The organism is Nocardia sp. NPDC006630 (genome assembly GCF_040611495.1).
In the GTDB taxonomy this organism is placed as follows: domain Bacteria; phylum Actinomycetota; class Actinomycetes; order Mycobacteriales; family Mycobacteriaceae; genus Nocardia.
Window position 1 is genome coordinate 683930 of record NZ_JBEXOK010000004.1, and the last position, 56357, is coordinate 740286.

Annotated in this window: 53 protein-coding genes, 2 tRNA genes and 1 riboswitch (2 of these 56 running past the window's edge); of the genes, 33 read left to right on the plus strand and 22 right to left on the minus strand. The window is 66.4% G+C overall.

The genetic code is table 11. The features are described from left to right. Nucleotides 1-68 carry the beginning of a heparan-alpha-glucosaminide N-acetyltransferase domain-containing protein gene (locus ABZX86_RS14945; protein WP_355123706.1) on the minus strand. The gene continues 193 nt to the left of window position 1, outside the view, so 68 of the gene's 261 nt are visible here — the first part of the coding sequence; the start codon lies at nucleotides 66-68; its stop codon lies off the left edge, out of view. Between the two features lie 261 nt (nucleotides 69-329). Between ABZX86_RS14945 and ABZX86_RS14950 the strand changes: the two genes are divergently transcribed. Next, entirely contained in the window at nucleotides 330-2366 is a 2037-nt protein-coding gene (locus tag ABZX86_RS14950) for an ATP-binding protein (RefSeq protein WP_355123708.1), read from the plus strand. A gap of 113 nt (nucleotides 2367-2479) precedes the next feature. Further along, nucleotides 2480-2698: a cold-shock protein gene (locus ABZX86_RS14955; RefSeq protein ID WP_327144710.1), complete on the plus strand. Its 219-nt coding sequence runs from the start codon at nucleotides 2480-2482 to the stop codon at nucleotides 2696-2698. On the opposite strand, the gene ABZX86_RS14960 is transcribed toward ABZX86_RS14955, so the two are convergent. Beyond that, nucleotides 2676-3479 (minus strand): nucleotidyltransferase domain-containing protein, encoded by an 804-nt coding sequence (locus ABZX86_RS14960; RefSeq protein WP_355123710.1) that lies wholly within the window; start codon nucleotides 3477-3479, stop codon nucleotides 2676-2678. The genes ABZX86_RS14955 and ABZX86_RS14960 overlap by 23 nt on opposite strands. Nucleotides 3480-4148: 669 nt before the next feature. Between ABZX86_RS14960 and ABZX86_RS14965 the strand changes: the two genes are divergently transcribed. The 6 genes from ABZX86_RS14965 to ABZX86_RS14990 all read left to right on the plus strand — a co-directional run bounded on the left by ABZX86_RS14965 (nucleotide 4149) and on the right by ABZX86_RS14990 (nucleotide 9874). After that, on the plus strand, nucleotides 4149-5375 hold the full coding sequence (locus ABZX86_RS14965; protein ID WP_355123712.1) for a globin domain-containing protein: 1227 nt from the start codon (nucleotides 4149-4151) through the stop codon (nucleotides 5373-5375). Continuing rightward, entirely contained in the window at nucleotides 5366-6115 is a 750-nt protein-coding gene (locus ABZX86_RS14970; RefSeq protein WP_355123714.1) for a DivIVA domain-containing protein, read from the plus strand. The genes ABZX86_RS14965 and ABZX86_RS14970 overlap by 10 nt, the downstream gene beginning before the upstream one ends. Continuing rightward, nucleotides 6072-6476, plus strand: coding sequence for a globin domain-containing protein (locus tag ABZX86_RS14975; protein WP_355123716.1), 405 nt, complete (start codon nucleotides 6072-6074; stop codon nucleotides 6474-6476). Before ABZX86_RS14970 ends, ABZX86_RS14975 begins: the two co-directional genes overlap by 44 nt. Nucleotides 6477-6593: 117 nt before the next feature. Then, nucleotides 6594-8192, plus strand: a complete 1599-nt coding sequence (serA, locus tag ABZX86_RS14980) for a phosphoglycerate dehydrogenase (protein ID WP_355123718.1) — start codon at nucleotides 6594-6596, stop codon at nucleotides 8190-8192. A gap of 239 nt (nucleotides 8193-8431) precedes the next feature. Continuing rightward, nucleotides 8432-8749, plus strand: coding sequence for a hypothetical protein (locus ABZX86_RS14985; protein ID WP_355123720.1), 318 nt, complete (start codon nucleotides 8432-8434; stop codon nucleotides 8747-8749). Nucleotides 8750-8866: 117 nt separating this feature from the next. Beyond that, on the plus strand, nucleotides 8867-9874 hold the full coding sequence (locus tag ABZX86_RS14990) for a 3-isopropylmalate dehydrogenase (protein ID WP_355123722.1): 1008 nt from the start codon (nucleotides 8867-8869) through the stop codon (nucleotides 9872-9874). A 265-nt stretch (nucleotides 9875-10139) separates the two neighbouring features. On the opposite strand, the gene ABZX86_RS14995 is transcribed toward ABZX86_RS14990, so the two are convergent. Further along, the gene (locus ABZX86_RS14995; RefSeq protein ID WP_355123724.1) at nucleotides 10140-11318 is read right to left on the minus strand and encodes an MFS transporter; all 1179 of its coding nucleotides are present in this window, start codon (nucleotides 11316-11318) and stop codon (nucleotides 10140-10142) included. Between the two features lie 326 nt (nucleotides 11319-11644). Between ABZX86_RS14995 and ABZX86_RS15000 the strand changes: the two genes are divergently transcribed. The 4 genes from ABZX86_RS15000 to ABZX86_RS15015 all read left to right on the plus strand — a co-directional run bounded on the left by ABZX86_RS15000 (nucleotide 11645) and on the right by ABZX86_RS15015 (nucleotide 14259). Further along, the gene (locus tag ABZX86_RS15000) at nucleotides 11645-12418 is read left to right on the plus strand and encodes a fumarylacetoacetate hydrolase family protein (protein WP_297611278.1); all 774 of its coding nucleotides are present in this window, start codon (nucleotides 11645-11647) and stop codon (nucleotides 12416-12418) included. Between the two features lie 13 nt (nucleotides 12419-12431). After that, a complete protein-coding gene (gltX, locus tag ABZX86_RS15005) occupies nucleotides 12432-13904 on the plus strand; it encodes a glutamate--tRNA ligase (protein ID WP_355123726.1) in 1473 nt (490 codons plus the stop codon). Between the two features lie 136 nt (nucleotides 13905-14040). After that, a tRNA-Gln gene (locus tag ABZX86_RS15010) sits at nucleotides 14041-14112 on the plus strand. 74 nt (nucleotides 14113-14186) lie between these two features. Next, a tRNA-Glu gene (locus ABZX86_RS15015) sits at nucleotides 14187-14259 on the plus strand. A gap of 52 nt (nucleotides 14260-14311) precedes the next feature. Here the strand turns inward: ABZX86_RS15015 and ABZX86_RS15020 are convergent. Beyond that, on the minus strand, nucleotides 14312-14812 hold the full coding sequence (locus tag ABZX86_RS15020) for a PPOX class F420-dependent oxidoreductase (protein WP_355123727.1): 501 nt from the start codon (nucleotides 14810-14812) through the stop codon (nucleotides 14312-14314). A gap of 177 nt (nucleotides 14813-14989) precedes the next feature. Continuing rightward, nucleotides 14990-15691, minus strand: coding sequence for an IclR family transcriptional regulator (locus tag ABZX86_RS15025; RefSeq protein ID WP_355123728.1), 702 nt, complete (start codon nucleotides 15689-15691; stop codon nucleotides 14990-14992). Between the two features lie 135 nt (nucleotides 15692-15826). On the opposite strand from ABZX86_RS15025, the gene leuC reads away from it, so the two are divergent. The 3 genes from leuC (at nucleotide 15827) to ABZX86_RS15040 (ending at nucleotide 18704) form a co-directional block, all read left to right on the plus strand. After that, entirely contained in the window at nucleotides 15827-17251 is a 1425-nt protein-coding gene (leuC, locus tag ABZX86_RS15030; RefSeq protein WP_355123730.1) for a 3-isopropylmalate dehydratase large subunit, read from the plus strand. 40 nt (nucleotides 17252-17291) lie between these two features. Next, nucleotides 17292-17900: a 3-isopropylmalate dehydratase small subunit gene (gene leuD / locus ABZX86_RS15035; RefSeq protein ID WP_327144724.1), complete on the plus strand. Its 609-nt coding sequence runs from the start codon at nucleotides 17292-17294 to the stop codon at nucleotides 17898-17900. A gap of 156 nt (nucleotides 17901-18056) precedes the next feature. Continuing rightward, complete coding sequence (locus ABZX86_RS15040; RefSeq protein ID WP_327144725.1) at nucleotides 18057-18704, plus strand: HU family DNA-binding protein; 648 nt, start codon at nucleotides 18057-18059, stop codon at nucleotides 18702-18704. Between the two features lie 232 nt (nucleotides 18705-18936). Here the strand turns inward: ABZX86_RS15040 and ABZX86_RS15045 are convergent, their stop codons facing one another. The 3 genes from ABZX86_RS15045 to cofC form a co-directional block, all read right to left on the minus strand. Further along, entirely contained in the window at nucleotides 18937-19899 is a 963-nt protein-coding gene (locus ABZX86_RS15045) for an NUDIX hydrolase (protein WP_355123733.1), read from the minus strand. Continuing rightward, nucleotides 19896-22091: an RNA degradosome polyphosphate kinase gene (locus tag ABZX86_RS15050; RefSeq protein WP_355123735.1), complete on the minus strand. Its 2196-nt coding sequence runs from the start codon at nucleotides 22089-22091 to the stop codon at nucleotides 19896-19898. Before ABZX86_RS15050 ends, ABZX86_RS15045 begins: the two co-directional genes overlap by 4 nt. A gap of 62 nt (nucleotides 22092-22153) precedes the next feature. Further along, nucleotides 22154-22822 (minus strand): 2-phospho-L-lactate guanylyltransferase, encoded by a 669-nt coding sequence (gene cofC / locus ABZX86_RS15055; RefSeq protein ID WP_355123737.1) that lies wholly within the window; start codon nucleotides 22820-22822, stop codon nucleotides 22154-22156. A 317-nt stretch (nucleotides 22823-23139) separates the two neighbouring features. Between cofC and ABZX86_RS15060 the strand changes: the two genes are divergently transcribed. From ABZX86_RS15060 to ABZX86_RS15070, 3 genes are all read left to right on the plus strand, one after another. After that, nucleotides 23140-24135 carry an NAD(P)H-dependent glycerol-3-phosphate dehydrogenase gene (locus ABZX86_RS15060; RefSeq protein ID WP_355123739.1) on the plus strand — a complete coding sequence of 332 codons (996 nt, stop codon included), beginning with the start codon at nucleotides 23140-23142 and terminating at the stop codon, nucleotides 24133-24135. A gap of 43 nt (nucleotides 24136-24178) precedes the next feature. After that, complete coding sequence (locus tag ABZX86_RS15065; protein WP_355123741.1) at nucleotides 24179-25279, plus strand: D-alanine--D-alanine ligase family protein; 1101 nt, start codon at nucleotides 24179-24181, stop codon at nucleotides 25277-25279. 138 nt (nucleotides 25280-25417) lie between these two features. Further along, the gene (locus ABZX86_RS15070; protein ID WP_327144731.1) at nucleotides 25418-25714 is read left to right on the plus strand and encodes a DUF6191 domain-containing protein; all 297 of its coding nucleotides are present in this window, start codon (nucleotides 25418-25420) and stop codon (nucleotides 25712-25714) included. 81 nt (nucleotides 25715-25795) lie between these two features. Here ABZX86_RS15070 and ABZX86_RS15075 read toward each other — a convergent pair whose 3' ends face one another. Further along, a complete protein-coding gene (locus ABZX86_RS15075) occupies nucleotides 25796-26491 on the minus strand; it encodes a DUF3515 domain-containing protein (protein ID WP_355123743.1) in 696 nt (231 codons plus the stop codon). Nucleotides 26492-26557: 66 nt separating this feature from the next. Here ABZX86_RS15075 and ABZX86_RS15080 point away from each other — a divergent pair, with 66 nt between their 5' ends. The 3 genes from ABZX86_RS15080 to ABZX86_RS15090 are packed head-to-tail and all read left to right on the plus strand — an operon-like array spanning nucleotide 26558 to nucleotide 28628. Continuing rightward, nucleotides 26558-27604, plus strand: a complete 1047-nt coding sequence (locus tag ABZX86_RS15080; protein ID WP_355123745.1) for a thiamine-phosphate kinase — start codon at nucleotides 26558-26560, stop codon at nucleotides 27602-27604. Nucleotides 27605-27651: 47 nt separating this feature from the next. Further along, nucleotides 27652-28329, plus strand: coding sequence for a uracil-DNA glycosylase (locus ABZX86_RS15085; RefSeq protein WP_355123747.1), 678 nt, complete (start codon nucleotides 27652-27654; stop codon nucleotides 28327-28329). A gap of 35 nt (nucleotides 28330-28364) precedes the next feature. Continuing rightward, entirely contained in the window at nucleotides 28365-28628 is a 264-nt protein-coding gene (locus ABZX86_RS15090) for a hypothetical protein (RefSeq protein WP_355123749.1), read from the plus strand. 1 nt (nucleotide 28629) lies between these two features. Here the strand turns inward: ABZX86_RS15090 and ABZX86_RS15095 are convergent, their stop codons facing one another. Beyond that, nucleotides 28630-29127: a GNAT family N-acetyltransferase gene (locus ABZX86_RS15095; protein ID WP_355123751.1), complete on the minus strand. Its 498-nt coding sequence runs from the start codon at nucleotides 29125-29127 to the stop codon at nucleotides 28630-28632. A gap of 93 nt (nucleotides 29128-29220) precedes the next feature. Further along, nucleotides 29221-29409: a 50S ribosomal protein L28 gene (rpmB, locus tag ABZX86_RS15100; RefSeq protein WP_209889521.1), complete on the minus strand. Its 189-nt coding sequence runs from the start codon at nucleotides 29407-29409 to the stop codon at nucleotides 29221-29223. A gap of 307 nt (nucleotides 29410-29716) precedes the next feature. Between rpmB and ABZX86_RS15105 the strand changes: the two genes are divergently transcribed. Together ABZX86_RS15105 and recG are read left to right on the plus strand one after the other, a co-directional pair. Next, nucleotides 29717-31693: a DAK2 domain-containing protein gene (locus ABZX86_RS15105; RefSeq protein ID WP_355123754.1), complete on the plus strand. Its 1977-nt coding sequence runs from the start codon at nucleotides 29717-29719 to the stop codon at nucleotides 31691-31693. After that, complete coding sequence (gene recG / locus ABZX86_RS15110) at nucleotides 31694-33964, plus strand: ATP-dependent DNA helicase RecG (RefSeq protein ID WP_355123756.1); 2271 nt, start codon at nucleotides 31694-31696, stop codon at nucleotides 33962-33964. Nucleotides 33965-34149: 185 nt separating this feature from the next. On the opposite strand, the gene ABZX86_RS15115 is transcribed toward recG, so the two are convergent. Continuing rightward, the gene (locus tag ABZX86_RS15115) at nucleotides 34150-35571 is read right to left on the minus strand and encodes a short-chain fatty acyl-CoA regulator family protein (RefSeq protein WP_355123758.1); all 1422 of its coding nucleotides are present in this window, start codon (nucleotides 35569-35571) and stop codon (nucleotides 34150-34152) included. 216 nt (nucleotides 35572-35787) lie between these two features. Beyond that, a complete protein-coding gene (locus ABZX86_RS15120) occupies nucleotides 35788-37002 on the minus strand; it encodes a DUF445 family protein (RefSeq protein ID WP_355123760.1) in 1215 nt (404 codons plus the stop codon). Nucleotides 37003-37078: 76 nt separating this feature from the next. Here ABZX86_RS15120 and ABZX86_RS15125 point away from each other — a divergent pair, with 76 nt between their 5' ends. Further along, on the plus strand, nucleotides 37079-37978 hold the full coding sequence (locus tag ABZX86_RS15125) for a helix-turn-helix domain-containing protein (RefSeq protein WP_355123762.1): 900 nt from the start codon (nucleotides 37079-37081) through the stop codon (nucleotides 37976-37978). A gap of 3 nt (nucleotides 37979-37981) precedes the next feature. Here ABZX86_RS15125 and ABZX86_RS15130 read toward each other — a convergent pair whose 3' ends face one another. Together ABZX86_RS15130 and metE are read right to left on the minus strand one after the other, a co-directional pair. Further along, nucleotides 37982-39232 carry an MFS transporter gene (locus ABZX86_RS15130; RefSeq protein ID WP_355123764.1) on the minus strand — a complete coding sequence of 417 codons (1251 nt, stop codon included), beginning with the start codon at nucleotides 39230-39232 and terminating at the stop codon, nucleotides 37982-37984. 214 nt (nucleotides 39233-39446) lie between these two features. Next, nucleotides 39447-41708 (minus strand): 5-methyltetrahydropteroyltriglutamate--homocysteine S-methyltransferase, encoded by a 2262-nt coding sequence (gene metE / locus ABZX86_RS15135; RefSeq protein ID WP_355123765.1) that lies wholly within the window; start codon nucleotides 41706-41708, stop codon nucleotides 39447-39449. 141 nt (nucleotides 41709-41849) lie between these two features. Beyond that, nucleotides 41850-42045: riboswitch (cobalamin riboswitch) on the minus strand. Between the two features lie 326 nt (nucleotides 42046-42371). On the opposite strand from metE, the gene ABZX86_RS15140 reads away from it, so the two are divergent. The 3 genes from ABZX86_RS15140 to coaD all read left to right on the plus strand — a co-directional run bounded on the left by ABZX86_RS15140 (nucleotide 42372) and on the right by coaD (nucleotide 47058). Continuing rightward, the gene (locus tag ABZX86_RS15140; protein WP_355123767.1) at nucleotides 42372-45776 is read left to right on the plus strand and encodes a pyruvate carboxylase; all 3405 of its coding nucleotides are present in this window, start codon (nucleotides 42372-42374) and stop codon (nucleotides 45774-45776) included. Then, entirely contained in the window at nucleotides 45773-46357 is a 585-nt protein-coding gene (rsmD, locus tag ABZX86_RS15145) for a 16S rRNA (guanine(966)-N(2))-methyltransferase RsmD (RefSeq protein ID WP_355123769.1), read from the plus strand. Before ABZX86_RS15140 ends, rsmD begins: the two co-directional genes overlap by 4 nt. A gap of 215 nt (nucleotides 46358-46572) precedes the next feature. After that, a complete protein-coding gene (coaD, locus tag ABZX86_RS15150) occupies nucleotides 46573-47058 on the plus strand; it encodes a pantetheine-phosphate adenylyltransferase (protein ID WP_355123771.1) in 486 nt (161 codons plus the stop codon). A 213-nt stretch (nucleotides 47059-47271) separates the two neighbouring features. On the opposite strand, the gene ABZX86_RS15155 is transcribed toward coaD, so the two are convergent. Both ABZX86_RS15155 and ABZX86_RS15160 read right to left on the minus strand, forming a co-directional pair. Then, complete coding sequence (locus ABZX86_RS15155) at nucleotides 47272-48234, minus strand: hypothetical protein (RefSeq protein WP_355123773.1); 963 nt, start codon at nucleotides 48232-48234, stop codon at nucleotides 47272-47274. A 295-nt stretch (nucleotides 48235-48529) separates the two neighbouring features. After that, nucleotides 48530-49087 carry a GtrA family protein gene (locus tag ABZX86_RS15160; protein WP_355123775.1) on the minus strand — a complete coding sequence of 186 codons (558 nt, stop codon included), beginning with the start codon at nucleotides 49085-49087 and terminating at the stop codon, nucleotides 48530-48532. Between the two features lie 226 nt (nucleotides 49088-49313). Here ABZX86_RS15160 and ABZX86_RS15165 point away from each other — a divergent pair, with 226 nt between their 5' ends. The 6 genes from ABZX86_RS15165 (at nucleotide 49314) to ABZX86_RS15190 (ending at nucleotide 53390) form a co-directional block, all read left to right on the plus strand. Further along, the gene (locus ABZX86_RS15165; protein ID WP_355123777.1) at nucleotides 49314-50060 is read left to right on the plus strand and encodes a DivIVA domain-containing protein; all 747 of its coding nucleotides are present in this window, start codon (nucleotides 49314-49316) and stop codon (nucleotides 50058-50060) included. Between the two features lie 77 nt (nucleotides 50061-50137). Next, the gene (locus ABZX86_RS15170) at nucleotides 50138-50836 is read left to right on the plus strand and encodes a DUF177 domain-containing protein (protein WP_355123779.1); all 699 of its coding nucleotides are present in this window, start codon (nucleotides 50138-50140) and stop codon (nucleotides 50834-50836) included. Nucleotides 50837-50838: 2 nt separating this feature from the next. After that, nucleotides 50839-51021 (plus strand): 50S ribosomal protein L32, encoded by a 183-nt coding sequence (rpmF, locus tag ABZX86_RS15175; protein WP_297611186.1) that lies wholly within the window; start codon nucleotides 50839-50841, stop codon nucleotides 51019-51021. A gap of 19 nt (nucleotides 51022-51040) precedes the next feature. Continuing rightward, nucleotides 51041-51802 carry a ribonuclease III gene (gene rnc / locus ABZX86_RS15180; protein ID WP_355123781.1) on the plus strand — a complete coding sequence of 254 codons (762 nt, stop codon included), beginning with the start codon at nucleotides 51041-51043 and terminating at the stop codon, nucleotides 51800-51802. A gap of 6 nt (nucleotides 51803-51808) precedes the next feature. Continuing rightward, on the plus strand, nucleotides 51809-52666 hold the full coding sequence (mutM, locus tag ABZX86_RS15185) for a bifunctional DNA-formamidopyrimidine glycosylase/DNA-(apurinic or apyrimidinic site) lyase (RefSeq protein ID WP_355123783.1): 858 nt from the start codon (nucleotides 51809-51811) through the stop codon (nucleotides 52664-52666). A 139-nt stretch (nucleotides 52667-52805) separates the two neighbouring features. Continuing rightward, complete coding sequence (locus ABZX86_RS15190) at nucleotides 52806-53390, plus strand: dihydrofolate reductase family protein (protein ID WP_355123785.1); 585 nt, start codon at nucleotides 52806-52808, stop codon at nucleotides 53388-53390. Here ABZX86_RS15190 and ABZX86_RS15195 read toward each other — a convergent pair. From ABZX86_RS15195 to ABZX86_RS15215, 5 genes are all read right to left on the minus strand, one after another. Next, nucleotides 53387-53836 (minus strand): DUF350 domain-containing protein, encoded by a 450-nt coding sequence (locus ABZX86_RS15195; protein ID WP_355123865.1) that lies wholly within the window; start codon nucleotides 53834-53836, stop codon nucleotides 53387-53389. The genes ABZX86_RS15190 and ABZX86_RS15195 overlap by 4 nt on opposite strands. Nucleotides 53837-53906: 70 nt before the next feature. Then, entirely contained in the window at nucleotides 53907-55073 is a 1167-nt protein-coding gene (locus ABZX86_RS15200; RefSeq protein WP_355123787.1) for a glutathionylspermidine synthase family protein, read from the minus strand. Beyond that, nucleotides 55073-55942 carry a hypothetical protein gene (locus ABZX86_RS15205; RefSeq protein WP_355123789.1) on the minus strand — a complete coding sequence of 290 codons (870 nt, stop codon included), beginning with the start codon at nucleotides 55940-55942 and terminating at the stop codon, nucleotides 55073-55075. Before ABZX86_RS15205 ends, ABZX86_RS15200 begins: the two co-directional genes overlap by 1 nt. A 93-nt stretch (nucleotides 55943-56035) precedes the next feature. Beyond that, complete coding sequence (locus ABZX86_RS15210) at nucleotides 56036-56317, minus strand: acylphosphatase (RefSeq protein ID WP_355123791.1); 282 nt, start codon at nucleotides 56315-56317, stop codon at nucleotides 56036-56038. After that, on the minus strand, nucleotides 56314-56357 hold the end of the coding sequence (locus ABZX86_RS15215; protein WP_355123793.1) for an OsmC family protein. The gene runs 421 nt beyond the window's last position; only the last 44 of its 465 coding nucleotides appear in the window; its start codon lies off the right edge, out of view; its stop codon occupies nucleotides 56314-56316. Before ABZX86_RS15215 ends, ABZX86_RS15210 begins: the two co-directional genes overlap by 4 nt.

Genomic DNA, 56357 nt, shown 5'->3' on the forward strand with positions numbered 1-56357 from the left:
AGAGCCACCAGCCGTGATGCCGCAGGTGCGGCCGACTCCGTCGGTGACATGGCGAGCGTTGAGGTCATCCACGCATAGTGCTCACCCGAGTATGAGGAGATCGTGAGGTGCCTCGGAGGCAACGGTTCAGTGTGCGCCGGAGCACGATTCGGGCGCGTAATCGGTTGCCGAGACCTTGCCGTTGCAATGGGCAACCGGTCGGTGAATGTCGGAACGCGAACGTGACTAACTGGTAGGTGAATGTTCAGCCCTTTGTTAATCGCGTGGCGTTGCATCGATATCAGTGGTAGCTGAACGGAGGCTATCGAGAGGGCAATTGGGGGCCCACCATGTACACGGACGTGCATGCGGCCACGCAGGAATGCGGCGACCACAAATACACGATGCGGATCAGCAGGCTTGCCATCGACAAGCTCGGAATCCGGCTCTACGACCGGGTTTCGGCGGTGCTCGCCGAGCTCATCGCCAACTCCTACGATGCCGATGCCACCGAGGTGGAGGTGTCACTACCGTGGGGCGTCACGCTGGCCGGCACCGTCCGGGCCGCGGACGAACCCGCCTACGAGATCGTGGTGTCCGACAACGGGCACGGCATGACCACCGACGAGATCAATGCGCACTATCTGATGGTCGGCTCGGATCGGCGCATTCGCACCGGGTCCGATCTGTCGCGGGAGCGGCGGCGGCCGGTCATGGGGCGCAAGGGAATCGGGAAGCTCGCGGCCTTCGGCATCTGCAGCACCATCGAGGTGATCACCGCGGGCAGTCATCCGGACGATCACACGGCCCTGGGCTGGCCGGTATCGCATCTGGTGATGGATCTCGGCGAGATGCTCTCGGACACCGAGCGCGACTACTACCCGCAGCCGGGTCCGCTGGACGGCTCCTTCATGAGTAAGCGCGGGACCACCGTCATTCTGCGAAACTTCTTCCGCAAGAGGGTGAACAGTGGCACCGAGCTCAGTCGGCAGCTGGCCTCACGCTTCGGCATCGAGCGCTCGGACTGGCGGGTGGAGGTCCGCAATTGCCTCGGACAGGAGAGCTTCACGCTCAGTGATCTGCCGATCGACGTCATGGAGGACACCCGCATCGATCTGAGCCGGGTGCCGGTGCGCTTCGGGCACAAGTTCTTACCGGTCAGCGGCTGGATCGCGTACTCCAAACAGCCGTACCGCGATGAGGCGATGGCGGGCGTGCGCATTTACGCGCGCGGCAAGATCGTCGCCCAGACACGGGATTTCGGCATTCCCGCCGGATTCACCGGTGAGTTCAAACTGCGCTCCTATCTCGTCGGAGCCGTGCATGTGGACTGGCTCGACGATGAGGAGGACCTGGTTCGCTCCGACCGCCAGGACATTATGTGGAACTCTCCGCGCGGTGAGGCGCTCGCGCAGTGGGGTCAGGCCCTGATCAAGGAGATCGGCCGGGTCGGTGAGAAATCCATTCGCCGCCGGGTCTGGGAGGAGTTCGTCGAACGCTCCCGCATTCGCGAGACGCTGGAGGCGATCGCGCCGGGGGACAGGCAGTTTCGCGATTCGGTGATCGAGGCCGCGCGAATCCTGGTGACGCACAAGGATCGTGCCTCGCTCGACGATCCGGCGCATATCGAGAATATGGTGCGCCTGGCATTGTCTCTGGGTCCGCAGCGCAGTCTCCTGGAAACGCTCAGGGAGATCGCGGAGGACGTCGAACCGGAGATGGATGTTGTTGTGGCACTGTTCGAACGGGCTCGGGTCGCCGAGGTCTACTCGCTCGGTCAGATCGCCAGTGAACGTGTCGCCGTGGTCGAGCGGCTCAGCGCGCTCATCGACGACCGCCGCTCGCTGGAACGCCCCTTCCAAGAGCTGATCGAACGCGCGCCCTGGCTGCTCGCGCCGGAGTGGACGCCACTGGGCATGAACGAATCGCTCAAACGCGTCCGCGCCAGTTTCGAACGCTGGTACGCACAGAAATTCGGGACCACACTGCTCACCTCCGCCATCGGCAGTGAGCGGCGCGAACCGGATTTTGTGCTGCTGCACGATTCGGGCGAACTCTGGATCGTGGAGATCAAGCGCATGGACTATCACCTCACCGATGAGGAGTACAACCGCGCCGTCAACTATCTCTACGAACTGGACCGCTTCCTCGACGAGAATCCGCGCATCGGCGCCCAATTCCCGCGCCGCAGACTGACTTTCATTGTGGATCACATCGACAGGCTCGGCCCCGCCGCGCTCTCGTCGCTGATGAGCGACCAGCGAGTCGACCGCCGCACCTGGCGCGAACTCCTGGACGCCACCCTGCGCGCGCACCGTGACTTCCTCGACCGCGTCTACTCCATGCGCGGATCCGACGAAGAAAACGGCACCGCCCGCGCCGGATAGCCCGCTCCCGCGCGGGTGGGTGCACGCCGCGATGGTTGCCGTGACACCATGGACCGCGGCGCGCGTGGGGACGTCGCCCAGGTTGTCCCGGCGGTCGAGAAGGTTTGGGGATATTGGTGCACGGCACTGTGAAATGGTTCGACAGCGAGAAGGGCTTCGGCTTCATCAGCCCCGACGACGGTGGTCCCGATGTGTTCGTGGAGTACACCGCCGTCGAAGGTGCTGGTTTCCGCTCACTGCTGGAGGGTCAGCGGGTCGAGTTCGAGGTGCGCCGGACCAAGCCGGGGCCCGAGGCCGTGATCGTGCGGGTCATCGCAGCAGCTGGCTTCTGAAGAAGTCGGCGGCCAGCGCCTGAGCGCGCTCGCGGTATGCCGGCTCGTTCCCGGTGAACTCCGCCGCGGCCCGCTCGAACTCGGCGGCGATGAACTCGGCGATCGGCGCCGGGATACCTCCGCTCCCCATTTCGCGAGTGCGCGATTTCAACTCCGTCAGTTCGGCAACCGATTCGACGAATTCGGTTGGCAATTCGCATTCGTCGAGCAGGGTTGGCAAATGCATCGGCGCCACTGCTTTATCGGGGTGTTCGTGCAGCCAGCGCAATGCCATGGCCGGGCGCAGCGAATAGAACACCTTCTTCAGCGACCGGCTCTCGTCGAATAGTCGCCACTGCCGTCCGCCCAGGTGCAGATAGTGCCGCGCGACCCGATCGCGGTCGGCGACAGCGCCCGCGAGTTCGCGCAATTCCGTGAGGAATTGCGGATCTCCGCTGTACACGATGGGCGACATGACCCATTCGATCAGGACCGCGTTCCCGCGCACCAGCAGACGCAGCGCCTTCATCAGATCCCAGCCGTTGACGTCCAGCAGGCCGATCAGCGGGGTCTCGATGACATCGCGGCCCGGCCAGGGCGTCAGGTAGTCGTCCAGGTGACCGACGTAGACGAACCGGCAGTCGTAGTCGGAGTCGGGAGACGGGAAACCCCAGGCCCGACTGCCACTTTCGATGGCGAGCCGCACGGTGACGCGGTGTTCGCGCTCGATCCGGGCCAGTTCGCCGTCGATCGTCGCGACCACTGCCGGGTCCATGGAGGAGGGGATCGAGCGCAAGGTCATGGACGGTGACGGTAGCGGCGGAAGCCCCGCTGGTCCACGGGGTTTCGGGGCCGTCATGCCCCCGGAAATAGGGGCGTGATTTGCCCGTTATAGGCGAGAATTCGCCGCACATGTGATCTGGACCACCGACCAGTTGATCAGTGACCCCCATCACATACTGCTTATCCCCCGTAACGGGCGTGAAATGGCCGCCGATATGGTCAGCGTTCGAAGTTAATTTGAGATTCACGAGAGGTTATTCCATGATCCCCGTTATCATCGACACCGGTTCCGCTGCTCTCGACGGCCTGCTCAGCACCGGCTCCGCCGCGCTGCACGGCATCCTGAACACGCTGTTCACCGGCTCTTTCGGCGCGTAATTCCGCCGTCTCACAGCTAAAAGGCCGACCTCGGGTTTCGCAGCCCTGAGGTCGGCCTTTGTCTGTATTAAAAGGCAATTCCACACCGATGTATGCCTGCTCGCGGCGATCTGTGGCCCCCGTCGCAGCACCCCTGGATTGCGGATGAATTGCTGGTAGGAGCGGGTTTTCGCTCGTTTCGACAGCGCTCACACCATGCCCTAGGTTGACCGATGTTCGGACGGTCGTCCAGGGCAAGCGATAGCGCGGACAGCAGCTATCGGCCGTGCCCCGGGAAGTGTGGAGTGTTGATGATTCAGGATCTGTCGCCGTGCGACGGGCCTCGGCCGAAGCGGCATCGATGAATGTCGATGCGCTGAAGGCCAGTTGGCGCCTCGTCGAACGTGCCGGTGACGAAGCCATCCAATACTTCTATGCGCACCTGTTTCTCGCGCATCCCGAGGTCCGGGACATGTTCCCGATCCGGATGACCACCCAGCGCAGCAAGTTCTTCGCCGCGCTCGGGCGCATTGTCAGCAATGTCGAAACCCTTGCCGCCGATCCGGAATTCGTCGCCCAGCTGGGCCGCGATCATCGCCGCTTCGGTGCGGTTGCCGCGCACTATCCGGCGGCCGGGGGATCGCTGCTGGCCACCCTGGCCCACTTCCACGGTCCGCGGTGGACCGATGAACTCGCGCAGACCTGGACCGCCGCCTATCAGGCCGTCGCCGGAATCATGATCGCCGCGGCCGAGCAGGCCGAACAGGTCGACGGTCAGCCCGCGTGGTGGGAGGCGGATATCGTCGCCACCGAGAAGCGCAGCATCGACGTCACCGTGCACACCGTGCGGCCGTTGCAGCCCTACGCTTTCCAGGCGGGGCAGTCGCTCGCCATCGAGATTCCGCAGCGCCCGCGGCTGTGGCGTTATTTCTCACCCGCCAATGCGCCGCGCGCGGACGGCACCTTCGATATCCACGTACAGGTCGTCGACGGCGGTGAGGTGAGCGCGACCTTCGCGCGCTCCGTGCGGCCGGGTGATCGCATCCGGCTGGGTTCGCCGGTCGGCACCGCATTCGTCATCCCGCCGCAGGCGGTCGACAATCTGCTGCTCATCGCGGGCGGATCCGGGCTCGCCCCACTGCGGGCGGTGCTCGATCGGGTCGGTGCGGAAGTCGGGCGCGGTGGTTACGCGCCGCGCGTGCACCTGTTCCACGGTGTGCGCACCTCCTGGAATCTCTACGACCACGAGGCATTGACGGCCCGCACCGAGCAGCCGTGGTTCACCTACACCCCGGTGGTCTCCGAAGACCCCGGATTCCACGGCGTACAGGGCACGGTCGGCGCGGTGGCCGCGCGCGGTCGCGACCTGACCGGCGCCACCGCACTCGTCTGCGGTTCGCCGACCATGGTTGCCGCCACCGTTTCCGCGCTCACCGGCGCCGGAATGCCGCGGCACGCCATCAGATTCGAGACGTTCGGCCAAGCGCCGGCGTCCGACCACGCCGCCGGTTCGGCCGACGCGCAGCCCAGCTTCGACAAGGTTGGCCAATGGATGTGACACCCGAAGACATTCAATCCGTCCGGTTCCGCGGCGCCCGGCTGGGACGCCGGGGATACGACGCGGACGATGTGGACCTGTTCCTCACCCACGTGCGCGCGACCGTGATGCGATTGGCTCGTGAGAACGGTCTGCTGACACTCACCAGCAATTCCGAAGAACTGGTGCGGCTGCAGCGGGAGAATCGGCAGCTGTCCGCGAAATGCGATGTGCTGCAGGGACAAATGCAGACCATGTCCTCCGCGGGGGAGAAGGCCGAACTGCAGCGGCAGCTGTCCAATGCCAATTGGGAGATTTCGCGGCTGCAGGACGAGATGGCCAAGGACGCACAGGGAATCAGTGCTCAGGCCGTCGATATCCTGAATCGCGCGCAGCTCTCCGCGGACTCCATTATCGGCCAGGCCGAGGAGCATGCCCGCGATCTGATGCGGGTCGCGCGCGAGCAGCATCGCGAAATGCTGTACCAGGCAAGGGTATCCGGATCAGGCGTCGCCAATCGGTACGCCGATCAGGCCGCCGAGGATCAGCGGTACGAACAGCTGCGCGCCTATTCCGGACTGCTGCGCAGCCAATTGCAGGCCATGATCATGACGCTCTCCGTCGAGGTCGACAAGCTCGCACTACTGCCCATGCCCGGAGTCGCCGACGGCGCCGGGGAAATTGATCACGCAGGAAAGGGAAGTGGGGGATACCACGATGAATATCGAAGCGTTGCAGTCGAGTTGGAGCCAGGTCGGTGAGGTCGGTCCCGAGGCGGTGGCGTATTTCTATGCGCACCTGTTCGAGAGTCACCCCGAGGTGCGGGGCATGTTCGCCGAAGATATGAGCGAACAGCGCGATCGGTTCCTGGCCGGACTCGGCGCGATCGTGACCAATGTCGAAACCCTCGCCGCCGACCCGTCTTTCGTACAGCAGCTGGGCCAGCGGCACGCGCAGCTCGGCGTGGTGGCAGAGCACTACCCGGTGGCCGGGGCCTCACTGCTGGCCACCCTCGAGCATTTCCTCGGCGAGCAGTGGACTCCCGAGTTGGCGCAGACCTGGACCACCGCCTACGGCGCTGTGGTCGAGATCATGCTGTCGGCGGAGGAAGCGGCAGCCTGATCACACCTGGTGAGCCGGTCTCGGAGTCGTTCCGAGACCGGCTTTCCGTGTGTAAACCTCGCCCACTAAGCTTGCGCCCGTAAATCCCGGATCCCTTTCCCGCAGGAGTACCCCACAGTGAGCCAAGCAGGCCGTCCTGTAGTTCTGATCGCCGACAAGCTCGCCCAGTCGACCGTCGACGCACTCGGTGACGGCGTCGAGGTTCGTTGGGTCGATGGACCCAACCGCCCCGAGCTGCTCGCCGCTGTGCCCGAGGCCGATGCGCTGCTGGTGCGTTCCGCCACCACCGTCGATGCCGAGGTGCTCGAGGCCGGCAAGAACCTGAAGATCGTCGCCCGCGCGGGCGTCGGCCTCGACAATGTCGATGTGCCGGCCGCCACCGAGCGTGGCGTCATGGTCGTAAACGCCCCCACCTCGAATATCCACACCGCTGCCGAGCACGCCGTCACGCTGCTGCTGGCCGCCGCGCGCCAGATTCCGGCCGCCGACGCCACGCTGCGCGAGCACACCTGGCAGCGCAGCAAGTTCAACGGTGTCGAGATCTTCGGCAAGACCGTCGGCGTCATCGGCCTGGGCCGCATCGGCCAGCTGTTCGCGCAGCGCCTCGCCGCCTTCGAGACCAAGATCGTCGCGTACGACCCCTACACCTCGCCGGCCCGCGCCGCCCAGCTCGGCATCGAACTGCTGACCCTGGACGAGGTGCTCGAGCGCGCCGACTTCATCTCCATCCACCTGCCGAAGACGCCCGAGACCAAGGGCATGCTGAACGCGGAGACGCTGGCCAAGACCAAGAAGGGCGTCATCATCGTCAATGCCGCCCGTGGCGGTCTGATCGATGAGCAGGCGCTCGCCGACGCCATCACCTCCGGCCACGTGCGCGCTGCCGGTCTGGACGTGTTCGAGACCGAACCCTGCACCGACAGCCCGCTTTTCGAGCTGCCGCAGGTTGTGGTGACCCCGCACCTGGGCGCCTCCACCTCCGAGGCGCAGGATCGCGCCGGCACCGATGTCGCCAAGTCCGTGCAGCTGGCCCTCGCGGGTGAGTTCGTGCCCGGCGCCGTGAACGTCACCGGCGGTTCGGTGACCGAAGAGGTCGCCCCGTGGCTGGAGATCGTCCGCAAGCAGGGCGCGCTGCTGGGCGCGCTCGCCTCCGAGCTGCCGGTCAGCCTCGAGGTTCAGGTGCGCGGTGAGCTCACTGCCAATGATGTTGCGGTGCTGGAGCTTTCGGCCCTGCGCGGCGTCTTCTCGGCCCTCATCGAAGATTCGGTGACCTTCGTCAACGCCCCGTCGCTGGCCAAGGAGCGCGGCCTCGAGGCCACCGTCACCACCGTGTCGGAGAGCCCCACCCACCGCAGCCTGGTCGATCTGCGCGCCGTGTTCGGCGACGGCAGCACCCTGAATGTGGCCGGCACCCTGACCGAGCCGCACCAGGTCCAGAAGATCGTGAACATCAACGGCCGCAATTACGATATGCGCGCCGAGGGCCTGAACCTGGCCGTGCTGGCGTACGACGACAAGCCGGGCCAGCTCGGCCGTCTCGCCACCAAGCTCGGTGAGGCCGGCATCGACATCCTGGCCGCGCAGCTGACCCAGGACCTCGATCAGGACGGCGCCACCGTCGTCCTGCGCGTGAACAAGGAGGTCCCCGCGGACGTCCAGGCCGCGATCGCCGAGGCCGTCGGCGCCGCGAAGGTCGCCCAGGTCGACCTGAGCTAGCCCGCCTCCCCGGACCTTCAGCGCCCGGCTGAGAGCCGTTGCCGGTTGCGCAGGCGTGCCGGCGGTCGGGTGCCGAACCGATTTTGGGGGTGCCCGGGGAGTTAACCGGGCCTCGCGAAATCAGTTGTCGCCGTTGCCACTGCGTCCCCTCCCATTGCAATGGGAGGGGACGCAGTGCTGTGTGCCGCCGATTTCGCCGTGTCGGCGCGAAGAGCGGGGTTTCCTCGGATCATTGATGAATGCGAGGGAAGACACCGCCTACGGACCCGCTCTCACCGCGTGAGCGCCGCAGGATGCTGATCGGTACCGCGGTCGTGACCGTGGTTCTTGCGGTGGGGGTGCTGATGTGGGTGCTGCTGGATCGTTCGCCCGATTACAGCCGTTCCGAGAATGGTTGTGTCACAGTGCAGTCGGCCGGTCCGATGGGCGGTCAGCAGCAGCGGGCCTGCGGTGCTCAGGCGCTCGCCTGGTGCCGGGCCGAGTATGCGAAGCAGGATGCCGCCGCCGTGCGGGTGCAGCAGCAGTGCACGCTCGCCGGAATCCTGCCGTCCCAGTAGCTGAGAGCGGTTCGCCCTGGTGACAGGGGTTGTGGGAGTACCCGCTATCGTGGCGGGCGGGCTCCTAGCGAGCCGCGGAAAGTGTCACGGGCGCATATTCGAACGGAGCAATGTTTCATGAAACTCGCTGTCATCCCGGGCGACGGAATCGGTCCCGAGGTCATTGCCGAGGCACTCAAGGTGCTCGATGTGGTGGTCCCCGGTGTGGAGAAGACCGAATACGACCTGGGCGCCAAGCGGTTCCATGCGACCGGCGAGATCCTGCCGGACAATGTGCTGCCGGAGCTGAAGCAGCACGACGCGATCCTGCTCGGCGCGATCGGCGATCCCTCGGTGCAGAGCGGTCTGCTCGAGCGCGGTCTGCTGCTGCGCACCCGCTTCGAGCTCGATCACCATGTGAACCTGCGTCCGTCCAAGTTGTACCCGGGGGTCACCAGCCCGCTGAGCGGCAACCCCGCTATCGACTTCGTGGTCGTCCGCGAAGGCACCGAGGGTCCGTACACCGGTACCGGCGGCGCGATTCGCGTGAACACCCCGCACGAGGTCGCCACCGAGGTCAGCACCAATACCCGTTTCGGTGTCGAGCGCGTGGTGCGCTACGCCTTCGAGACCGCGCGTCAGCGTCGCAAGCACCTGACCCTGGTGCACAAGAACAATGTGCTGTCCTTCGCCGGTTCGCTGTGGACGCGCACCGTCAATGAGGTCGCCACCGAGTACCCGGACATCGAAACCGCTTACCAGCACATCGATGCCGCGACCATTCACATGGTCACCGATCCGGGCCGTTTCGACGTGATCGTCACCGACAACCTGTTCGGCGACATCATCACCGACCTCGCCGCCGCGGTTTCCGGCGGCATCGGCCTGGCCGCGTCCGGCAATATCGACGCCTCGGGAGCCAATCCGTCGATGTTCGAGCCGGTGCACGGCAGCGCCCCGGATATCGCGGGCCAGTCCAAGGCCGACCCGACCGCCGCCATCCTGTCGGTCTCGCTGCTGCTGAACCACCTGGGCAAGACCGAGGAGGCCGCCCGCATCGAGGCCGCCGTCGCCAAGGATCTGGCCTCGCGCACCGCCCCAGCCTCGACCGTGGAGGTCGGCGACCGCATCGCCGCCGCACTCTGATTCGACGTTTCGGCTGCAACGTTCAGCGGCCCCGCACCCCTTCCGGGATGCGGGGCCGCTGTCGTGTGAGGCCGCCGGGAAGGCCGCTCAATCACCGAGGTGCACACCGTAATTACCGCCGAGTACGGTACTAACAGGGCGATTCGGACTGTCGATCATCGAAACCAACTGGGGCAGTGAGACATATCGCATTCATGCATTCGGATGCGAAAACGTAACGGGTGCAGCTCTTCCGGATTTGCCGGATATCTGCGGTTCGTTCTGCTCAGCGGGATTCCCTGGGCACCAAGGGGACTGCGGCCGCCGCGACCACCGCCGCCAGCAGGTAGGTGATCGAGAAACCGGAGGCGGTGATGAGCGCGCCGAAGGCCGGGGCGACCGCGGCCATGGCCAGATTCTGACCCGTGTTCTGGATGCCCAGGCCACGGCCGGACCAGTACGGGCCCGCGATCTCGGCCACCGCCGTGAAGGCCAGGCCGTTATCGGTGACGGTGATGACCGAGGCGGCCACCAGAATCGGGATGGCGGCCCACCACCACTGCGCCCAGGACGCTAAGGCCAAGGCGGCCATGGAGATTGCGGCCGCGATGGCCACGGTGCGCAGCGGGCCCAGCCGGCTCGCGACCCGATCGGACCAGATGCCCGCGCCGATACGCCCTCCCGCGCCCAGGATTTGGGTCAGGGTGACCAGCACCCCGGCCGCCGCCAGCGACCAGCCGACATCGCGATGCAGCCACAGCAGCGCGAAGGTCCACAGGGCGGCCTGCGGAATGCACAGCAGCACCGAGACGGCGTGAATGCGCCACAGCGTGGAATCGCCGCGATAGGGATTCACGGGACGGCCTGTGTCCCCGGTGGATTCGGGCCGGGGCGGGTCGATGATGCCGAACAGGCAGGCGACGGCGGCGACCCCCGCCATCACCGCGGGCACCAGGATGGCGGTCGAGAAGCCGTGTGCCGCAGCGACGGCCGGAATGGTCAGTGCGCCGATGGCGACGCCCAGTGGCTGTGCGGTCTGCCGGATGCCCATGGCCAAGCCGCGCTGATCCTTCGCGAACCAGCCCACGATGACCCGGCCACTGGCGCCGTTCGTGCTGGCTGCGCCCATACCGCCGAGGAACAGCAGCGCGCCCAGCGCGACGTAGTTCGTGACGGTGGCGGCGGCAACGCCCGCGATCAGCATCAGCGCGGGACCGGCGACCAGCACCTTGTGCTCACCGATGCGGTCGACCACGTATCCCCACGCGATCAGCGTGCACACCAGGCCCAGCGTGGGCATGGCGACCAGCAGGCCCGCGGTGGCCAGTGACAAACCGCGATCGGTCAAGGCGGGCAGCAGGAATGGCGTGCCATTGATGAAAACCGCGCTCGAGCCCTGCGCGAAGACGCCGAGGCCCAGCATGCGCCACCGTTTGGCCGATCCGTTGTGTGTCACGGTGGTCATGGTATTCACCTCGTGTCTCAGTATATGGAACGCGATTCCTACTCTTTGAAATCGGATCATACGGTACATCTGAGGCGCAGGACTACTTCCGAGGGGAGCTGTCTGTTTGCTCACACCCGCTTCGGGTATCCGCGGTGGTCTGATTCGTGCCCGAGTTGTCTTGCGTACAAGGGCTTTCCACATATTCGGCGGGGTGATGCGGGGACGAATGCCGCACCCGCTCGGCGTGCTGTCCGATGGGACGCCCGGCACCGTGCCTGCCGCCCCTCGCGCCCCGCGGTCGGGCGCGTTCGGGCAGGTGGAAGCCGGTCGATAGGATGCCAGCCATGCGCCTAGGTCGAGTTGCCAGCCCAGATGGGGTCGCTTTCGTCAGTATCGAAGGAGACGGCGGTGACGCCGTGGTCCGCGAGATCGCCGAACATCCGTTCGGCAATCCGACGTTCACCGGCCGCAGCTGGCCGCTCGCGGACGTGCGGCTGCTCGCGCCGATTCTTGCCAGCAAGGTGATCTGCATCGGCAAGAACTACGCGGCGCACGCCGCCGAAATGGGCGGACCGGCCCCGGCCGATCCGGTCATCTTCATGAAGCCGAATACCTCCATCATCGGCCCGAACGTGCCGATCATGTTGCCGCCCAGCTCCTCTCAGGTGGACTACGAGGGCGAGCTGGCCATCGTCATCGGCCGTCCCTGCAAGGATGTGCCCGCCGCCCGCGCGCACGAGGTGATCCTCGGTTACACGGTCGCCAACGATGTCACCGCGCGTGATCAGCAGCGCCACGACGGCCAGTGGACCCGCGCCAAGGGCTACGACACCTTCTGCCCGCTCGGCCCGTGGATCGAGACCTCGCTGGACGCTTCGGATCTGGAGATCGTCACCGAGCTCGACGGCGAGGTCAAACAGCGCAGCCGCACTTCACTTCTGCTGCACGATATTCCGAAGCTGATCGAATGGGTGACCACCGTGATGACGCTGCTGCCCGGCGATGTCATCCTCACCGGCACCCCCGAGGGCGTCGGCCCGATCCAGGCCGGTCAGAACGTGTCGGTGACCGTCGAGGGCATCGGCACCCTCACCAATCCCGTTGCCGCCAAGCGCTGATCGAGAGAGAGACATGACTGAAGTTCGGGTCCGATTCTGCCCGTCTCCCACCGGCACACCGCATGTCGGCCTGGTCCGGACCGCGCTGTTCAATTGGGCGTACGCCCGCCACACCGGCGGCAAATTCGTCTTCCGTATCGAAGACACCGATGCCGCACGGGATTCCGAAGAGTCTTATCAGGCAATCCTGGATGCGCTGCGCTGGCTCGGCTTGACATGGGACGAGGGCCCGGAAGTCGGCGGCCCGTACGGCCCGTACCGGCAATCACAGCGGCGTGACATTCATCTCGATGTGGTGGCGCGGCTATTGGCGGCGGGGGAGGCCTACGAATCCTTCTCCACCCCTGAGGAAGTCGAGGCCCGGCACAAGGCGGTAGGGCGCGATCCCAAACTCGGCTATGACAATTTCGATCGCGATCTGACGCCCGAGCGGATTGCCGCCTACAAGGCGGAGGGGCGACCGGCGGTCATCCGGCTGCGCATGCCCGCTCACGACCTCACCTGGCACGACCTGGTCCGCGGTGAGACCACCTTCCGGGCCGGCACGGTTCCGGACTTCGCGCTCACCCGCGGTAATGGCGATCCGCTCTATACGCTGGTTAACCCCGTAGACGACGCACTGATGAAGATCACCCACGTGTTGCGGGGCGAGGATCTTTTGTCCTCCACGCCGCGGCAAATCGCGCTCTATGAAGCCATGCAGCGTATCGGTGTAGCCGAGCGCACGCCGGAGTTCGGGCATCTTCCGTTTGTCATGGGACAGGGCAACAAGAAGCTCTCGAAGCGTGATCCGGAGTCGAATCTCTTCCATCACCGCGACCGCGGGTTCATTCCCGAGGGTTTGCTGAATTATCTGGCGCTGCTCGGCTGGAGCATCGCCGATGATCATGACGTCTTCTCCATGGCGGAGATGGTGGCGGCGTTCGATATCTCGAAAGTTAATTCGAACCCGGCTCGTTTCGACCAGAAGAAGGCCGATGCGCTGAACGCCGAACATATTCGGTTGCTGGAGTCGGGTGATTTCGCTCACCGACTGCGTGAGTACCTCACCGAAAACGGCCATATCGGCGCGGAGATCGATGAGAAGCTCTTCGCAACAGCCGCAGATTTGGTGCAGACCCGCATCGTGGTTCTGGGTGATTCATGGGATCTCTTGAAGTTCCTGTTCGTTCCCGCGGAAGAGTTCGAGATCGACCCGGCGGCACGGGAAAAGAATCTCGGTCCCGATGCGGTTCCGGTATTACAGGCGGCTGTGACGGCGCTGGACGGCATTTCCGAATGGACGGCCGCCGCACTCGAGGAGTCGCTCAAGGCGGCGCTCATCGATGAGCTCGGCCTCAAGCCGCGCAAGGCATTCGCACCCGTGCGGGTGGCGGTCACCGGATCGCACATCAGCCCGCCGCTGTACGAGTCGCTGGAACTGCTGGGCCGCCAGGTGTCCATGGACCGGCTGCGCAGTGCCCTGGCGGCTGGGTCTGCCTCCTGAAGGTGGTCGCGAAGAGGCCGAAAAATGGCCTCTGAACAGCCGATTTGTATAAGACCCGCATCGGCCTGCTAATCTCTTCTCGGCTCGCAAAGCGGTCGGGAAGCTCCTCCGGGAGCAGGCCGAATGCCCGGGTCATTGGGGTATGGTGTAATTGGCAACACAGCTGTTTCTGGTACAGCCATTCTAGGTTCGAGTCCTGGTACCCCAGCCGAGAGAGCTTCACGGCTCTCTTTTAGTTGGAGATTCGGTGGCACTGCCACCACACAATTCACCAACAATCCTGGTCCCGTCGTCTAGCGGCCTAGGACGCCGCCCTCTCAAGGCGGTAGCGCGGGTTCAAATCCCGTCGGGACTACAACGCGAAGGGCCCCAGCCGATATGGCTGGGGCCCTTCGCTTTTGTCGGTACTAGTCCAGCGCGCCGGCGGTGCTGCCGCCCAGCGGGATCGCGGGCATACCGAGTTTCCGGTGGTCCCAGCTGCGCACGCGCTCGGGCACGATGCGAATCGCGATGCGCTTGTTCAGCATCTGATCCACGAACGGCTTCATCTCTTCGCTGTAGGGCCCGGTGTAGCGCTCCCACACACTGATTCCCACCTGGAACAGCGCATCGGCGTCCTCGATGATCTCCGCGTGGCCCTCGATCGAGAGCCCGCGCAGCTGGTCGTAGGTATCGCCGGCCTCGACCAGCACGGTTACCCGCGGATCGCGGCGCAGATTCACGGCCTTCTGCGATTTGGCCTTGGTCTCGAACCAGATTTCGCCGTTGATCAGGCCGTACCACATGGCGGTCAGGTGCGGGGTGCCCGCGGGACCGAGGGTGGCGAGCGTGGCGATTCGACTGCGCTGCAGGAATTCCGCGATCTCCTGGTCGGACATCGTGATCTGAGCGCGTTGATTGACTCCCATCAGCCGACTGTAATTTACGGCGTATGAGCCGGGTCACAGCCCCTGTGCGCGGGGGCGGGCGATCCCACTGAGTGGTCACGCTGTAAGCCCTCGCTGTAGCCCTTCGCTGTAACCCTCAAAATGCCGACGCCCCCACCGGATTCCCGGCGGGGGCGTCAAAGCGGCTGTGCGAGGCCGTCAGAGGCGTTTGTGGAGGGCGTCCGCAGCCGCCACGAGGTCGGCGGCCCAGCGGGCGCCGGGCCGGCGGCCCATGCGGTCGATGGGTCCGGAGACCGAGACGGCCGCGATGACCGTGCCCCCGGCATCGCGCACCGGCGCGGACACACTGGCCACGCCCGCGGCGCGTTCGGCCGCGCTCTGCGCCCAGCCGCGGCGGCGCACCTCGGCGAGTGCGCGCTCGCCGAATACCGCCTCCGGCAGCACTGTCCGCTGCAATTCGGGATCGGCCCAGGCCAGCAGGACTTTGGCGGCCGAGCCGGCGGTCATCGGCATGCGCGCGCCGACCGGCACGGTGTCGCGCAGCCCCGACGCCGGTTCCATGGAGGCCACGCAGACGCGGGCATTGCCGTCCCGGCGATAGAGCTGCACGCTCTCGCCGGTGATCTCGCGCAGGCGCGGCAGGATGGTCGCGGCCGCGTCCAGCAGCGGATCACTGGCGGTGGTAGCCAGTTCCGACAGGGCCGGGCCCGGCCGCCACAGGCCCTGGCTGTCGCGGGCCAGCATTCGATGCGTCTCCAGGCCCACGGCCAGGCGATGGGCGGTGGCGCGGGGCAGGCCGGTGCGGGCGCACAGGTCATTGAGGCCGCAGGGTTGCTCGGCGACGGCGTGCAGGACCGCCATGGCTTTGTCCAGAACACCGATACCGCTATGCTGTCTCATAGAACGATATTAGCGTCTCGCATGCTGGGAATTGCAAATAGGCTCCCCGGTATCGGACCCTCCGGTCCAGCGCGGCGCGCTCCCCGCGTCAACAGCCCGGGCGCGGGTTATGTCCTATCGAGAGGTGATGGAGCTATGGCCGATCGGCCACGCACTCTGGCGGAGAAGGTCTGGGAGCAGCACGTCGTCGTACAAGGCGACGGCGAAGGCGCGAACCGCGAACCGGACCTCATCTACATCGATCTGCATCTGGTGCACGAGGTGACCAGCCCGCAGGCCTTCGACGGCCTGCGCGCGGCCGGCCGCCCGGTGCGCCGCCCGGATCTCACCATCGCGACCGAGGACCACAATGTCCCGACCGTCGATATCGACAAGCCGATCGCCGACCCGATCTCGCGCCTGCAGGTGGAAACCCTGCGCCGCAACTGCGAGGAATTCGGTATCCGCCTGCACCCCATGGGCGATCTCGATCAGGGCATCGTGCACGTGGTCGGCCCGCAGCTGGGTCTGACCCAGCCGGGCACCACGGTGGTCTGCGGTGATTCGCACACCTCCACGCACGGCGCATTCGGCGCGCTCGCAATGGGTATCGGCACCAGCGAGGTGGAACACGTGCTGGCAACGCAGACTTTGTCGCTGCGCCCGTTCCGGACCATGGCCGTCAATATCGACGGCACGCTGCCGGACGGCGTCACCTCGAAGGACGTCATTCTCGCGGTCATCGCGCAGATCGGCACCGGCGGCGGCCAGGGCTATGTGCTGGAGTACCGCGGTGCGGCCGTGCGCGCCATGTCCATGGAGGCGCGGATGACCATGTGCAACATGTCGATCGAGGCGGGCGCCCGGGCCGGCATGGTCGCGCCGGACGAGATCACCTACGAATTCCTGAAGGGCCGCCCGCACGCCCCCGAGGGCGCGGACTGGGATGCCGCCGTCGCGGCCTGGGAAGCGCTGAAGACCGATGAGGGCGCGACTTTCGATACCGAGGTGCATATCGACGCCTCCACGCTGACCCCCTTCGTGACCTGGGGTACCAACCCGGGACAGGGCCTGCCGCTGGGTGACTCGGTGCCGGACCCGGAGCAGATCTTCGACGAGAACGAGCGTCAGGCTGCCGAGAAAGCACTGCAGTACATGGACCTGACGCCGGGTATGGCGCTGCGAGATGTCTCTGTGGACACCGTTTTCGTGGGTTCCTGCACAAATGGCCGCATCGAGGATTTGCGCGCCGTTGCCGACGTTCTGAAGGGCCGCAAGGTCGCCGAGAGCGTGCGCATGCTGATTGTGCCGGGCTCCATGCGCGTGCGTTTGCAGGCGGAAAAAGAAGGCCTGGGCGAGATTTTCACCGCGGCGGGCGCGGAATGGCGGCAGGCGGGTTGCTCTATGTGCCTGGGCATGAACCCCGATCAGCTTTCGCCCGGTCAGCGTTGCGCTTCCACCTCGAACCGGAACTTCGAAGGGCGACAGGGCAAGGGCGCGCGAACGCATCTGGTGTCGCCGCTGGTCGCGGCCGCCACCGCGGTGCGCGGAACCCTGTCCTCACCGGCGGATCTGAACTGATTCAGCTCCCTACGGCCACATAGACATCAGGAGAATCACGATGGAAGCCTTCAAGGTCCACAAGGGGATCGGTGTCCCGTTTCGCCGGTCCAACGTCGATACCGATCAGATCATCCCCGCCGTCTACCTGAAGCGCGTTACCCGAACGGGTTTCGAGGACGGACTGTTCGCCGCATGGCGGTCGGATCCGAACTTCATTCTGAACGCCGAGCCCTACAACCGCGGCAGTGTGCTGGTCGCCGGTCCGGATTTCGGTACCGGTTCCTCACGCGAGCATGCCGTTTGGGCGCTGAAGGACTACGGCTTCCGGGTGGTGATCTCCTCGCGCTTCGCCGACATCTTCCGCGGAAACGCCGGTAAGGACGGGCTTCTGACCGCGCTGATGGCTCAGAGCGATGTGGAATTGCTCTGGAAGTTGCTCGAGGAACAGCCGGGTCTGGAATTGGAAACCGACCTCGAGGCGCGCACCGTCACGGCCGGAACCGTTGTGTTGCCGTTCAATATTGACGACTACACACGGTGGCGCCTGCTGGAAGGTCTGGACGACATCGGCCTCACTCTGCGGCGCCACGACGAGATCGACCAGTTCGAAAACGCAAGGCCGACTTGGAAACCCAGGACCATTCCGGCCCGTATTTCGCAGACGTAATCATTGGGGGGCGTTAGCTGAACGCCCCCAAACGCGGTAGCTGGTCGTGTGCCATCTCTCATCAAAATGGGTGTGGCAGATAGACTCTTGCCCAAAGAAGGTTTACCGTGGTACCTAGTCGGTCCGACGACGGGCCATTAGTCTGCGGAGGATTCAATGAACAAGGCGGAACTGATCGATGTTCTGACCGAGAAGTTGGGTACTGACAGGCGCACGGCAACTGCTGCAGTTGAGCAGATGGTCGACACGATCGTGCGTGCTGTGAACAAAGGTCAGAGTGTCACTATCACGGGATTCGGTGTCTTCGAACAGCGTAAGCGCGCCGCTCGCGTCGCTCGGAACCCGCGCACCGGTGAAACCGTCAAGGTGAAGCCGACTTCGGTGCCGGCCTTCCGTCCCGGTGCTCAGTTCAAGGCGATCATCGCCGGCAAGCAGAAGATCACCGCGAGCGGCCCGGCCGTGAAACGTGGTGTGGCTGCTCCGGTATCGGGTAAGCCCGGCGCCAAGAAGACCGCTGCCAAGAAGACGGCCAAGAAGGCCGCCACCAAGGCACCGGCGAAGACCACTGCGAAGAAGGCTGCCACCAAGGCTCCGGCCAAGAAGGCAACGGCCAAGAAGACAGTCGCAGCCAAGACGGTTGCGAAGAAGGCTCCGGCCAAGGTCACTGCGGCCAAGAAGGCTCCGGCCAAGAAGGCTGCCGTCAAGGCCAGCGCGGTCAAGAAGACCACCGCTGCCAAGAAGACGACCGCGAAGAAGGCTCCGGCCGCCAAGAAGACCGCGGCGAAGCGTACTGCCCGTCGCTGACGGGCTCGAACAGCCCGTCGCTGACGGGTTTTCGACGCAGCACGACATGTGAGACGGCCCGGCACTGCCGGGCCGTTTCGCATGACCTGCCCTGCCGTTTCGCACGACAGCGCACGAAAAGGCCCTGAGGGCGGGAGAACCCGGCCCCCAGGGCCTTTTTGCCGGCCGAAATAGGGCGCTGACGGGCCCGACATCAATTGCCGCACAGTTATAGTGCGAAATCCCCGTGGCGCTATTTACCCAGCGTCGAATGGTCGACCGGTGTCAGTGCCCGATCGATATGATCGGCCGCGACCAGGCGGCCCTGGTGTACCGAAAGCACCCAGACGCTGCCCTTGCGATTGCGCGCCGACGGCAGGGTGACGCCGTCCTTGTCGGCCCACCACTGCAGCAGATCCGGAATCACCTTGCCCTGGCTGCAGATCACCGGCACCGACTGTGCGGACACCAGGTCGCGCAGGCGTTTGCGGGCCGCGTCCGGGGCAGCGGCATAACCGGATTCGGAGAACTGCGGCTCCAACTCGATGTCCACGCCCACGGCCTCCGCGAGCGGAGTAACGGTTTGGACACAGCGCAGCGGTGGGGCCGAATGGATTTCGTCGGCGCCGAAGGCGAGCAGATTCGCCGTCAGCGCGCGAGCCTGTGCGCGACCGGCCTTTTCGAGCGGCCGCTCGTCGTCCGCACTGTCAGAATGGTCGTGCCGGCCCGCCTTGGCATGGCGCACCAGCAGCAGCGTGGCCGTATCCGCCGGTAGCCGAAGGAAATTGCGCACCATGTGGCGATCCATGGGGTAGGACAGCGCATCCATCAGCCCGTCGGTCCGATGCCACTGGAGCACATCGACTTCCGCATTGGACTCGAAGGAGCCGCCGAGAATCTGTGCGGCCCAGTAGTCGACGCGCTTGAGCTTGCGATGGCCGGTCACGGGATAGGTGACGTGCCCGAGGTAGCGGCCCAGGCGGGACCGGATCCCGGTCTCCTCGGCGACTTCCCGCACCGCGGCGACAAGTGAGGTCTCACCGGGATCGAGTTTTCCCTTGGGCAGCGACCAGTCGTCGTACTTGGGCCGGTGTACGAGGGCTATTTCGACGGCCCCGTCGTCCGCGTAGCGCCACAGCACCGCACCCGCTGCCGGGATGTTCGCTTTGACCCTGGGGTCCGGGAAATCGGCAGCGGGTGAATTCGTCTTACTCACGGGCGATCCGGACGTCGCAGTCGCATGAGGTAGTCCTGGTGATCGCGAATCTCTTCGCCGGCGATATCTCGATCGGGCTGGGCCTGCCAGCTGCCGTCGGGCCCGAGCACCCAGCAGCGGGTGGTGGCGTCCAGTGCCGAGTCGAACATCCCGCCCAGCCGGCCGGACAATTTCGGATCCTTCACCTGTGCCAGCACTTCCACGCGCCGGTCCAGATTGCGGTGCATCATATCGGCGCTGCCGATCCAGTACTCGTTCTGCGCCTGGAAGTGCAGGACCCGCGAATGTTCCAGGTAGCGGCCGAGAATCGAACGCACCTCGATATTCTCGCTCATGCCGGGGACACCGGGGCGCAGTCCGCAGATGCCGCGGACCACGATCTGCACCGGTACACCGGCCTGGGAGGCGCGGTACAGCGCGTCGATGATCTCCTCGTCGACGATGGCATTGGCCTTCAGCCGGATTCGCGCCGCCTCGCCCGCGGCGGCCAGTTCGACCTCACGTTCGATGCGCTCGATGATGCCGGCGCGCACGCCGATCGGAGCCACCAGCAGGTTGCGGTAGTTGGCTTTTCGCGAATACCCGGTCAGCGAGTTGAACAGGTCGGTGAGATCCGCGCCGATCTCCGGTGCGGCGGTGAGCAATCCGACGTCCTCGTAGAGCCGCGCGGTCTTCGGATTGTAATTACCGGTGCCGATGTGGCAGTAGCGACGGATGGTGGCGCCCTCGCGCCGCACCACCAGGCAGGTCTTGCAGTGCGTCTTGAGGCCGACGAGGCCGTACACCACGTGCACGCCCGCCTGCTCCAGTGCGCGTGCCCATTTGATGTTGGCCTGCTCGTCGAAGCGGGCCTTGATCTCCACCAGCGCCACGACCTGCTTACCGGCCTCGGCGGCGTCGATGAGGGCATTGACGATGGGGGAGTCGCCGGAGGTGCGGTACAGCGTCTGCTTGATGGCGAGCACCTGCGGATCGGCGGCCGCCTGCTCGATGAAACGCTGCACGCTGGTGGAGAAGGAGTCGTACGGGTGGTGCACCAGCACATCGCCCTCGCGCAGCGCCGCGAAAACGTTTCGGGGCGTTTCCCGTTCGCCGAAGGCGGGCGGGGTGACGGGCACGTAGGGCGCGTCCTTGAGGCCGGGCCGGTCCACGCCGTACACCTGCCACAGGCAGGACAGATCCAGCAGACCGGGCACCTGGATGACATCGCCGGGATCGACATCCAGTTCGCGCAGCAGCAGATCGAGCATGTGCTCGGTCATATCGTCCGAGACTTCCAGCCGCACCGGGGATCCGAAGCGGCGGCGGGCGAGCTCGCGTTCCAGGGCCTGCAGCAGGTCCTCGTCGCGATCCTCCTCGACCTCCAGATCGGCATTGCGGGTGATGCGGAACGAATGATGTTCCACCACTTCCATTCCCGGGAACAGCTGATCGAGATGCGCGGCGATCAGTTCTTCCATCGGGAGGAAGGGCGCGAGCGTGGCGCCCTGTGCCCCACCGGAATCGCGGATGGCGGGGGAGCGGCGCACCCGGACGAAGCGGTCCACATTGTCGGGCACCTTGACGCGGGCGAAGTGCTCGCCGCCGGTGACCGAATCCTTAACCGTCACGGCGAGATTCAGACTCAGGCCGCTGATGTACGGGAACGGATGCGCGGGATCGACGGCCAGCGGGGTCAGCACCGGGAAGACCTGATCCTGGAAATACCCGGAGAGCCGCTGCTTTTCGTCCTCGTCGAGGTCGTGCCAGCGGACGATGGCGATGTTCTCGGCGGTCAGCGCGGGCAGCACCTGATCCAGGAAGACCTGCGCGTGCCGGGCCGCGATCTCCTGCGTGCGGGCCGCGATCATCTCCAGCTGCTCGGTGGGCGAGAGGCCGTCGGCCGAGCGCACCGACAATCCGGTTTCCGCGCGACGTTTCAATCCGGCGACCCGGACCATATAGAACTCGTCGAGATTGGACGCGAAGATCGCGAGGAATTTAGCGCGCTCCAGCAGTGGCTGCGAAGTGTCTTCCGCGAGCGCCAGCACGCGGGCATTGAAGTCGAGCCAGCTCAGTTCCCGATTCAGGTAGCGGTCCTGTGGCAAACGCGTAGTTGCCGAGGCCGTGGGCGGTGGGGTGGCCGCGGGCGGGGCCGCGGGTAGTAGCGGCGGTTGCTTGACGGTGTCCGTATCGCTCACTCTCACGATCATTCCTTATGTCGTGGGCGGGGTGCCGTTCTGACACCGTCCATTGCAGCGCAGATCACGCCCGGTCAGCACAGTGAGGAACTCGTCCGATGCACTTGTTTCGCTTCCCGACACGCCCGAGACACGCCGATTTCATGCAGCAGCGTCCTGGTGGCCTCACCGACCCCGAGCGCGGTGGCGCGATCGAGGTCCTCGGCGGTGTCGACGTCCTGCCGCAGACCCGGCCAATCGCCGAGCAACTCCACGGCACCCGCCGCGATATGGCGGCGGGCCGAATCCGGGCCGAACAGCGGATCGAGCGTCGCCGTGCGGTCGCGGACGAGCAGGGCGACGGTGCCGCTGCCGTCGTGATCGGTGACCACCGAGCGGGCGGGCCCGGCCGCGGTCAGCATGTCGGACAGTTCCTGTGCGCGTAGTGCGGGCAGATCCGCTTGCAGGGCAAGTAGATCGACCGCGCCGTGCCGGTGCCGGGCCGACGCGGCCCCGGCCGACAGCGCGGCATTCAGGCCACCGGCGCCCTGGGGCTCCGGATGGACGTACGCGCCGAGGCTGCGCACCAGTTCGGTGACCACGGGATCCGGGGTCACCACGGTCACCGAGGCGATCTGCGCCGTCGAGACTGCCGCGCGCACCGTATCGGTGAGCATGGCCAGCACCAGCCGTGGCCGATCCTGCGGAGGCAGGCGATCAGCGAGCCGGCTCTTGGCCAGCTCGAGGTTCTTCACCGCAATCACGGCGTGAACAGTGTTTATTTCGCCCTCCGCTTCGCTCCGGGCGGATTCGCGGCCCTGCAAGCTCGGTCTTCCCTCCTCCGCTCCTCCGCTGCGCTCCCCCGCTCCGTCAGTCCAGACCGAGCCGGGCCGCGAATCATGGGTGCCGATGCGCCAGGGCGTGCACATGTCCGAATCCTCCCACTCCAATATGACGGCGAAGTGAGCGGCCGTCCTTGGAAGTCGATAACCCGTGCGGGGCGCCATCGCTTCCCGAGTCTCTGAGTACCTGCTGTGCGGTGCTCGGCGCGGTGGATTTCGTGCGCGCTTATATTGGCAGGATGGCTAGGGCTGCAGTGCTGGGGGCGGGTTCTTGGGGGACCGCGTTCGCGAAGGTGTTGGCGGAGGCCGGAACCGAGGTCACCATGTGGGCTCGGCGGCCGGAGGTGGCGAAGGTGCTCGATAGTGAGCATCGCAATCCCTGGTATCTGCCGGGGATCGAACTGCCGCCGATCGCCGCGACCCATGATCACCGCGCCGCGCTGGCGGGGGCGGACATCGTGGTCCTGGCGGTGCCCTCGCAGTCGCTGCGCGCCAATCTCGCGGAGTGGCAGGGCGATATCCCCGGTGATGCCACGCTGCTGAGTCTGGCCAAGGGCATCGAGACCGGCACGCTGTTGCGGATGAGCCAGGTGATCGCCGAGGTCAGCGGTGCGGATCCGAGCCGGGTCGCGGTGCTGTCCGGGCCGAATCTGGCGCGGGAGATCGCCGATCGGCAACCGGCCGCCACCGTGGTCGCCTGCACCGATACCGCGCGCGCCGAGGCGGTGCAGCTGGCCAGTGCCACCGGCTATTTCCGGCCGTACACCAACGCCGATGTGATCGGGTGCGAGATCGGCGGCGCCTGTAAGAACGTGATCGCGCTGGCCTGCGGTATCGCCTCCGGAATGGGATTGGGCGACAACTCGATTGCCAGTCTCATCACGCGCGGGCTGGCCGAGATCATTCGCCTCGGTGTCGCGGTGGGCGCGGAACCGGTCACCCTCGCCGGGCTGGCCGGGGTCGGCGATCTGGTCGCCACCTGCACCTCACCCCTGTCGCGCAATAGATCCTTCGGGCATGTGCTGGGCGCGGGCGGAACCATGGAATCCGCGCAGCAGGCCACTCATGGGCAGGTCGCCGAGGGAGTGAAGTCCTGCACATCGGTGCGGGCGCTCGCCGCCGAGCACGGTGTCGAGATGCCGCTGACCAATGCCATGCACCAGGTATGCCATGAGGGGTTGGCTACTTCCGAGGCGGTCGGGCAGTTGCTGGGGCGCCGGCTCAAACCGGAGTGACCACGTAACCGTGTCGGCATCCGCGCCCGATAGGGTTCCGGGCATGACCAACAGGATCCGGGTGGCGGTGGTGTTCGGCGGGCGCAGTAACGAGCATGGCGTCTCGTGTGTGTCGGCCCGTACGGTATTGGCCAGCCTCGATCCCGAACGGTACGAGGCGGTTCCGATCGGCATCACCCGCGATGGCACCTGGGTGCTCAGCGCCGCCGATTCGCAGGCGCTGACCGCCGACGCGAGCCGGGAACTGCCCTCGGTGGACAGCCTCGGCACCTCCCTGGCCCTGACCGCCGATCCGAGCCGTCCCGGCACCCTGGTCCAACTCGACGGCGTGGACGCCGTGCTCGGCCGGGTGGATGTGGTGTTTCCGGTGCTGCACGGCGCTTTCGGTGAGGACGGCACACTGCAGGGGCTGCTCGAGCTCGCCGGAATCCCGTATGTCGGGCCGGGTGTGCTGGCCAGTGCGGCCGGTATGGACAAGGAGTTCACCAAGAAACTCCTTGCGGCCGAAGGGCTTCCGATCGGGACGCAGGTGGTGCTGCGGCCGGGTGTCGCGACGCTGTCGGACGGCGATCGCGATCGGCTCGGCCTGCCGGTGTTCGTGAAGCCCGCGCGGGGCGGCTCCTCCATCGGTATCACCAAGGTCGATGACTGGTCCGGGCTGGAGGCCGCGATTACCGCTGCGCGCCAACATGATCCGAAGGTGATCATCGAGGCCGGCATTGTGGGTCGCGAAGTCGAGTGCGGTGTACTGGAATTCCCGGACGGTCGGGTGGAAGCCAGTGTGGTGGCGGAGATCCGGATGCCGGAGGAAACCCCCGAGGGGCCCGAGTTCTACGACTTCGACACCAAATACCTCGACGACGTCTGTGAATTCGATGTGCCGGCCAAGCTGGACGATGATGTGTCGCAACAGATTCGCGAGCTCGCCGTGGAGGCGTTCCGAGCGCTGGACTGCCAGGGGCTGGCGCGCGTGGACTTCTTCGTGACCGCGGACGGACCGGTCATCAATGAGATCAACACCATGCCCGGCTTCACCGCCATCTCCATGTACCCCAAGATGTGGGAGGCGACCGGTCTCGATCGTAAGGATCTGGTGACCAATCTGGTGGAGACCGCCCTCTCCCGGGGGATCGGCCTGCGCTGAGTCGACGTGCCTCGAATGCCGGACCGTGCCTGCGGGGCGCGGTCCGGTGCTCGTTCATCCCCCTGTCTGTGGAGCGCGGCGTGCGACTTCAGGGTGACGTCAGGCGGGGCGGCGCGGCGTAATCTCGGTGATGTGCTCATGGCTATGACAATCCCCGGGCTGGCCCTGCTGATCATCGTGGTGGCCTTCGCCGAACTGGGCTATCGCAAGGTGACCGGCCGCGCCGGGCTGCCGTGGATGCGCGGCACCGAGGCAGAGGAGCGCAGTGCCGCGGCCATCGGATTCGAACAGTTCGGCTCGGTCTTCGAATCCGGGAAGAAGCACGAATTCGAGCAGCGGCAGTCGGTGCTCATGCACCGGGAGAATCCGGGCGATGGGGCCGACGGTCTGGAGATCGACCTCACCAAGGGCAAGGCGACACTGCGCAAGCCCTGATGGCCGTCCTCGCCAGGGCAGTCGCAGACTCGAACAGCCGGGTGCTGTCGGTGCGGATCGGCCACGCGTGGCAGGCTCGGATCAGCCGGGCAGCGGGCCCGGGTCCAGCGGCTTCTGCGGGATGACCTTCGTAATGGTGTCCGAAATCTCTTGCAGCGGAGTCGGTCCCGCATTGTCCGGCATGGTCAGCGCGATATAGGTGCCGCGATCGACCGCCCACCAGGTGCCGGAGGTCGCACCGCTGGTCTGGTCGCGCACATCGAACCAGCTGACATTGTTCACGACCTGCAGCGGTGAGGCCCGATTGAATTCCATCGGCCGATCCATCCCGCAGCGCAGCACAATCGCATCCCCGCCCTCGGGCAACTGCCATGCCTTGGTCGCGACGGGCGCGGGCTGCACCAACTCGGAAGTGGTGTAGTCGCCGAGCTTGTCCGGCAGCGCGGGCAGCAGCGCCGAACACTCCGGCCCACCCGCCGCCGGCGCCTGCACCGACCCCAGCACGAGCGCCGACCGAGCCGGATGCCGATTGGCCATCACACCCATGACAAGCACACCCGCGACCAGCGCGATCGGCAGCGCGATCGCCGTAGCGATGAGCGCGGGCGACCGCCGCTCATCCAGCTCCTCGACCACGGTCCCGGTTGGTTCGGTGTCGTCTGTGGCAGCAGCGACGGAATCGTGCGCAGCCTCAGCTGACTCTTCGGCAACAGCCGATTCGCTGGTGGCGTCCGGGTGGGTGGATTCCGGTTCGCTGCCGCGGGTGTCGTTGCTCATCCGGTTGTCGGTCCCCGATCGTGCCGTGCCGGGCTCAGCGGGTCCCGGCTGGTGGTCGTCGATTGCGTGTCCGAGGGTACCGTTCTCAGGTCCGCGAACCGCAGCCCACTCACCGCCGAGGAGACCGTCATCACCGCCAGCAGCAGTGCGCGCATGCCGAAGACCGTGCGGGAGCTCGGGGAGTTCGGGTTGATCGCGCGCATGAATGCCGGGCGTACGCAGGCGCCGAATGTGCTGCTCGGGCCGGGGGATGATGCGGCTGTGGTGGCGGCGCCCGCCGGTCGGTTCGTGGTGACCACCGACATGCTGGTGCAGGACCGGCACTTCCGGCTGGATTGGTCGAGCGCGCGCGATATCGGGCGCAAGGCCATTGCCCAGAATGCCGCGGATGTGGTGGCCATGGGTGCGACGCCGAGCGCCTTCGTGGTGTCCTTCGGCTGCCCCTCGGACACACCCGTCGACTTCGTCACCGAACTCGCGGACGGCATGTGGGCCGAGGCGGAGCGGGCGGGTGCGTCGATCGCCGGCGGCGATGTGGTGCGCAGCCCGCTGCTGGTGATTTCGGTGACCGCCTTCGGTGATCCGGGGGAGCGCGAGCCGATTCTCAAGTCCGGCGCCCGGCCCGGCGATATCGCGGCGGTGGCCGGACTGCTGGGTTGGTCGGGTGCGGGTTATGCGGTGCTCGCCGCGGGCAACTCCGCCGCGGATTCCCCGTCCTTCGCGGATGTGGTTGCCGTGCACCGGGTTCCGCAGCCGCCGTACGCGGCCGTCCTGGACCTGCCGCAGTCGGCGGTCATCACCGCCCTCACCGATGTCTCCGACGGCCTGCTCGCCGATATGGGACATATCGCCGAATCCTCCGGTGTCGCCATCGATCTCGACTCCGCCGCCCTGCACGACCCGGTGCTGGAGTCGATTGCCGCCACGCTCGGCGCGGAGGCGCTCGACTGGGTTCTGGCGGGCGGCGAAGATCATGCGTTCGCCGCGACTTTCGCCGCCCCCGGCGATGTGCCCGCAGGTTGGCGGCCTGTCGGACGAGTTGTTGCCGGGTCCGGAGTGACCGTCGACGGCATCGCTCGAAACGGACCCACCGGTTGGGAATCCTTCGCATAGGTGGGCGGGGTTCCGCCCGGAATCGGGTCACGATAAGTTTTCCCGACATGGGCGCCAAACCACTGTCGGAGGTCATGGATTCGGGCTGGGCCGAGGCCCTCGAACCAGTGACCGATCGCATCGCCGAGATGGGCGAATTCCTTCGAATCGAAAACGCCGAGGGGCGTGGCTATCTCCCCAAGGGGGAGAACGTGCTGCGCGCATTCCAGCGGCCGTTCGACAAAGTGCGGGTGCTGGTCGTCGGCCAGGATCCGTATCCGACCCCGGGCCATGCCATGGGATTGAGTTTCTCGGTGGCGCCGGATGTTTCGCCGGTGCCGCGCAGTCTCGGCAATATCTTCTCCGAGTACACCAAGGATCTGGAATACCCGACGCCGTCCTGCGGTGATCTGTCGCCGTGGTCGGATCAGGGGGTGCTCATGCTGAACCGAGTACTGACCGTGCAGCCGGGTCAGGCGGCCTCGCATCGCGGTAAAGGCTGGGAAGCGGTGACCGAGCAGGCGATTCGCGCACTGGTCGCCCGTGACCAGCCGCTCGTCGCGATTCTGTGGGGCCGGGACGCCTCGACATTGAAGCCGATGCTGGGGTCGACCCCCTTCATCGAATCCGCCCATCCCTCACCGTTGTCCGCCTCGCGCGGATTCTTCGGATCGAGGCCGTTCTCACGAACCAACGAATTGCTGGGTACATTGGGTGCCGCGCCGGTGGACTGGCGTCTGCCCTAAGCGCGAATCCGTTGATCCGATTCAGGAGCATGTGTATGCAGAAGAAGACTGCCCGTGGCGTTTTCGCCGTTCTCGCCGCGGGCGCCGCGCTGGCCGCTCCGGCGGTCGCGAATGCCGAGCCGCTGACACTGGAACCGGCTCCGGCCGCAACCACCACGACGACGACCAATTCGACGCCGGTGGCCAGCCTGTTCGATACCAATAGCGCCACCTCGATGTCGTCTCAGGTGACGTCGCAGACGGCATGCATGTTCCAGTCGATCAGCCAGCAGGTGGATTGCTTCACCGGCAATCGCTGATTCAGCTCGACCGCCCGCGGCGCACCATGCGCACTTCGATTGCGGGCGTGAAGGCTTCGACTCGGCGGGTGCCGTCGAGTTCGAAGCCGTATTTGCGGTAGAAGGCCCGGGCACGCGGATTCTCCTCGAACACCCAGAGGGAGGTATCGGCGTCCTGGGCCAGTACCTTCTCCATCAATGCGTGCGCCACGCCCGTGCCGTACCAGGCGGCGCGCACGTACATGGCGCTGAGTTCCCGCTCGGCGGTGGGTGATTCATCCCTGTTGGGCCCGCTGCCGGCGAATCCGATGACGGTGTTGTCGGCGACCGCGACCATGATTGTCCCCGCGTATTCGACCCGGATCCGCTCCCACTGCTGCGCCCGGCGGTCTACGTCGAAGGCGGCGTGCACGTGTGCGGGCACCAGATCCTGGTACGCCTCACGCCAGCAGGCGATATGGCATTCGGCCATGCTGTAGGTGTGCTCGGGTCCCAGCGGAACCACCTGCCACTCAGCCATTTCAGCGCCTCCAATGCATGGTCGCCCCGGGCACAGCAAAAACCCCGGACGACCCATTCTGGGTGCCGGGGCTTTTGTTCGAAAGTACTTAAATCAGCGCGTGACCTTGCCGGCCTTGAGGCAGGAGGTGCACACGTTCATACGCCGGGTGTTGCCGGGGGCAACCTGGGCGCGGACGGTCTGGATGTTCGGATTCCAACGACGGTTGGTGCGCCGGTGCGAATGCGAAACCGACTTACCGAAGCCGGGGCCCTTGGCGCAGACGTCGCAGACGGCAGCCATAGTCGCGAGCTCCTTCATGTCATGTTCGGACGCTGCTCGAAATAAACAGTGAGTCCGGAAACGTAATGTCTGGGGACGTGCCTGCCAGCGAATCGCTAGCGAACGCGTTTCTGATACCTGATAAGGATCAGTGCCCGCGTCGGGCAACCGCACAAGAGTAACCGCCCCCCAACTGCCATGTCCAATTGCCCCCGTCCGGCGGTGGGTGAACACGGGCGAACGGCAGGTGACGGCGGGGTGTCGGTGTTCCCGACTAGGCTGGCGGCCGGATCGTAAGGTCGGGAAATGCGGCGGAAGGACGGTGACGGTGCCCGCGGTTGGGGACGTGCTCGACGGTGCTGCGCTGCTGCGCTGGGGGCAGGGCTGCCTACACGCCCTGGAACGCCACCGTGACGAGATCAACGCGCTGAACGTATTCCCGGTCGCCGACTCCGACACCGGCACCAATCTCTTCAGCACCATGCGCGCCGCCGTGCGCGCGGCCGAGGCCCTCGCCGCCGACCGGTCCCGCAGTGGCGAGCGGTCAGCGGCCGACCAGGCTGTGGGCGAGGCCACTTCAGGTGCGGCAGGTCGGCGCGCCGAGCGGGATTCCGGCGTCGTGAGGGCACCGGATTCGGATGCCGAAAGCGCTGAGCAGGTCAGGTCCGCCGATGCGGTACTGGATGCGCGGTTGTCGGCGCAGGAGGTTGCCGGAGCCATGGCTCGGGCGGCGACGATCGGGGCGCGAGGCAATTCGGGAATCATCTTGTCGCAGGTACTGCGTGGCGTGGCCGAGGCGGTGTGTGATGACGCACTCGATGAACAGACCTTGCGGGAGGGACTGCGGCGAGCGGCGCTGCTGGTGCGGGAGGCGCTGAGTTCGCCGGTCGAGGGGACCATGCTTACCGTGCTGGACTGTGCGGCTGAGCGGGCCGTCGATTGTTCGGAGCGCACCCTGGCCGCTGTTGCGCTCGCTGCTGCCGATGGTGCGGCGAAGGCGCTCGGTGAGACTCCCGGACAACTCGGAGTATTGCGGCAGGCCGGGGTGGTGGACGCCGGCGCGCGGGGATTGCTGGTCCTGCTGGACGAATTGGTGGTTGCGACCGGTGGACAGCCGGTGGCCCGGCCCGCATATGTGAGGAATGGCGAGCGTGGGGAGCGACCGGGGGGCGGCATGAACTCGGTCGGTGCATCAGGTGTGGCCCCCGGGAACTCCGGGACCGTCCTCGACGCGACCCGTGCAACGGCCACTGGGGCAGAAGCCGGTGCAAGTGCGGCGACTGCGGACGGCGTGGCAAACGGAACTGCCGGTGCGTCGAATACGTTGGGGCTCAGTGGGATCGGGATGCGGGGTGGAAGTCTCGGTGGCGGGGAGCATGAGACGGTGGAGGGGTTCGGGGGTGGGTATGCACCGCAGTACGAGGTCATGTATCTGCTGAGCGGGACCGATGAGCAGCGGGTTGCCAGGTTGCGGGAACAGCTTGACGGGCTGGGGGATTCGGTTGTCGTCGTGGGGGATGGGGGCGGGATCTGGTCGGCGCATGTGCACTGTGCGGATGCGGGGGCGGCGGTGGAGGCCGGGCTGGCGGCGGGGTGGTTGAGCGGGATTCGGATCGAGACGCTGGCGGTGTCGGCGCATGCGCCGGGCGGGCCGGGGGAGCGCGGGATTCTGGCGGTGGCCTCCGGGGCGGGGGCGGTGCGCCTGTTCGAGGATGCGGGGGCCGAAGTGCTCGAGGGGGAGGTGACGGCCCAGGCGCTGCTGGCGGGGATTCGGCGACTGCCGCATCGTGAGGTGCTGGTGCTGCCGAACGGCGCCCTGCCCGCACACGAGTTGATGGCGGTGAGTGTGGCCGCGCGCGACGGGAATCGCGATGTGCTCATGCTGCCGAGCGCCTCGATGGTGCAGGGGCTGGCGGCGCTGTCCATGCACGACGGTGGGCGGATCGCGGCCGACGATGTCTTCGCCATGTCCGAGGCGGCCGCCGGAACCCGCTGGGGCGCTTTGCAAGTCGCGCCGGAGCGCGCGCTCACGATTGTCGGCACCTGCGAGGCGGGTGACGGGCTGGGGCTGGTCGGGCACGATGTGGTGGTCATCGATTCGGATGTGGCCTCCGCGGGATGCACCCTGCTGGACCGAATGCTCGGTCTCGGTGGGGAATTGGTGACCATGCTCATCGGCGCGGAAGCGCCGCAGGGACTTTCGGAAGAATTGGCCGAGCACGTCGGCGCCACGTTCCCGGGTGTCGAGGTGGTGGTGTATCCCGGTGGTCAGGCCGGTGATCTGGTGCAGATCGGGGTGGAATAGGTGGCGACACTGGGTGATCGGCTCGACCATGTGCTCGGCGTGAAGGCCGCCGAACCGCTGGCCGAGGCGTTCGATATGAGCACCGTCGAGGACCTGCTACGGCACTATCCGCTGCGCTATGCCACGCAGGGGCAGCCGCTCACCGAGGAGGCGCCGGAGGAGGGGCAGCACATCACGGTCATGGGCCGGGTCACCAAGACCGACCTGCGCCCCATGAAGAATCGGCGCGGCAGCCTGCTGAAGGTGAGCCTGGACACCGGCTCCGCGAAGCCGATCGAGGTCACCTTCTTCAATGGCGACAAGGTCCGCCACCTCGTGAAGGAGGGGGTGCGCGCCATGATGTCCGGCACCGTGCACTGGTGGCGCCCGGACCGCTGGAACCTCTCGCATCCGGATTATCTGATCCTGCCCGACAAGGGCGACGGCTCGGTCGAGAGCCTCACGTCGGTGCGCGGCGGCGGCGCCCTGCGCGGCCTGGCGCAGAGCGCGAAAGGCGCGGGGGGCGTGGATATCTCGTTCTTCGAGCGGGAGTTCATCCCGGTGTACCCGGCCACCGCCAAGGTGCAGAGCTGGGATCTGCTGCGCTGTGTGCGGCAGGTGCTCGATCAGCTCGACCCCATCGAGGATCCGCTGCCCGAGGACCTGCGCGCCGAACATGGACTGGTGCCGGTCTCCGATGCGCTGCGGCTCATCCACCTACCCGAGAGCAAGTCCGATATCGAAGAGGCCAGGGGCCGACTGCGTTTCGACGAAGCCCTGGCCCTGCAGCTGGTGCTGGCCGAGCGCCGGCATCAGGCGGAGGGTCGCACCGCGAAGGCGAGCCTGCCGCGCACCGACGGCATTGCCGCGGCCTTCGACAAGCGACTGCCGTTCGAGCTGACCGAGGGTCAGCAGACCGTCATCGAGGAGATCTCCGCCGATCTGTCGCGCACCCATCCCATGCACCGGCTGCTGCAGGGCGAGGTGGGTTCCGGCAAGACCATCGTCTCCCTGCTCGCCATGCTGCAGGTGGTCGACAACGGTCAGCAGTGCGCGCTGCTCGCTCCGACGGAAGTCCTTGCCTCCCAGCACTATCGGTCGCTGAAGAATATGCTCGGCGATCTCGGCAATGCCGGTGAACTGGGTGTGTCCGATATCGCCACCAAGGTGGTGCTGGTGACCGGCTCCATGTCGGTGGGCCAGAAGCGGGCCGCGCTGCTGGACGCCGTCACCGGTGAAGCGGGCATCCTCATCGGGACGCACGCCCTCATCCAGGATTCGGTGGAGTTCTTCGACCTCGGCATGGTGGTGGTCGACGAACAGCACCGCTTCGGCGTGGAACAGCGAGATGCCCTGCGCGCCAAGGCCAAGAACGGCATCAGCCCGCATCTGCTGGTCATGACCGCCACCCCCATTCCGCGCACCATCGCCATGACCACCCTCGGCGACCTGGAGACCTCCACCCTCACCCAGCTGCCGAGCGGCCGCTCACCCATCACCTCGAAGGTGGTGCCCGCCAAGGCGAAACCGTCCTGGGTGGATCGCGCGTGGGAGCGCATTCACGAGGAGGTGCAGGCGGGCCGCCAGGCGTACGTGGTGTGCTCCCGCATCGGTGACGAGGAGGAGAACGGCAAGACCAAGGGCCGCAAGGCGAAATCCGAGGAGGAGAAGGAAGGCCCCACCACCCACTCCGCCGTCGACATCTACGAGATGCTCAGCACCGGCGCGCTGAAGGATCTGCGCATCGGCCTGCTGCACGGCCGTCTCCCCTCGGACGAGAAGGACCGCGTCATGCGGGCTTTCAATGATGCCGAGATCGATGTGCTGGTCTGCACCACCGTCGTCGAAGTCGGCGTGGACGTCCCGAACGCGACCGTCATGGTGATCGTCGACGCCGACCGCTTCGGCGTGAGCCAGCTGCACCAGCTCCGCGGCCGCGTCGGCCGCGGCAAACATCCGGGCCTCTGCCTGCTCATCACCGAATCCGGCCCCGTGGGAACGGCAATGGCCCGCCTCGAAGCGGTGGCCGGCACCACCGACGGCTTCGAACTGGCAGTCCTGGACCTCCGCCAGCGCCGCGAAGGCGACGTCCTCGGCTCCGCCCAATCCGGCACCGCCCGCAGCCTCCGCCTCCTATCGCTCCTGGACGACCTCGAAGTAATCACCGCCGCACAACAATTGGCCCGCGAGGTAGTAACCGCCGACCCCGGCCTGCAAAAACACCCCGGCCTGGCCAGCATGATGACCGCCGCCGTAGACGGCGAACGCCTCGAATACCTCGCCAAGTCCTGACCCGCTGCGCCGACTGGGCTCTCACGGTGGCGACACGCCCTAAATTGCCACCATGAGAGCCCTCGGCGAGACAAGGCGATCAACGGAACAGCTTGTCTCGGCAGCGAACAGCGCCTGCGAGGCCTGTTCGGTTGATAGGCGGGCTGTGCGGTCGCGTGGACCGGCTATTTGGTGACGGGCTGAGGTTACTGGGGGAGGCGGGGGTAGGGGAGGTCGCTGCTGGTGTTTTCGGTGATGGCCAGGGGGCGGCCTATTTGAGGGAAGGCGCGCTGGGAGCAGCTGGGGCGTTCGCAGACCTTGCAGCCGGCGCCGATGGGGATGGCGGTGGTGGGGTCTTCGAGTTGCAGGCCGCGGGAGTAGGCGAGGCGGTCGGCGTATTCGATATCACAGCCCAGGCCGATGGCGAATTCTTTTCCGGAGGTGCCGAATCCGGTCGGGGTGGGGGTGGTGGTGCGGGCGATCCACAGGTAGCGACGGCCGTCGGGCATGGCGGCGACCTGGGTCAGCATGCGGCCGGGGTGGGCGAAGGCCTCGTGCACTACCCAGAGCGGGCAGCTGCCGCCGACTCTGGAGAAGTGGAATGCGGTGGCGGACTGGCGTTTCGAGATGTTTCCGGCGCGGTCGGTGCGGACCAGGAAGAAGGGCACCCCGCGCTGGCCCTGCCGCTGCAGGGTGCTGAGCCGATGGCAGATGGTTTCGAAGCCGACCTCGAAACGCAGGCTGAGCAGGTCGATATCGTAATGTAGCTCTTCGGCCGAACGCAGGAATTTGCTGTACGGCAGCACCAGGGCGCCGGCGAAGTAGTTGGCCAGCCCGATACGGGCGAGGGTGCGGGATTCCCCTGCCAGCGAAGGGGTCTCGTCCAGCACCTCGTCGAGCAGACTGCCGTGCAACAGGAAGGCGAGGGTGGACGCGATCTGGAAGGCGCGCTGTCCCGGCCGGAGTCTTCGGGCGAGCGTGAGCGTGCGGGTTTCCGGTTCGTAGTGGCGTTTGGGCACATTCGGGTCGGCCCCGTCGCCGCGCACCAGGACGGTGACGCCCGCGCGCTCCTCGGCCACCCGCGCCAGCTGCCGGTCCAGCGAGCCGATGGTGAGCCCGCAGTCGTCGAACAATCGCTCGGCCGCGAGGTCCAGCTGGGCAATGTGATTGTGATGGTCGTAGAAGAAGTCGCGCACGTCCTCGTACGGCATCGGCACGCCCGGAGCGCCGGTCGGCGTGGCGACCTTGGCGGAGAGCAGATCCAGCTGATCGGTGGCCGCCCGTAGTCGGCGGTGCATGGCCACAACGATTTTCGAGACCTCCGGCATGCGGGTCGCCAAATCCTCGACCTCGGCCACCGGCGCGGCATTGCCGCCCGCGGCCTCCACCAGAATCTCGTGTAGGTCCGAGACGAGGCGGGCATCGGAATCCGCGGCGAAGAACTGCACATCCAGATCGAAGGTGGAGTTCAGTTTGAGCAGCACCGGAATGGTCAGTGGCCGCTGATCTCGCTCGAGCTGGTTGAGGTAGCTGGGGGACAGATCCAGGGATTTGGCCAAGGCCGCCTGGGTCATCCGCCGTTCCTCGCGCAACCGTCGTAGTCGGGCACCCGCATACATCTTGCGCACAATGCGAGATGCTACCGACCAGGCTTTGCAATCATCGCAATATGGCGGTACTTGTTCGCATTTCTTATTGCTGCATGGGATTTCGCCGTCGCGCTCCGACTGCGTAGCGTGCGAATTCGGCAATTCGGGCAGTTGTCCACCGCGGCCTCATCGTACGCGGGCCCCGCGTTCACCGCGGCTGAACCGCAGGCCGATGCGGTAGCGCGAGCGGCCGTTTCAGGTCAGCAACACGTGAACCTGAAGTTCGCCGACGAGGAAGCCGAGCACCGCGCCGATAGCCACCAGTTTCCACTCGTCCTGTTTGAACGCGGGGCGCAGCAGGCCCTCGTACTCGTCGTCGCTGAGTTGCTTGGTCTTCTCGATGACCAGGCTGCGCACGTCCAGGGCTTCGATGGCATGCCGGTCGAAGCCCGAATTCGCCGCGGCCCGCACATGATCGAGTACGAAGGTCACGGCATCGCGCTGCAGGGCGGTGTAGCTCTCGCGCGCGACCATGAGCATGAGCGGTTTGGCCGGGCCGGTTTGCAGGTCGAGGAATTCGGTGACGTGATGATCGAGGATCGAAGCCAACCGGTCGGCCCGCTCTCCGTTGAGCACCGCCTCCAGAATGCGTGCGGGGGTGAGGATCTCGGTGGCGATGAGATCGCCGTAGTCGGTGCAGACCTCGTCGCGGCGCTTGTGGAACAGACCCTGCCAGCGCAGCGGTCCGATACCGACCGGACGGATCGGCCGGAAGATCATCTGCAGCGCCAGCCAGTCGGTGACCAATCCGGTGAAACCGCCGAAAGCGGGCATGAGCCAGGAGGAATGGGTGAACGCCCAGGTGATCATCTGCACAAAACCGAGCACCGTGCCGAAGATCAGCCCCGAGCGCACGATGAACCGCAGCTCATTGCGGCCGACCCGGCGCACCATCTCCACCAGCAGCGACTTATCGTCCACCAGCGCGCTGATCGCCATCCCGCGCAGATCCATCACCTGATCGAGATTGGTGCGCAGATCGACGACGATATCCTCGATGAGCTGCGGCAGATCCCGTTGTGCGCGTTCGATGATGGCGCGCCGGCCCGCCTCCGGCATGTTCACCCACAGCCGTGGCTGATACTTCATCATCATCTCGCGGACCATGTAGTCCACGCCCGCGTTCAGGGGTTCGCGCAGGCGGGTGGTCAGTTCGGCGATATCGATGCGGGCGATGATGTCCTGCGGATCGATGAGCTTGCCGAACATGAGGTCGACCGCGATGGTAGCCATGCGCGGCGCGGAGCGCGGAATGACGCCCTGCCAGCCCAGCCACGGTGGGATGCCGCGGAATTCGAGCGGATACATGAGCATCTGCACGGCGACGATCTTGGTCACCCAGCCGATGAGCGCGGCGACGAGCGGAATCGAACAGTACAGCAGCCAGTGGTCGGTGAAATCCGCGATCACGACGGTTCAGACTCCTCGGTGCGACTATTCGAATAGAATGATTCGGTTATTCGTATCGAGAGGCTAGGAGACGCACGTGCCCGCTGGCAAGACGGAGAGCTCGCCGCCTACCCAGCGCGTCATCTCCATCGTGGAACTGCTCGCGGCACAGCAGCACACCCTCACCTCCGCCGAAATCGCCGACAGTCTCGATCTCAACCGTTCCACCGCCGGGGCGATTCTGTCCGCGCTCGCCGAACGCGGGTGGGTGCGGCGGCTGCCCGATCTGACCTACCAACTCGGCCCGGCCGTCGCCGCGCTCGGCCGGCGGGTCGCCGATTCCCGTGGTGATCGGATCTGGCTGAACGAAGAATTGGAGCGACTGGCCGCACGCGTCGACTGCGGCGCCGCGCTGACCGCTGTCGCCGGTGAGCGCATCGAGTTCGTCGCGGTGACCCGGGATCGGCTCACCGTGGGTATCGAAGCCGGTGCGCGCATCCCGCTGCGGGCGCCCGCGGGCGCGGCGATCATCGCCCACTCCAGCGCTGCGCGCCAACAGGATTGGCTGCAGACTCGCGGACCCGAACGCCGCGAGGAATACCGGGACGTGCTGTCCACCCTGCGCACCACCGGCAATTGCGCCTGGCGGCTGGAACCCGACAGCATGCCCACCGTCCGGGTGCTCTCCGAGGTCGCCGATCATCTCGCCGATCACCCCGCGAGCAAGGATCTGCGCGGCCGGGTGCTCGCCCAGCTCGGCACCATTATCGGCAGCGCCTACGACCAGGCGACGCTCGACGCGGAGATCCCGCTGCCGATCAGCTATATGAGCGCACCGGTGTTCGACGGCGGCGGCCGTGCGGTCATGGAACTCCAGATCGGCCCGCTCCGAATGGATGTCACCCGCGACGAGCGCCGCCGCTACCTCGCCGAACTGGCCACCGCCGCCCGCCGCATCGGCGACGGCGTCAACAGTAAGAACCCCGCCGGCACCTGATCGCTAGGTCGGAGCGGCCACGCCGAATCGGATTCCCTTGGCCTCCTTGCCTATCGAGGTGAGGAAGATGACGGCCACCAGGACCGGGATGATGGTCGCGGCGAGGGCGAAGGGGTAGCCGTGTGATTCGGCGAGGCGTTCCTGGATGGGCAGATTCAGCGAGGCCAGCAGGTTGCCGAGCTGGTAGGTGACGCCGGGGTAGAAGCCGCGGATCGCGTCGGGTGACATCTCGGTGAGATGGGCGGGGATGACGCCCCATGCGCCCTGCACCATGAGCTGCATCAGGAACGCGCCGAGGCAGAGCATGGCCGCGGTGTGCGAGTAGGCCCACAGCGGCACGATCGGCAATCCGAGCACAGCGCAGAAAATGATGGTGTAGCGGCGGCCGTACCGCTGCGACAGCGTGCCGAAGACCAGGCCGCCGATGATCGCACCGATGTTGTAGATCACCGCGATCCATTTGGCCGTGACGGTCGAGAGCCCCGCACCGCCGTGCTGGGTGGCCGAGAGGAAGGTCGGATACACGTCCTGGGTGCCGTGGCTCATCCAGTTGAACGCCGTCATGAGCAGCACCAGATAGATGAAGCGGCGCACGATGACCGGGTTGGTCACGATGTCGCGGAACGAGGTTGTGGTGACGCGCAGCTTCTCCTGCGCGGCCTCCCACACCTCGGATTCACGCACCCGGGTGCGCAGAATCAGGATGATGAGCGCGGGAATGATCGACAGCGCGAACAGCCAGCGCCACGACAGGCCGAGCCAATTCGACACCAGCAGTGAGGCGAGCGAGGCCAGCAGGTACCCGAACGAATAGCCCTCCTGTAGCAATCCGGAGAAGAACCCGCGCCGCTCCGCCGGAATCTTCTCCATGGCCAGCGCCGCGCCGAGACCCCACTCACCGCCCATGCCGATCCCGTAGAGCATGCGCAGAATCACCAGCACGGTGAAGTTCGGCGCGAACGCGCAGAGGAAGCCGACCACCGAGTACACGGCCACATTCACCATGAGGGGAACGCGCCGCCCGATCCGGTCGGCCCACAATCCGAAGAGCAGCGCCCCCACCGGACGCATGATGAGCGTGGCCGTGGTGATGAAGGCGACCTCGCCCTTGGACTTGCCGAAACTCGTGGCGATATCGGCGTAGACGAAGATCACGATGAAGTAGTCGAAGGCGTCCATGGTCCAGCCGAGCTGGGCGGCGATGAACGAATTGCGTTGGTCCGCAGTGAGTTTTGTCCTCGGTACCGTCGTCATGATTCCCCTTGTCATCCGCCGACCACGCCTCGGCGACAAGAACCCGACCGGTTCGGAAATCACCCGAGACAGCAAGCGCATCCATACTGGCCCGTTCCCGCCGATCTTGTCGGACCTTCGCCGACATTCCAGGTCAGCACGGTGTGCCCGCGGCGAAAAGAGCCCGCAGCCGGATGACTGCGGGCCCTTTGCGGTGGGTCGGACTAGGGGCGAATCAGCGCACCGCGCGGGCCGCTTCGACCAGATTGCGGAGTGAGGCTTCGACCTCGGCGGGGCCGCGGGTCTTGAGACCGCAGTCGGGGTTCACCCAGAGGCGTTCCGCGGGAACCGCTTTCAGGGCCTCGCGCAGGGAGGTGGTGATTTCATCGACCTCCGGGACACGCGGGGAATGGATGTCGTAGACGCCGGGGCCGACCCCGAGGGCGAAGCCGGCGGCATTGAGATCGTCGAGAACCTCCATATGCGAGCGGGCCGCCTCGATGGAGGTGACGTCGGCGTCGAGCGCGGCGATGGCGCCGATGACCTCGCCGAACTCGGAATAGCAGAGGTGCGTGTGGATTTGGGTGGCATCCGAGACGCCGGAGGTGGCGAGCCGGAAGGCGGCGACCGCCCACGCCAGATACTGCTGCTTGGCATCGGCACGCAGCGGCAGCAGCTCGCGCAGGGCGGGCTCGTCGACCTGGATGACCCGGATGCCCGCCGCCTGCAGATCCACCGTCTCGTCACGAATCGCGAGCGCCACCTGGCGGGCGGTGTCCTCGATCGGCTGGTCGTCGCGCACGAACGACCACGCGAGAATGGTCACCGGACCGGTCAGCATGCCCTTGACCGGCTTATCGGTGAGCGACTGCGCGTATTCGATCCACTCGACCGTCATCGGATTCGGACGTGTCACGTCGCCGTACAGGATCGGCGGGCGCACGCAGCGGGTGCCGTAGGACTGCACCCAGGCGTTCGCGGTGGCGTGGAAGCCGGTCAGTTGTTCGGCGAAGTACTGGACCATGTCATTGCGCTCGGGCTCGCCGTGCACCAGTACGTCCAGGCCCAGCTTCTCCTGTAGCGCAATGACATCGGCGATCTCGGCGCGCATGCGATCGCGGTACTGTTCGGCCGTGATCGTGCCCTTGGTGAAGGCGGCGCGGTCCTTGCGGATCGCGGTCGTCTGCGGATAGGAGCCGATCGTGGTGGTCGGCAGCAGCGGCAGATGCAGCCGTTCCTGCTGCAGCACACGGCGATCCGCGGCCGGAGCGCGGCGGGTGGCGGACTCGCCGAGCGCGCTGAGGCGGGCCCGCACGGTGTCATCGCGCAGCCTGGGGTCGGTGGCGCGGGCGGCGAGAGCCGCACGGGCAGCGGCCAATTCGCCGGACACGGCTTCGGTGCCCTCGTGCAGTGCGGTGGCCAGCAGGCGCACCTCGGCGACCTTCTCGGCGCCGAATGCGAGCCACGAGCGCAGCGCCGCATCGATATCTGTCTCTGCCGCAAGCGAATACGGCACATGCAGCAGCGAGCACGAGGTCGACACCACCAGCGCGCCGGTGCTGCCGAGCAGCGTGCCCAGCACGGCGAGCGCGCGATCGGCATCGGTGCGCCACACATTGCGGCCGTCCACCACACCGGCCACGACCAGCTTGCCCGCGAGCGCTGGAATCGCCGCAATGGCATCCACGGTGGCCCCGGTGGTGAGATCCAGGGCTATGCCTTCGACCCCGGTCGCCGCCAGCACTCGCAGAGCCGTACCGGGACGGCCGAAGTAGGTGGCCACCAGCAGGGCGGGCCGATCGGCGAGCGCCGACAGCTCCTCGTACACCCGGCCCGCGACGGCGAGCTCGGCCTCGGTCAGATCGGTGACCAGCACCGGCTCATCGAGCTGCACCCACTGCGCGCCCGCCGCGGCGAGCGCGCCCAGCAGCTCGGCATACAGCGGGAGCAGGGCGTCGATGCGCCGCAGCGGATCGCCCTCGGCATCCTTGGCCAGCTTCAGGAAGGTGAGCGGTCCGATGACCACCGGACGGGCGGGCACACCGAGCTCCAGCGCCTCGCGCAGCTCGGTGAGGATCTTCGCCGGGTTCAGCGTGAACTCGGTGTGCGCGCCGAACTCCGGCACCAGGTAGTGGTAGTTGGTGTCGAACCACTTGGTCATTTCCAGGGGTTCGACCGAATCATTGCCGCGTGCGGCCGCGAAGTAGCGATCCAGCGGATCGGCGATACCGGCGACCCGCGGCGGCAGTGCGCCGAACATGGCCGCGGTATCGAGCATCTGGTCGTAATAGGAGAAGGTGCCGACCGGAATCGAATCCAGTCCGGCCGCGACGAGCTCGGTGAGCTGGGCCCGGCGCAGTTCCGCGGCGACCGCGTGCAGTTCGTCCGCGCCGCTGCGCCCGGCCCAGTAGGACTCGGTCGCGCGCTTGAGCTCACGGTTCGGCCCGATCCGGGGCAGGCCGAGAACTGTTGCGGTGAAAGGGGAATTGTTGGTCACGGCTGTGCTCCAAGTGTTCCATTGCCACTGGTCGACGCCACAGGTGAGCACGAACGCTGGAGTCCCCGAGGGCGCCGTCGACGCGGCGTGCGGGAAATCCGGTCCGTCCACCCAGTCCACGAGGCGAAGACCGCCGGATACGGCGTATCCGGCGCATTCGGCAGGTCTTCGGACTCGCAGGCACCGGCCTCTCGGCCGACCTAGTGGCCGTCGCTTCCCAGGGATGAACCCAGTGCTTCTGACGGCGGTCGTTCCTGCATACCGCTGCGGGACAGTGCCGGATTCTCACCAGCTTCCCTCTCACCTCTCCACTCGAATCGAGTGGAGCGGCTTCGACGCGCGGCGCGAGGGGCGGAGGCTTCCGACACCTGCACCGGGCGAACCGATTGCACTGTGAGCATATCGGCTCTGTCGAGCCGCCCGGCGCGGGGCGACGGTCCGCTGTTACCGGTGGGTAAATCGATGCGGCTCTCCGGGCGGGTCTTCACTGCCTTCGGTTAGCAAGGAGGCGAACCCGGACGGCTCTGACCCGTGGACCTCACAGAAACGCATGTTGCCAGGTGATGAACACAAATTCGCAACCGACCGGTATGTGACTGTGAAGATTGCTGCGAAGGTGACTTCGATGCCCGCCGGGCATACCGGGGCAGGTACCTTAGGCGAATGTTCTCCAAAGTCCTGGTCGCCAACCGCGGCGAGATCGCCATTCGCGCATTCCGCGCGGCCTACGAACTCGGCATCGGCACTGTCGCGGTGTTTCCGCACGAGGACCGCAACTCGGTCCATCGTTTGAAGGCCGACGAGGCGTACCAGATCGGGGAGCCCGGACATCCGGTACGGGCGTACCTGTCCATTGCGGAGATCATCAGTGCGGCCAAGTCCGCCGGCGCCGATGCCATCTACCCCGGTTACGGATTTCTTTCCGAGAACCCGGATTTGGCGGCAGCCTGTGCGGCGGAGGGCATCACCTTCGTCGGGCCGTCGGCGCATGTGCTCGAGTTGACCGGTAACAAGGCGCGGGCGATCGCCGCCGCCAAGGCTGCCGGACTGCCGGTACTCGCCTCCAGTGAGCCGTCCTCGGATGTGGACGAATTGGTCGCCGCTGCCGAGAGCATGCATTTCCCGCGCTTCGTGAAGGCTGTCGCCGGTGGTGGCGGGCGCGGTATGCGCCGGGTCGCCGACAAGGCGCAGTTGCGTGAGGCCATCGAAGCCGCGGCACGTGAGGCGGAGTCGGCGTTCGGCGATGCGACGGTGTTCCTCGAGCAGGCGGTGATCAATCCCCGCCACATCGAGGTGCAGATCCTCGCCGACCAGCAGGGCAATGTCATCCACCTGTACGAGCGGGACTGCTCGTTGCAGCGGCGGCATCAGAAGGTGATCGAGATGGCGCCCGCGCCGAATCTGGATCCCGCACTGCGGGATCGGATTTGCGCTGATGCGGTGGCGTTCGCGAAGGAGATCAATTACAGCTGCGCGGGCACGGTGGAGTTCCTGCTCGATGAGCGTGGCAATCATGTGTTCATCGAGATGAATCCGCGTATTCAGGTGGAGCACACGGTGACCGAAGAGATCACCGATGTGGATCTGGTGCAGTCGCAGATGCGGATCGCGGCGGGGGAGACCCTGGAAGATCTTGGGCTGAGCCAGGATTCGATCGTCATCCGCGGCGCGGCCCTGCAGTGCCGCATCACCACCGAGGACCCGGCCAACGGGTTTCGTCCCGATACCGGCCGTATTACCGGATACCGCAGCCCCGGTGGCGCGGGCGTCCGCCTGGACGGCGGTACCAATGTCGGCGCCGAGGTCGGTGCGTACTTCGATTCCATGCTGGTGAAACTCACCTGCCGTGGCCGCGACTTCCAGACCGCCATGGCCCGCGCCCGGCGCTCGGTGGCCGAGTTCCGTATTCGTGGCGTCACGACCAATATTCCGTTCCTGCTGGCGGTGCTCGACGACCCGGACTTCCGGGCCGGACGCGTCACCACCTCGTTCATCGACGAGCGCCCGCAGCTGCTGACGCTGAAGAGCTCCGCCGACCGCGGCACCAAGATCCTGAACTACCTGGCCGACGTCACGGTGAACAAGCCGCACGGCACCCGGCCGACCAAGCTGTACCCGCACGACAAACTGCCCCCCATCGACACCACCGTGCCGCCGCCGGCCGGATCCCGGCAGCGACTGCTGGAACTGGGGCCGGAAGGGTTCGCCCGGGCGCTGCGGGCGCAGCAGGGGGTGGCGGTCACCGATACCACCTTCCGTGACGCGCACCAGTCGCTGCTGGCCACCCGCGTGCGGACCAATGGCCTGCTGGATGTGGCGGGACATGTCGCGCGCCTCACGCCCGAGCTGCTGTCCATCGAATGCTGGGGTGGCGCAACCTATGACGTGGCGCTGCGGTTCCTGTACGAGGACCCGTGGGAGCGTCTGGCCGCATTGCGTGAGGCCGTCCCCAATATCAATCTGCAGATGCTGCTGCGCGGTCGCAACACCGTCGGCTACACGCCGTACCCCGAAAAGGTCACGCGCGCTTTTGTTTCCGAAGCCACCGCGACGGGCATCGACATCTTCCGCATCTTCGACGCGCTCAACAATGTCGATCAGATGCGCCCGGCGATCGACGCGGTATGCGAAACCGGCACTGCCGTAGCGGAAGTCGCCATGAGCTACACCGGCGACCTGTCCGATCCGAACGAGAACCTCTACACCCTCGACTACTACCTCAAGCTCGCCGAGCAGATCGTCGAGGCCGGGGCGCACATCATCGGCATCAAGGACATGGCGGGCCTGCTGCGTGCACCGGCCGCCGCGACCCTGGTGACCGCGCTGCGGCGGGAATTCGACCTGCCGGTCCATGTGCACACCCATGACACCCCGGGCGGCCAGCTGGCCACCTATCTGTCGGCCTGGCAGGCCGGAGCGGACGCTGTCGACGGTGCGAGCGCGCCGATGGCCGGTACGACCAGTCAGCCCGCGCTGTCGGCAATCGTTGCGGCAGCGGCGAATTCACCGCACGACACCGGGTTGAGTCTGCAGAACGTGTGCGATCTCGAGCCGTACTGGGAGTCGCTGCGCAAGGTGTACGGGCCGTTCGAATCCGGACTGCCGGGCCCGACGGGCCGCGTGTACACCCACGAGATTCCGGGCGGTCAGCTGTCGAACCTGCGGCAGCAGGCCATCGCATTGGGTCTGGGCGATCAGTTCGAAGAGGTCGAAGCCAAATACGCTGCGGCCGACCGTCTTCTGGGCCGTCTGGTGAAGGTCACCCCGTCTTCGAAGGTCGTCGGCGATCTGGCCCTCGCCCTGGTCGGCAGCGGCGTCGATGTCGAGGACTTCGCTTCCGATCCGGGCCGCTACGACATTCCGGATTCGGTAATCGGTTTCCTGCGTGGTGAACTCGGCACTCCGGCCGGTGGCTGGCCTGAGCCGTTCCGCACCCGCGCGCTCGCGGGCCGTGGCCCGGCCAAGCCGGAAACCCAGCTCACCGCCGCCGACGAAGCGGGCCTCGCGGGCAGCTCCGAAGAGCGGCGCGGGACGCTGAACCGGCTGCTGTTCCCCGCCCCGACCGCCGAATTCCTCGCGCACCGTGAGAAGTTCGGCGATACCACCGGCCTGTCCGCCAACCAGTTCTTCTACGGCCTCCGTCACGACGAAGAACATCGCGTCCAGTTGGACAAGGGCGTCACCCTGCTCATCGGCCTCGAAGCCATCTCCGAGCCCGACGAGCGCGGTATGCGCACGGTCATGTGCATCCTCAACGGCCAGCTCCGGCCCATCACCGTGCGGGACCGCTCCATCGCCAGTGAGGTCCCGACCGCCGAGAAGGCCGACAAGAACAATGCCGGTCATATCGCCGCCCCGTTCGCCGGCGTGGTCACCCTCGCTGTCTCCGAAGGTGATTCGGTCACGGCGGGCGACACCATCGGCACCATCGAGGCCATGAAGATGGAAGCCGCCATCACCGCCCCGCGCGCGGGCACGGTGCGCCGGGTCGCCATCAGCAAGGTCCAGCAGGTCGAGGGCGGGGATCTGCTGGTGGACGTGAACATCACCGAGACAGCGGCCGAATGACCCGGATCATCGGAGGCACCGCGGGCGGACGCCGACTACGCGTCCCGCCCGCGGGCACCCGCCCCACCTCGGACCGCGTCCGCGAGGCGCTCTTCAATGTGCTCGTGTCCCGCATGGATTTCGACGACATCCGCGTCCTGGACCTGTACGCCGGCTCCGGCGCGCTCGGACTGGAAGCGCTGTCCCGTGGCGCATCTCACGCCCTGCTGGTCGAAGCCGACCGTAAGGCCGCCACCGTGATTCGCGGCAATATGACCGACCTCGGTCTCCACGGCGCGGACCTGCGCACCAATACGGTCGCCGCCCTGCTCGGCCGCAGCGCAGTGGGCGTCGGCGCATCGTCCCCGGCAGGCGGCCCCTACGACCTGGTCTTCTCCGACCCGCCCTACGACCTCGACGTCGCCGAGGTGGAGGACGACCTGCGCGCCCTGGTGGAAGGCGGCTGGCTGCATCCCGAAGCCCTCGTCGTCGTGGAACGCTCCACCCGTTCCCCCGAAGTGAAGTGGCCCGAGGGCTTCACACCCCTGAAATCCCGCACCTATGGCGAAACCCGCCTGGATCTCGCCGAATACGAGCCGTAAACAAGATCACCAGGAATTGACGGCGGCATTGCGTGAGTAGCCGCCGCCGTCAGTTCCTGGTCGACGGTAATCACCGGCTCCGATCAGCCATGACGGACATGAGGTTTCGGGCGGGCGCTCGTAGTGGCGTTTTGCGGGTGTCGGCCGGTGCGGGCGCCTACTCCGGCGGCGAGTCCGCAGGGGTGGGGACGGGCGCGCTGCGGTAGCGTGCGGCCATGGCTGGAGCACTCTGCCCGGGGTCGTTCGACCCGGTGACCAATGGACATCTCGATGTGATCACGCGAGCGGCCGCGCAGTTCGACGAAGTTGTCGTGACGGTGACGATCAACCCGAACAAGAAGGGCATGTTCACCGTCGAGGAGCGGATGGAGATGATCCGGGAGGTCACCTCCGAGCTGCCCAATGTGCGGGTGGAATCGTGGCAGGGCCTGACGGTGGATTTCGCTCGGGCACAGGGGATCACCGCGATCGTGAAGGGTCTGCGCGATGCCACCGACTTCGGGTACGAGATGCAGATGGCGCAGATGAACCGGAAGCTGTCGGGGGTCGACACCTTCTTCATCATCACCAACCCGCTGTACGGCTTCGTCTCCAGCTCGCTGGTGAAGGAGGTCGCCTCCTACGGCGGCGATATCGCGGATCTGCTGCCGTCGGCCGTGCACAAGCGCCTGCTCGAGCGTATTGCCGAACGTCGCGGCTGAACCGCACGGGCGTCCCCTCGCCCGCGCGGTCCTACTGCGTCGTGGTCCGCTGGAACCGGCTGTGCGGTATGCGCCCGACCAATTACGCGTGCGGGCCCGAACCGCCGTTCCCGGTGACGCGCGTGAACCGAATGGCGTGATCTGCTTTCGCCCCGTCGTGCTCGTTCACGACGGGGCGAACTAGTAGCGGTGGACGCGTCCACACCCAGTGCCTCACAGCGGGCGTACCAGGGCTTGGCGCGGCTCCGGAGCGGGTGCGGGTTCGATGCGGCCGTCGGCGCGCACCGAGCGTCCGCGGGCCAGGGCGGCGCGCAGGCGGCGGCCCGCCGCATCACCCTGCAGCTCGTTCCAGGTCCAGCGGACCACCTGGAAACCCAAGGCGCGCAGATAGTTCTCGCGGATCTGCTCGCGGCGGACGACCTCGGCCGCGGTCTGACCGTGCCGCAGTAGTCGGCCGTACAGGATCGGCCCGTCGAATTCGCAGAGCACGCCCGCGTCCTCGTAGTAGAAGTCGACGCGGCCCACGAACCGGCCGTCGGGGGTCAGCACATTGCCCTGCGAGCGCGGCATCGGCAGACGCAGGCGATGCAGCATCACCCGGCTCAGCGATTCGCCGACGCTCTGACTGCGCCCGTCCACCAGGGCGACCACCTCTTTGGCCTGGGTGATGCCGTGCCGGCATTTCGCCTGCGCCAGTTCGGCTGTCAGCTCGGGTGCGGTGATGCCGAAGGCCCCGGCGAGAGCGTCGCAGGCGACCACTGCCGCATCGAACGGCAGCGTGAGCGCCAGATCGACCACGGTGCGGGCGGGCGTGGTGACCAGCAGGCCGTCCACCTCCACCGCCGAATCGATGGGGGAGCCATACACTTTCGCGTACGGCCGGATGCGGCCGCCACCACGGCGATTGCGGGTCACGCAGACTCGGTCCAGGGGTGTGCGCCAGAGGGTGGTGCCGTACAGGACGGCCGCCGACTGATGGCTCACCACAGTCGCTTCGGCCATCTCCGGCAGAACCGCTTCGATGAGCAGCCGATGCCGTTCCCGCCAGTTGTGCACCGCCGCACCGGGCGCGGGAGCGCCGCACCCCTCGAGCAGTCTGCGGGCCAATCTCCGCGGCGCACACTGGCGTCGGGCGCCGGCTTCTACCGTCCGGCTACTCGGTTGATCAGGAGTCATTCGCCCTCCTTACGTGGACGCCCCCGCCGCCAACTGTGCTGAACACATGATCTGTCGACCCGGCCCAGCGGACGTTGCACACCGGGCCCGCGCGTATCCCGCCGTCCCCCAAGGCATCCATGCGATCGCCGCATCTTCGGAACCCCTTTCATTCGGTCGATGCTTGCTTTGACGCAGACACGCCCGAAGCGGTTCCCTAACTCCGGAAACAGCGAATCCTCGCACCCCCCGCCGGATTTCGGCCCGGTCGGCGAATGCGAGGATTCGGAAAGCTGGAATCAGAACACGCGGGAAATCAGAACACCCAGAGGCGCAGCGTCAGGAAGCGGAAGGTGCCCACCGCCGCCGTGATCGCCAGTACCGCAGCGGCTTCCGCGAATCCGCCGAGCCCCGGTGCGGTATTGGTCAGGATCGCGAGCCCGCCCGAGGTGATGGCCAGGCCCGCCAGTGCCAGCCCGCCGCCCTCGATCTGTGCGGTATGCCAGCGCACCCGCCCGGCCGCGTGGAAGGTCAGCCGCCGATGCAGTTCATTGGCGATCGCGGTGCTCACGATCGAGCCGGTCAGATTGGCAAGCTGTGGTCCCTCGCCGTAGAAGGCCAGGAACAGCAGCAGGTAGCCGACATTGCTGAGTCCGCCGACAAGTGCGAATCGAATGAGCTGGGCGAGGGCGTGGTCGCTGCGCAACCAGTCGCCGAGCTGTGCGGTCCAGCGCACGCCGGCTGTCCGGACGGCCTCGGTACCGGTGGCCACGGCTTCGGTCCCGTACGCGATCGCCTCGGTTCCGTATGAGTATGCGTCGGCGAGACCGGGGACGGGTGTCGCGCCCCGCTGCGGGATGTCCAGCACAGCCATGGTCTTTTCCCTCGAACACGTCGGGGTGCTCCGTTGCCCCGACCCAACACTTTTCTGCTACCTAAATTTAACATCAACTGGAGGGGTTTCCTCCACTTCTTTTCCGATGTGTGAAACAGCTCTCCGACACGCCGCGAACGAACCTTGTCCCCTGCGCGCAGGAGGGCAGACTTATACAAACGGAGGAGTCTCGCCGTTTAGTCCAGGCAGGAGAGTGGGGTAGCACATGTACCGCGTATTCGAAGCACTCGACGAACTCGTGGCCATCATCGAGGAGGCACGGGGTATCCCGCCGACTCGGAACTGCATCGTGCCGCGTGGTGAGGTGCTCGAACTACTCGACGATGTGCGTGAGGCGCTGCCCGGCGAGCTCGACGACGCCCAGGATGTGCTCGATCACCGCGACAAGATCGTCACCGACGCCCGCAATTCCGCCGATACCACCGTGACCGGCGCGAACGAGCAGGCGCACCTGACCGTCACCGGCGCCCGCGACGAAGCCGATCGCATCCTCTCCGATGCCAAGGCGCATGCCGATCGCATGGTCGCCGAGGCCCGCGCGCACGCCGAACACCTCGTCGGTTCGGCGGAGGCGGAGGCCGAGCGGGTGGTCACCGACGGCAATAACGAGTACGAGGCCGTCACCGGCCGGGCTCGTTCCGAAGCCGATCGCATGGTCGCCTCCGGTCAGGCCTCCTACGACCGTTCGGTCGCCGAAGGCAAGGCCGAGCAGGAGCGACTGGTGTCGGCGACCGAGGTGGTGCGGGCCGCGCACGCCGAATCCGCCCGTCTCATCGACGGCGCGACGGCGGACTCCGACCGCCTGCGCACCGAATGTGACGAGTACGTCGACGGCAAGCTGGCCGACTTCGAGGAGACCCTGCACAGCACGCTGCGCATTATCGGCCGCGGCCGCCACCAGGTGCGTTCCGGTACGCCCGTGCAGGATTATGCGGGGGAGTTCCGCCGGTAGCCGGTTTGAGCTGACCTGGAGCGCTTCGGTATTGTTGGGTGGTTGCCCATTCCATACCGAGCGTGAGTGAGTCCCTGATGTCCGCCGAATCCGGTTCCAAGCCGCGTCATCGTCTTACGACGTCCGACGACGTCGGCTTCATGCTGGACACGCGCAGCCTCGGGCGCAAGCCCGGCTCGATGCGTGAGCTGAAGCGGACGGTGATCACCGACGAGAAGATCGGCCTCGAAATGGTCGGCATTCCCGCAGGTGCGCAGGTCGAGCTCGACCTCACCATGCAGTCGGTGTCCGAGGGCGTGCTGATCATCGGCACGGTGTCGGCGCCCGTCGAAGGCGAATGCTCGCGCTGCCTGGAACCGTTCACGGACCAGGTCGAGCTGTACCTCACCGAGCTGTTCGCCTACCCGGACAGCAATACCGAGAAGACCACCGAGGAAGACGAGATCCATCGTCTGGTGGACGACATGATCGAACTCGAGCCGGTGGTCATCGACTCCGTCGGGTTGGAACTGTCGCTGCAGCCGGTCTGCGAGCCGGACTGTGCGGGATTGTGCCCGGAATGCGGTGTACGGATGGCGATTGCGGGTTCCGGCCATGGTCATGACATACTTGACCCTCGCTGGGCCGGGCTCGCGAATTTGACCGTCGCCGACGACGCAGTCGTCAGTGATATAGCCCCCGGAAGCGGCGCCTCTGGCGCTGCGCCGGACCCATCAACAGATTCTGAACTCACGGGGCACAGTGGCGCCGTGAGTCCGAGGACAGAGGAGAAGTAGTCGTGGCCGTTCCGAAGCGCCGGATGTCCCGTTCCAACACCCACTCGCGCCGGAGCCAGTGGAAGGCCAGTGCGCCTACCCTGATCACCTGCCCGAACCGGGCCTGCGGCCAGGCGACCCTGCCGCACATCGCGTGCCCCTCCTGCGGCACGTACAAGGGCCGCCAGGTCACCGCTGCGGTTTGATTCTCTGATCCAGCCGACCGTGACCGCCAGCAAGGACGCGGCGGAGGTGCCCGCCGTGGGTGACTCCGCCGACCATTCCAGCCTGCTCGAAGCGCTCGGCGTCGGCCTGCGTCCGGACCTGTTGCGCCTCGCGCTCACCCACCGGTCGTATGCCTACGAGAACGGCGGGCTGCCGACCAACGAGCGCCTGGAATTTCTGGGCGACTCCGTGCTCGGCCTGAGCATTACCGAACGCCTGTACCTCGAGCATCCCGAAAAATCCGAAGGCGAGTTGGCGAAGCTGCGCGCGAGCGTAGTGAATATGCACGCCCTCGCCGAGGTGGCCCGGGTGCTTGGTCCGGGCGGACTCGGTGTGCACCTGCTGCTCGGTAAGGGCGAAGAGCTCACCGGTGGCCGGGACAAGCCGAGCATCCTTGCCGATGGCATGGAATCACTGCTCGGAGCCGTGCATCTCGAGCACGGCATCGATGTGGCACGCACTGTGGTGCTGACGCTGTTCGCGGCGTTGCTCGAGCGTGGCCCCCGCATGGGCGCCGGGCTCGACTGGAAGACCAGCCTGCAGGAGCTGACCGCCGAACGCGGAATCGGCGTGCCCAGTTACGAAATCACCTCCACCGGGCCCGACCACGACAAGGAGTTCACCGCCACCGCGGTGATCGGTGGGAAGGCGTACGGCCAGGGGGTGGGCCGTTCCAAGAAGGAAGCGGAGCAGAAGGCCGCGGGCGCTGCCTACCAGCAGCTGAACGCCGTCGAGAAGCCTGCCGAAGGTTCGGCGCAGTAAACGCCGATGCCCGAACTTCCCGAAGTCGAAGTCGTCCGGCGCGGTCTCACCGAACATGTGGTGGGCCGCGTCGTTCGCGCTGTCACCGTCCAGCATCCGCGCTCGGTGCGACGGCACGAGCCCGGCGGCGCGGATCTCGCCGCCCGCCTCACCGGCCTGCGGGTCGAATCCGCGCAGCGGCGCGGCAAATTCCTGTGGCTCACCTTCGATGAGCCCGATACCTCACTCGTGGTGCACCTGGGAATGAGCGGGCAGATGCTGGTGCAGCCTGCCGACGCTCCCCGGGAGAAGCACGCGCACATCATCGCGACCCTGGATTCCGGGCAGGAATTGCGCTTCATCGATCAGCGGACCTTCGGCGGCTGGCAGTTGGCCGATCTGGTCGAGGTCGAGGGGACGCTGCTGCCGGAACCGGTGGCGCATATCGGCCGCGATCCACTGGATCCGCTGTTCGACGCGGATCGGGTGGTGAAGGCATTGCGCGCCAAGCAGTCCGAGATCAAGCGGGTGCTGCTGGATCAGACCATCGTGTCCGGAGTCGGCAATATCTATGCCGACGAGGCGCTGTGGCGGGCCGGAATTCACGGGGAGCGGGTGGCGGCCAAGCTGACTCGCCCCGCCCTGCACGGACTGCTCACCGAGGCCGGGACGGTCATGAGCGAGGCGCTGCGGGCGGGCGGGACCTCGTTCGACGCCCTCTACGTGAACGTGAACGGCCAGTCCGGCTACTTCGAGCGTTCCCTCAACGCCTACGGCCGTGAGCACGAGCCGTGCCGGCGCTGCGGCGCCCCGATGGTGCGGGAGAAGTTCATGAACCGCTCGTCCTTCTCCTGCCCGCGCTGCCAGCCGCGCCCGCGGAGCTGACCGATCGTGCCGCGCAACCTGACAGGCCGCGCCGTCCGTGTGATTCATACCTCCCGCTCTTCGGTCTTGGCTCCCTATGGAACGGCCTGAAGCGCTACCTTTTTGGTAGCGGCACGTGTGGTGCCGGCTGGAGGGACCAATGCGCAAACTGACCTATTACGTCGCGGCCACCATCGACGGGTTCATCGCCACCGAGAACGGTTCGGTGGACTTCTTCCCGGTGGGAGGTGATCACGGTCCCGCGATCGTCGCGCAGTATCCGGAGACCCTGCCCACCAAGGTGCGGGAATCGCTGGGTGTGGACACCAAGCCGAGCATGACCTTCGACACCGTGATCATGGGCCGCAAGACACACGATTTCGGCGTGCGGACCGGCACCTCCAGCCCGTATTCGCATCTGCGGCAGTACGTGGTGTCGCAGACGCTGCCGGAGGCCCCCGATCCGGATGTGCAGCTCATCGCCGAGGATCCGCTGGCGCGGGTGCGCGAGCTCAAGCGCGAGAAGGGGCTCGGCATCTGGTTGTGCGGCGGCGGTGAGCTGGCCCAGACCCTGCTGCCGGAGATCGATCAGATCTTCCTGAAGGTCTATCCCATCGTGCTGGGCACGGGCCGCCCGCTGTTCGGTGCGGGCGCCCGGCTGCCCGAGGCCACCCGCTTCCGGGTGCTCACCAGCCGCATCTTCGAGGACGGCGTGGCCTTCCTCAAGTACAGCCGGGTGCGCTAGAGGATCGCGACGGCGACGACCAGGCCGAGGGCGAAGTGGGCGGCGGCCACGATCAGGGAATCGGTGCTGAACTCGGGAGCTTTGAGGACGGCGCCGATATCGATGCCGAGGGCGTATTCGATGACGCGCACCGAGATCACCTGGGCGACAATCCCGACCAGGCCGTAGATGAGGGCCGCGATGAGGCCCTCGGAGAGCTTTCCGGCCTGCGCGTAGATGGCCAGCACCACGATGAAGGCCATGCTGAGCATGCCTGCCGAGCTGACGACCACGGCATTGGGCAGGCCCTTGGCGACCATGGCGCGCAGGCTGCCGGGGGTGGTCAGGTCTACCGCGTAGAAGCCGATGAGCATGAGGCCCAGGCCGACCAGGGCGTAGAGGACGATGGCGCCTACGCCTCGGCCCACTGAGCTCCAATATCCCGCTTCGAGCGCCACGGTGGTGATCATCGGGTGGTCCTCCGGAGTTGTCGGGTCAGAACTGCGGAATGCTCTGTCAGGACTGCGGAATACGGTGTCAGGACTGCGGAATACGGTGCGGTACGAAGGTAGAAGTATCGTCGGTGATCAGGCCGACCGTCTCGCGAATGCCGAGTCCGGCGGAGGTGTCGCCGACGATCCAGGCGCCCAGCACCGGCCGCATACCGTCGAATTCCGGTAGCGGGTCCAGCATCTGGTAGACGAAGCCTTCCTCGCCGTAGACGCCGCCGGTGGCGGTTTCCATGCCCGGGCCGACGATGGTCATGTTCGCGCCCTCGCGGCCGAGTTTCGGCTTGCGGATGTATTCGGTGAGCTCGTGCGGGTCATCGAGGTAGGCGGGCAACAGGTTCGGGTGGCCGGGGTACATCTCCCAGAGCACCGCGAGCAGCGCTTTGTTGGAAAGCATTGTCTTCCACAGTGGTTCGATCCACATGGTGCTCGGCAGCGACTGTGTGATGCGCTTGCCGAAGTCGTCGTCGAGCGCCCACTCCCACGGGTACAGCTTGAAGATGGATTCGATCGGGGCCTCTGCCAGATCGACGAAACGTTCGAGCTCCGTATCGAATCCGACCTCTTCGATGGGCAGGGCGATGGTGTCGAAGCCGGCCTCGGCGGCGGTCTCCTGCATATAGGCGGTGGTGACATTGTCCTCACCGCTGCCGTCCGCGCCCGACCAGGTGAAGTGCAATTGGGTGCTGGGCAGCACGTCGCGCATTTCGCCCCAGCGCTCGACCAGCTTCTCGTGCAGGGAGTTCCACTGATCGTCGTCCGGGTGCAGGTCGGTCAGCCAGTGCCACTGCACAATTGACGCCTCGAGCAGGGAGGTCGGCGTATCGGCGTTGTACTCCAGCAGTTTTGCCGGACCGCGGCCGTCGTAGCGCAGATCGAAGCGGCCGTAGATATGCGGGTCCGAGCGCTTCCAGGAGTTGGTGATGTGCTCCCAACTCCATTGCGGCAGACCGAAATCAGCGAGTCGCTCGGTGAGGATGATGTTGTCGATGGCGTGCAGGCACATGGTGTGCAGCACTTCGACCTGGGCTTCGAGCGCGAGGATCTCGTCCATATCGAACTCGTAGTGCACCGATTCGTCCCAGTAGGGCCGCGGCTGGCCGTTGGTATCGACGCCGGGCGAGCCGTACACCAGCCCCTGGCTCTCGATGATCTGCTTCCAGCCCGGGCGCGGGGCGCTGCGCACACGGCGCACTAGGAACCTCCTCCGTGCAGCTTGGAACCGAGGCCGCCGCGCTGAATCGTGGTGCCGCTCTTGGTCTTTACGTTGGCGCCCTTGGGTATCGTGGTGCTGCCGCCGGTGGGCGCGTGGCCGATCGTCTGGCTGGGGCCGCCGTAGTAGTAGCGGTACTGGTGGCCGGCCAGGAAGAACAGGCCCGCGGTGCCGAGGCCGCTGCCGCCGCGGCTGGGATCCTGCGCGTCCTGGCAGTACTGATCGGGGACGACGATTTCCTGATTGTCCTGGGTGGCGGTGATCGTCTGGTTCGGGCCGATGGGGACGGTCTCGCCGTTCTTGGCCACCACCGTGCAGGACGCTGTCACATCAGGGGTGGTGATGGCGTCGTAGGCCAGGTACCCGCCGCCCACGAGCGCGGCCACACCGACCACGGCCGCGCCGCCGAGCAGTACCTTCTTGCGCTTCTTGCGTTTGCCTTCGGCGGCGTCGATCTCCGCCTGGGCCTGTTCCTCGGCGCGTTTGCGGGCCTTTTCGCGGGCCCGGGCCTCGGCGACCGTCGGCGGTCGCGGCTGGGTGATTCCGGCTTCCTGCGACTGCATGGTGCCGTGCCGGGGCGCCTCGGAGGCGCCCGGAAGCTGGGACGCGTCGAATTCGACTGTCGGGCCCGGGAGATCGAGGGTCGGGTTCGAGACCGGTGGCGGGTAGACCGGCACGCCGGGAAGCGGGTAGTTGCCCCACTGCGGATCCGGCCCCGGCGGAGTCTCGGAACCCGGCACCGCGGTGCCTGATTCGCCGGGTATCGGCTCGGTGGGGTGCGAATCGCCCGGGGGCGGGGTGGGGCGGTGGTCGGGGTCCTCAGGGGTGCCGCCGAGACGTTCAATGGCCAACGATGGACTCCTCGGACTCGCCGAACTCTGTTCGCCTCAGCGACTCTATGCGCTGCCACGACTCGGTGCTGGTCAATAGCGACCGGGTGCGCGTCAACGCTCTTCGAATCCGATTATGCCTCCCAGCGCGGGCCCCCAGTCCTCTACGACGAGGTTGACCCGGCCCGGTGTGTCGCCGGAGCGCAGCAGGGTGAGCAGCGTGTCGCAATTCTCGCGCGGTCCCTCGGCGATCACGTGCACGCGGCCGTCCCGATGATTGCGGGCGTACCCGGTCAGGCCCAGTTCCAGGGCGCGTGACCGAGTCCACCAGCGGAACCCGACACCCTGCACCTGGCCGTGCACCCAGGCGCTGAGCCGGACCGGGGTTGCCGTCATTCGTCTACGCGGAAGGTCAGATTGACGGTGGTGCCCGCCT

What these genes read in the sequence shown, in the direction of transcription:
- coaD (WP_355123771.1), top strand. Translation starts at nt 46,573, where the DNA reads ATGGCTGGAGCACTCTGCCCGGGGTCGTTCGACCCGGTGACCAATGGA.
- ABZX86_RS15160 (WP_355123775.1), bottom strand. Translation starts at nt 49,087, where the DNA reads ATGGCTGTGCTGGACATCCCGCAGCGGGGCGCGACACCCGTCCCCGGT.
- ABZX86_RS15095 (WP_355123751.1), bottom strand. Translation starts at nt 29,127, where the DNA reads ATGGCTGAGTGGCAGGTGGTTCCGCTGGGACCCGAGCACACCTACAGC.
- ABZX86_RS15020 (WP_355123727.1), bottom strand. Translation starts at nt 14,812, where the DNA reads ATGGGAGTCAATCAACGCGCTCAGATCACGATGTCCGACCAGGAGATC.
- rpmB (WP_209889521.1), bottom strand. Translation starts at nt 29,409, where the DNA reads ATGGCTGCCGTCTGCGACGTCTGCGCCAAGGGCCCCGGCTTCGGTAAG.
- ABZX86_RS14950 (WP_355123708.1), top strand. Translation starts at nt 330, where the DNA reads ATGTACACGGACGTGCATGCGGCCACGCAGGAATGCGGCGACCACAAA.
- ABZX86_RS15060 (WP_355123739.1), top strand. Translation starts at nt 23,140, where the DNA reads ATGGCTAGGGCTGCAGTGCTGGGGGCGGGTTCTTGGGGGACCGCGTTC.
- ABZX86_RS14960 (WP_355123710.1), bottom strand. Translation starts at nt 3,479, where the DNA reads ATGACCTTGCGCTCGATCCCCTCCTCCATGGACCCGGCAGTGGTCGCG.
- ABZX86_RS15040 (WP_327144725.1), top strand. Translation starts at nt 18,057, where the DNA reads ATGAACAAGGCGGAACTGATCGATGTTCTGACCGAGAAGTTGGGTACT.
- ABZX86_RS15155 (WP_355123773.1), bottom strand. Translation starts at nt 48,234, where the DNA reads ATGACTCCTGATCAACCGAGTAGCCGGACGGTAGAAGCCGGCGCCCGA.
- ABZX86_RS14990 (WP_355123722.1), top strand. Translation starts at nt 8,867, where the DNA reads ATGAAACTCGCTGTCATCCCGGGCGACGGAATCGGTCCCGAGGTCATT.
- ABZX86_RS15085 (WP_355123747.1), top strand. Translation starts at nt 27,652, where the DNA reads ATGGGCGCCAAACCACTGTCGGAGGTCATGGATTCGGGCTGGGCCGAG.
- ABZX86_RS14970 (WP_355123714.1), top strand. Translation starts at nt 5,366, where the DNA reads ATGGATGTGACACCCGAAGACATTCAATCCGTCCGGTTCCGCGGCGCC.
- ABZX86_RS15070 (WP_327144731.1), top strand. Translation starts at nt 25,418, where the DNA reads ATGGCTATGACAATCCCCGGGCTGGCCCTGCTGATCATCGTGGTGGCC.
- ABZX86_RS15190 (WP_355123785.1), top strand. Translation starts at nt 52,806, where the DNA reads ATGCGCAAACTGACCTATTACGTCGCGGCCACCATCGACGGGTTCATC.
- gltX (WP_355123726.1), top strand. Translation starts at nt 12,432, where the DNA reads ATGACTGAAGTTCGGGTCCGATTCTGCCCGTCTCCCACCGGCACACCG.
- ABZX86_RS15075 (WP_355123743.1), bottom strand. Translation starts at nt 26,491, where the DNA reads ATGAGCAACGACACCCGCGGCAGCGAACCGGAATCCACCCACCCGGAC.
- ABZX86_RS14985 (WP_355123720.1), top strand. Translation starts at nt 8,432, where the DNA reads ATGCGAGGGAAGACACCGCCTACGGACCCGCTCTCACCGCGTGAGCGC.
- ABZX86_RS14975 (WP_355123716.1), top strand. Translation starts at nt 6,072, where the DNA reads ATGAATATCGAAGCGTTGCAGTCGAGTTGGAGCCAGGTCGGTGAGGTC.
- ABZX86_RS15065 (WP_355123741.1), top strand. Translation starts at nt 24,179, where the DNA reads ATGACCAACAGGATCCGGGTGGCGGTGGTGTTCGGCGGGCGCAGTAAC.
- ABZX86_RS15210 (WP_355123791.1), bottom strand. Translation starts at nt 56,317, where the DNA reads ATGACGGCAACCCCGGTCCGGCTCAGCGCCTGGGTGCACGGCCAGGTG.
- leuC (WP_355123730.1), top strand. Translation starts at nt 15,827, where the DNA reads ATGGCCGATCGGCCACGCACTCTGGCGGAGAAGGTCTGGGAGCAGCAC.
- ABZX86_RS15140 (WP_355123767.1), top strand. Translation starts at nt 42,372, where the DNA reads ATGTTCTCCAAAGTCCTGGTCGCCAACCGCGGCGAGATCGCCATTCGC.
- rsmD (WP_355123769.1), top strand. Translation starts at nt 45,773, where the DNA reads ATGACCCGGATCATCGGAGGCACCGCGGGCGGACGCCGACTACGCGTC.
- ABZX86_RS15130 (WP_355123764.1), bottom strand. Translation starts at nt 39,232, where the DNA reads ATGACGACGGTACCGAGGACAAAACTCACTGCGGACCAACGCAATTCG.
- ABZX86_RS14995 (WP_355123724.1), bottom strand. Translation starts at nt 11,318, where the DNA reads ATGACCACCGTGACACACAACGGATCGGCCAAACGGTGGCGCATGCTG.
- ABZX86_RS15170 (WP_355123779.1), top strand. Translation starts at nt 50,138, where the DNA reads ATGTCCGCCGAATCCGGTTCCAAGCCGCGTCATCGTCTTACGACGTCC.
- ABZX86_RS15090 (WP_355123749.1), top strand. Translation starts at nt 28,365, where the DNA reads ATGCAGAAGAAGACTGCCCGTGGCGTTTTCGCCGTTCTCGCCGCGGGC.
- ABZX86_RS15000 (WP_297611278.1), top strand. Translation starts at nt 11,645, where the DNA reads ATGCGCCTAGGTCGAGTTGCCAGCCCAGATGGGGTCGCTTTCGTCAGT.
- ABZX86_RS15025 (WP_355123728.1), bottom strand. Translation starts at nt 15,691, where the DNA reads ATGAGACAGCATAGCGGTATCGGTGTTCTGGACAAAGCCATGGCGGTC.
- ABZX86_RS15050 (WP_355123735.1), bottom strand. Translation starts at nt 22,091, where the DNA reads ATGATCGTGAGAGTGAGCGATACGGACACCGTCAAGCAACCGCCGCTA.
- mutM (WP_355123783.1), top strand. Translation starts at nt 51,809, where the DNA reads ATGCCCGAACTTCCCGAAGTCGAAGTCGTCCGGCGCGGTCTCACCGAA.
- ABZX86_RS15165 (WP_355123777.1), top strand. Translation starts at nt 49,314, where the DNA reads ATGTACCGCGTATTCGAAGCACTCGACGAACTCGTGGCCATCATCGAG.
- leuD (WP_327144724.1), top strand. Translation starts at nt 17,292, where the DNA reads ATGGAAGCCTTCAAGGTCCACAAGGGGATCGGTGTCCCGTTTCGCCGG.